The organism is Kitasatospora cheerisanensis KCTC 2395 (genome assembly GCF_000696185.1).
GTDB lineage: Bacteria > Actinomycetota > Actinomycetes > Streptomycetales > Streptomycetaceae > Kitasatospora > Kitasatospora cheerisanensis.
Map to the genome: position 1 here is coordinate 640,771 of NZ_KK853997.1, position 41,092 is coordinate 681,862.

A 41,092-nucleotide genomic window follows, 5' to 3' on the forward strand; every position below is an offset into this window, starting at 1 on the left:
TGGAGGCGCTGGTGGCCCGGGTCGAGGACGAGCTCGGGCCGGTGGAGGTGCTGGTGAACGTCGCGGGCGTGCTGCGCCCCTCGCCCGCGTTGGAGATCGCCGACGCCGACTGGCAGCACACCTTCGCCGTCAACACCACCGGCGTGCTGCACACCTGCCGGGCCGTCGGCCGCCGGATGTCCGCCCGCGGCGGCGGCGCGATCGTCACCGTCGGCTCCAACGCCGCGGGCGTGCCGCGCACCGGCATGGCCGCGTACGCCGCGTCGAAGGCCGCCACCGCCATGTTCGTGCGCTGCCTGGGCCTGGAGCTCGCCGCCGCCGGCGTGCGCTGCAACCTGGTCTCCCCGGCTCCACCGACACCGCCATGCAGCGCGCGCTGTGGACCGACCCCGAGGCCGAACTCCGCGTCCTGCGCGGCGACCCGGCCGGCTACCGGGTCGGCATCCCGCTCGGCCGGCTCGCCGCCCCCGAGGACATCGCCGAGGCCGTCGCCTTCCTGGCGAGCGACCGCGCCCGGCACATCACCATGCACGACCTGTACGTGGACGGCGGCGCGACGCTGCGCGCCTGACACCCCCTCACCTCCCCTCTCCCCGCGGGCCGCCCCCCGCGCGCCCTCGCCTGTGCAAGTGCCGACGCGCCCCGTCCGCGTCGGCGGAACGGAGCAGCATGACCACCGCCTCCGAGCTTCGGCCGCCCGCGGCGGCGACCGGCAGCGACCTGCTGGCCGCCTACCGGCCCGGGCCGGACCGCGCCCTGCTCGCCACGCCCACCCGCACGCTGCTCGCCGAGGGCGTGCACCGCCTCGTCGACGACCCGTCGACGGCCGCCCGGGCACTGGCCGGGGCCCGGCCGGACGGCGGGCGGCGGCTGCTGGTCGGGGCGATCCCGTTCGCGCCCGACGCCCCGGCCCGGCTGTTCGTGCCGGAGCGGGTCCGCACCGCCGGGCCGGTCCCGGCGGGCGGGTCCGCCGCGCCGGTCGCCTCGCCGGGCTGGCGGAGCCGCCCGGTGCCGGAGCCGGACGGCTACCGGTCCGCGGTCGCGGAGGCCGTGCGGCGCCTGGCCGGTGACTCCCCGTTGGAGAAGGTGGTGCTGGCCCGCACCCTGGAGCTGACCTCGCCGGGCGGCGCGGACCTGGCCGCGATGGCCTCCCGCCTGGTGCACCGCGACCCGTACGGCTACACCTTCGCGGTGCCCGCGGGCGGCAGCGCCACCCTGATCGGCGCCAGCCCGGAGCTGCTGGTGTCGCGGCGCGGCGAGCGGGTGGTGTCCAACCCGCTCGCGGGCTCGGCGGCCCGCAGCGCCGACCCGGTCGAGGACCTCCGCCGGGCGGAGGAACTGCTGCACTCGGAGAAGGACCTGGCCGAGCACGCCTTCGTGGCGGACGCGGTGCGCGCCGCCCTCGCCCCGTACTGCGCCGAGCTGATCGTGCCGGAGCGGCCGACGCTGCTGCGCACCGCCGCGATGTGGCACCTGTCCAGCACCGTCACCGGCATCCTGCGCGAACCGTCCACCAGCGCCCTGGAGTTGGCGCTCGCCCTGCATCCGACGCCGGCGGTCTGCGGCACCCCGACCGACCGGGCCCGGGCCGCGATCGGCGAACTGGAGCCGTTCGACCGGGGCCTGTACACCGGCGTGGTGGGCTGGGGCGACGCCGCCGGCGACGGCGAGTGGGTGGTGACGCTGCGCTGCGCCGAGGCGGACGGCGACCGGCTGCGGCTGTTCGCGGGCGCGGGCGTGGTCGCCGCCTCCGACCCGGAGCTCGAACTCGCCGAGACCTCCGCCAAGTTCCGCACCTTCCTGCACGTGCTCGGCCTGGAGGACGCCCGATGAGCCTGTACCCCGAGGAGGCCGCGGCCCGCCACCGGGCGGCCGGCCACTGGACGGGCGAGCTGCTGGACGCGGCCGTCCGCCGGCACGCCGCCGCGACGCCGGACCGGATCGCGGTCACCGACCGCACCCAGCAGTGGAGTTACGCCGAGCTGGACGCCCGCGCCGACCGGCTGGCCACCGGGCTGCTGGCCCGCGGGCTGCGCAAGGGCGACCGGGTGGTGCTGCAACTGCCCAACGTCGCCGAGTTCTTCGAGGTGTTCTTCGGCGCGCTGCGGGCCGGCGTGGTGCCGGTGATGGCGCTGCCCGCGCACCGCCGCGCCGAGATCGGCTACTTCTGCGCCTTCGCCGAGGCCCGCGCCCTGTTCGTGCCGGATCGTCACGAGGGCTTCGACCACCGGGAGTTGGCGGCCGAGGTGCGGGCGGCCGGGCCGCAGCCGCCGGAGGTGTTCGTGGTCGGCGAGCCCGGCCCGTTCACCCCGCTCGCCGCACTGCGCGCGCCCGAGGCGGCGCCGGTCGCGGACCCGCCGGCCTCCGGCGACCTCGCCTTCCTCCAGCTCTCCGGCGGCTCGACCGGCCTGCCCAAGCTGATCCCGCGCTGCCACGACGACTACCTGTACAGCGTCCGCGCCTCCGCCGAGATCTGCGAACTCACCGCCGATTCGGTGTACTTGTGCGCCCTGCCGGCCGCGCACAACTTCCCGCTCTCCTCCCCCGGCACGCTCGGCGTGTTCTTCGCGGGCGGCCGGGTGGTGCTCGCCCCCGACCCGAGCCCGGCGACCGCGCTCGGCCTGATCGCCCGCGAACGCGTCACCCTCACCGGCGTGGTGCCGCCGCTCGCGCTGGCCTGGGCGAGCGCCGCCGAGGCCGGCGCGTACGACCTGTCCAGCCTGGAACTGCTCCAGGTCGGCGGGGCGAAGCTCTCCGAGGAAGCCGCCCGGCGGCTCGGCCCGGCGCTCGGCTGCCGGCTCCAGCAGGTGTTCGGGATGGCCGAAGGACTCGTCAACTACACCCGGCCGGAGGACGACGAGCGCACCGTGCTCACCACCCAGGGCCGGCCGATCTCCCCCGACGACGAGGTCCGCGTCGTCGACGACCAGGACCGGGACCTGCCCGACGGCGCCCTCGGCCACCTGCTGACCCGCGGCCCGTACACCATCCGCGGCTACTGGCGGGCCCCCGAGCACAACGCCCGCTCGTTCACCGCCGACGGCTTCTACCGCACCGGCGACCTGGTCCGCCGCACCGCGACCGGGCACCTGGTGGTGGAGGGCCGGGCGAAGGACCAGATCAACCGCGGCGGCGAGAAGGTCGCCGCCGAGGAGGTCGAGAACGTCCTGCTCGCCCACCCCGCCGTCCACGACGTCTCGGTGGTCGCCGTGCCCGACCCGTACCTGGGCGAACGCAGCTGCGCCTACGTCATCCTACGGCCCGCCGCCGACCGGCCCCGGCCGGTCGAGCTGAAGGCCTTCGTCCGGGCCGCCGGGCTCGCCGAGTACAAGGTCCCGGACCGGGTCGAGTTCGTGGACGCCTTCCCCAGCACCGGCATCGGCAAGGTCAGCAAGAAGGACCTGCGCGCCTCCGCCGGCTGACGCCCCACCAGAAAGGCACTCCCCATGGCGCTTCCCGCCATCGCGCCCTACCCGCTGCCCACCGAGCTCCCGCCCCGGCGCGTCCCCTGGCAGGTCGATCCGTCCCGGGCCGCGCTGCTGGTGCACGACCTCCAGCAGTACTTCCTGGACGCCTTCCCCGCCGCCGGCCCCCCGCTGGAACCGGTCCTCGCCAACACCGCCCGCACCCTCGCCTGGGCCCGGGCCGCCGGCATGCCGGTCTTCTACTCGCACCAGCAGGGCGGCCAGACCCCCGAACAGCGCGGCCTGCAACGGGACTTCTGGGGCCCCGGGCTGCCCGCCGACGAGCGCGCGCAGTCCATGCCCGCCGCGATCGCCCCCGAACCCGGCGACCGCCTCGTCCTCAAGTGGAAGTACAGCGCGTTCGCCCGCACCGACCTCGCCGAACAGCTCGCCGCGCTCGGCCGCGACCAACTGGTCGTCGTCGGCGTCTACGCCCACATCGGCGTCCAGCTGACCGCCGCCGACGCCTGGCAGCGCGACCTGCGGGCCTTCGTGGTCGCCGACGCCGTCGCCGACTTCTCCGCCGAACACCACCGGGAGGCACTGCGCTGGACGGCCGGCAAGTGCGCCGTCGTCCTCAGCACCGACGAACTCACCGGCCCCGCACCGGCCCTGGCCCGATGACCGCCACCGCGACGCCCGTCGCCGTCCGCACCGACTTCCGCGACGCCGGCGCGCTGTACGACCTGTCGCTGCCGTTCCTGCGCTCCGGCGCGCTACGGCCGCGCACGCTCGACGACTACCGGCACACCCCGACGCCTTCTTCGTCGTCCGCGGGCCCGCCGGCCTCGACGCCTGCGCGGCCCTGCGCCACCTCCCCACCACCCCGGCCACCCGCCCACCGGCGTCCTGCACAACCTCTGCGTCCGCGCCGACCGCCAGGGCCACGGCCTCGGCTCCCTCCTGATCGACGCCGTCCTCGGCCACGCCCGCCGCACCGGCCTCCGCACCGTCCTCGCCGCCACCACCGGCGCCGCGACCCTCTTCGACCAGCACGCCTTCGCCCGGATCCCCCCGACCGCCGCGCCCCCGGCCTGGGCCGCCGAACTCGACCCGGCCCGCGGCTCCCGCGTCTTCCGCCGCCTGCTCTGACCTCACCTGCGCAGGTAGCGGCCCCAGATCAGCGCCTTCCGGTACGGCCCGTCCCCGTCGCCGTCGAACTCCGGCTCGTCGAACCGCACCCAGTACGCCAACTCGCCCTCCCGGGCGTGCTCGTGGTCGACGGGCTCGGGGGCGCCCAGCTCATCGACGGTGCCCCGGAACTCCCGCTGCCACGGCCCCCCGCGCGCCGGATCACGGACCACCGTGACCCGGGTGCCGGGCGCCAGTGCCCCGGCCGGCCAGTTGTCTCCAGTCATCCGACCAGCGTTCCGTGACGGGCCGTCAGCCGTCTACCCGAATTAACCGCCCGGGGCGACGGCCTCAGCAGTTGCGGACGGCCCGGACGGAGCCCCACGGGCGGTACCCGGTGCGGAGCGTCCGCCCGCGCCGGCGGCGGGCTCACCCCCGAGCAGTGGCGCTCCTTCCTGCCGGGCCTCCGCTACCGGGAATCCTGCCCATCACCCCGCCGCTCCGACGGATCGTCAACTAACCTTCCGCCCATGGGAGAGCTGATAGTGATCCGGCACGGCCAGACCGAGTGGAGCCTCACCGGCCGGCACGCGGGGCGCACCGACGTCCCCCTGACCCCGGCCGGCGAGGCCTCCGCCCGGGCGCTCGCGCCGCGCCTCGCCGAGCGCCGCCCGGTCGCCGTCCTCTCCAGCCCGCTCGGCCGCGCGCTGCGCACCGCCGAACTCGCGGGCCTCACCGGTGTCCGGCCCGACCCCGACCTGCTGGAGTGGGACTACGGCGGCTACGAGGGCCTGACGGCCGAGCAGATCGACGAGCTCCGTCCCGGCTGGGACCTGTGGCGCGACGGCGTCACCCACCCCGGCGAGACCCTCGACCAGGTCGCCGCCCGCACCGACGCCGTCCTCGCCAGGATCCGCCCCCTCCTCGCCCACGGCGACGTCGCCGTGGTCGCCCACGGCCACCTCGCCCGCATCCTCGCCGCCCGCTGGCTCGGCCTCCCCCCGATCACCGCCGGCCACCTCGGCCACCCCCACCCCGGCACCCTGGGCATCCTCGGCACCGAGCACGGCAAACCCGTCCTCACTGCGTGGAACCTCCCGTAGCCGAGCGGGTCAACGGCCCGTTCGACCGGGCATGCCGCCGTGCGGGCTGTTGACCAGCAGGGGGACCGAGTCCTCGGTCAGGTAGGGGTGGCCGGGGTGGGGGTCGAGGTGCAGGTGGCCGCCGTCGTCCGCGTCGGCCATCGCCCGGAGGTTCGCCGCCAGGACGGCCCGGGCGGGGGCGTCGCCCTCGATCGCCAGGACGCGGCCCCCGGCGTCCACCCGGGTGAGCACGCCGGGGCCGTCCGTCGCCGTCACCTCGACGGCCGTCAACCCCGGCCCGGTGACGGCGAGGCGGCCCGTGCCGGCGGCCACGGCCGCGGCGAGTGCGGCCAGTTCCTCCGCCGTGCCTTCGACGTCGATCTCGCCGTACCCGGGGTCGCCGGTCAGTCGCATGTCCGCTCCCGGTTCCTCACGGCCCGTCAGCCCGGAAGCTGCTTGCTGACGGCTTCGGTCAGCGGCTGGAGGCGGGCCGACAGCTTGTCGAACTCGGCGGTCCGGCCGTCGGACCACTGGCCCGCGCCGATGAGCAGTCCGTGGCCGTAGGCGGCGAAGCCCTGGACGAGGCCGCTGTCGGCGGGCAGTTCGCGCAGCCCGGAGTCCTTGGGCGGGAGTTGGACGGCGACCTGGTGGGCCTCGGGGTGGCTCGCCAGCACGGTCAGCAGGTGCGGGATGTCGGCCGGGTCCTTCATCGTGAGCAGCGCCAGGTTGTACTGGTTGCCGTCGCCGTCCCTGTACAGCGCCAGGCCGACGCCGGCACAGCCGTGACCCTGGGTGATCAGCCCGGCGAGGGCCGGCGCGACGGTGTCCGGGCCGGTGCAGTGCGGAGTGCTCGTCTTCGCCACCAGCGTGTAGCCCTGCACCTGGCCCGGGAAGACCGTGAGCGGGATCGCCTCGACCGGAACCCCGGCCGCGGCCGAGGGGGTTGCCGCCGTAGCGGCGGACGGGGAGCCGGCCGCCACGGTCGGGTTCGGGTGCTGCTCCGCGGGGCGGAACGCGTACGCCGCGGCGCCCGCCGCCGCGAGCAGGACGGCCGCGGCGGGGAGCACCAGCCACCGCCGCGAGCGGCGCGGCGGCGCGGCCGCCCGGGCGCGCTCGGCGGCGCTCGGCTCCCGGACGGCGTCGTTCTTCTCGTACTCCCGGAGGAACTCGGCCCACAGGTCGTCGCTCGGCTCTTGCGTGGTCACAGCCCCCAGACCTTAGTGATCATCACTGCCCTTGGGAAGCCGCACCCCGGCCGTCCGTGCGCACGCCACCGGCCGCCGGGCCGGAAACCCGCTTGCGCCACTGACCTAGGGTTTCCGGGTATGAACACCGCGCTCCGTCTCGAACCCCTCACCCCGGCCAACCTCGACGCCGCGATCGCCCTGAAGGTGCGGCCCGATCAGGAACACCTGGTCGACCCGGTGGTGAAGTCGCTCGCCGAGGCGTACGTGCACCCGGGTGTGGCGTGGCCCCGGCTCATCGTGGACGGCGACCGGCCGGTCGGTTTCCTGATGGCCTTCCTCGACATCGACTTCGCGGGCGACGGCACCGGCACCGACATCCGCTCCGGCCTCTGGCGCCTCAACATCGCCGCCGGTGAACAGGGCCGCGGCTACGGCCGGTTCGCGGTCCGGGCCGTCGCCGACGAGATCCGCCGCCGCGGCGGCACCCGGATGACCACCACCTGGCACATCGGCGAGGACGGCCCCGAGGCCTTCTACCTCGCACTCGGTTTCCGCCCCACCGGCGAACTCAGCGGCGGCGAACGCGTCGCCGAACTCGACCTGATTTGACCCCGGTCCCGTCAGCCCCGCGCGACCCCGTCCCGGAGCTTCGCACCCACCGCGTCCACCGTCTCCGCGACGCCCGCCAGTTGGGCGTCCGAGAGGCGGCGGGCCGACCAGATCAGGGCCACCGCGTCCGTGACCTCCGGCCCCGGGGGCGGGAGCGGCCCGGACAGGGCGATGCCCGTCAGCGCGGACAGGTCGCCGGGGTCCATCCCCAGCAGGGTGGCGAAGTCGGCGGCCAGATCGGGCGTCAGTTCCTCCTCCGCCCGGCCGATCAGCCCGTAGGTGCTCGGCGACAGGTAACTGGGCGTCAGGTACGCCATGGTGTACGCCAGCCCGAACAGGTCGAGGTTCCGGTTCAGCGCCATCCGGACGACCTTGGCGCCCGCCCCCTTACCGCGGGGCTCCCCCGTCGGGCGCTCGGGCGCGGTCGTCCGCTCCTCCTGCGGCAAGGACCGCACCAGCTCCAGCAGTCCGGCCCTCTCATCGGCGGGAAGGCCGAGCAGGTCCCGGACGATCCAGTGCACGCGGCGCCCGGCCCTGCTCTCCAGCGGTTTCAGGTCCAGCGGGACGCGCACTCCCGCCAGTACGAACAGGTCCGCCGTCCGCAGCCCCAGCGCGGGGGCGAGGCGCCGCACCAGCGCATCGCTCGGCCCTGCACCCTCCAGCACGGCGGTCACCCGCGCTGCCGGGACTCCCGCGGTGCCCGCGAGTTCCGCGACGGTGAGCGCGCGCCGGGCCAGCAGGCGGGTCAGCGCCGGGCCGAATTCCAGAGGCTCCGTCATCTGCCGCAGCTTAGTGGCCCGTCAGGGCTGGTGGACCATCTCCGGGAAGCGTGCGGAGGGGCCGTCCAGGAGGTGGGTGTCGTGGCCGCGCAGCCAGTGGTCGAAGAAGGCGGCGACGTAGGTGCGGGTGGCGAGCACCGCGCGGTCGGGGCGGATGTCGCCGATGTCGTTGCGCAGCGTCCCGGGGGCGATCGCGCCCTGGCGGGCGAGTTGTGGCAGCAGGGTTTCGGCGTCGGTGTAGGAGCCGTGGCGGGAGCCGTCGAGGGTGAAGTCGGCGTGCCAGCCGGTGCTGTGCTTCCACAGGGCGTCCCAGCCGGGCTGCTGCTGGTGCGGGCCGGAGTCGTCGGCGCGGGTGCCGAGCAGCAGGAACGGCCGGTCGAGTCCCTGCTCGGCGACGTCGGTGAGGTGGACGCCGGTGCGGCCGTCCGGGCCGGGGAAGTGCAGTTGTCCGTCCATGTTGACGGCGGCGGCGATCCGGGGGTCGTCGTGCATGGCCTGGAGGGCGGTCGAGCCGCCGCCGGAGTGGCCGACCATGCCCATCCGGTCGAGGTCGAGCGCGGCCGCGAGGCCGGGCGGCAGGGTGCCCGGGGAGCCAACTCATCCGGGGCTACCCCGGTATGACGCTCCGGCGGGTCCGCGTCGGCCGCCGCCTCCGTCAGGCCGGGCGCCGCCATTGGCGGGTGATGAGCCAGACCAGGTAGGCGCCGCCGATGATGCCGGTGAGGACGCCGACGGGGAGTTGGGTGGGGGCGAGGAGGCGTTGGGCGGCGAGGTCGGAGAGGGCGAGGAGGAGCGCGCCGAGGAGGGCCGAGCCGAGGAGGTTGGGGCCGGCGGTGCGGGTGAGGCGGCGGACGGCCTGGGGGGCGATCAGCGCGATGAAGGGGACGGGACCGGCGGCGGCGGTGGCCGCGGCGGTGAGCGCGACGCCGATCAGCACCAGCCGGATCCGGACGAGTTCGGTGCGGACGCCGAGCGAGGCCGCGGTCTCGTCGCCCATCTCCAGCATCCGCAGCGGCCGGCCGAGCAGCAGCGCCGCCGGCAGCAGCACCAGCAGGGCGAGGGCGAGTGGCGTGCAGTGTTCCCAGCCGCGGGCGTTGAGGCTGCCGGTGAGCCAGACGGCGGCGCTCTGCGCGTCGCCGAAGGAGGCCCGGGCGATCAGGTAGGCGTTGAGGGAGGAGAGCAGCGAGGAGAGGCCGATGCCGACCAGGACGAGCCGGTGCCCCTGGGTGCCGCCGCGCCGCGCGAGCAGGTAGACCAGCAGCGAGGTGACGAGTCCGCCGACGACCGCGCCGCCCGCCACGAACGCCGCGCCGCCGCCGATCAGCAGGATGACGGTGAGTGCGCCGGTCGCGGAGCCGACGGTGAAGCCGATGACGTCGGGGCTGCCGAGCGGGTTGCGGGCGAGGGTCTGGAACAGCGCCCCGGCCAGGCCGAGCGCGGCGCCGACCAGCAGGGCGGTGAGCATCCTGGGGAGCCGGACCTCCATGACGATGTAGCGGTCGGCCCGCCGTCCGCCGCCGCCGAGGATGTCGAGCACCTCGCGGACCGGCAGCGGGTAGTCCCCGGCGGTGAGGGTCCAGGCGGCGGCGCCGAGCAGCAGGAGCAGCAGCAGGCCTCCGACGAGCACGGCCCGGGGGTACAGGCGGAGCGAGCGTCCACCGGGCAGCGGCAGGCGTGGCGCGCGTCCGCCGGGCAGCGGCAGGCCGGGTGTGCGGCCAAGAGCCGTGCTGTCACCAGCTGTGCGGCCATCAGCAGTGCGGTCAACAGGGAGGAGCGGCTTCACAGTTGGGCGATCCTCCGGCCGCGCACCAGCGCGATGAAGAGCGGTGCGCCGACGAACGCGGTGACCACGCCGACCTGGAGTTCGGCGGGCCGGAGCAGCAGCCGGCCGAGGATGTCCGAGGCGAGCAGCAGGACCGGCGCGAGGGCGGCGGACAGCAGCATGATCCAGCGTTGGTCGGGTCCGCAGAGGTGGCGGGCGAGGTGCGGGACGGCGAGGCCGACGAAGGCGATCGGGCCGACGGCGGCGGTGGCGGCTCCGCAGAGCAGGGTGATGGCGAGCAGGCTGAGCGCGCGGGTGCGGGCGGGGTGGGCGCCGAGGGCGCGGCCGGTGTCGTCGCCGAGGGCGAGGGCGTTGAGCGGGCGGCCGAGCACCAGGGCGAGCAGCCCGCCGGCGAGCAGGAACGGGAGGACCTGGCCGACGGCGGCGGAGTCGACGCCGGCGAAGGTGCCGATCTGCCAGTAGCGGAACCGGTTCAGGGTGAGCGGGTCGAGCAGGATCAGCCCGTTGACGAAGGCGGTGAGCACGGCGGTGACGGCGGTGCCGGCCAGGGCGAGCCGGGCCGGGGTGGCGGCGGCGCTGCCGCCGAGGAGTTGGACGACGAGGGCGGCGACGGCGGCGCCGAGCAGGGCGAACCAGACGAAGGAGTGGAAGGTCCGCAGGTCGAACAGGGCGGTGCCGGCGGCGACGGCGGCCGCGGCGCCGCCGTTGATGCCGAGCAGGCCGGGGTCGGCGAGCGGGTTGCGGGTGAGAGCCTGCATCATGGCGCCGGCGACGCCGAGGGCGGCGCCGACGGTGATGCCGAGCAGGGTGCGCGGGATCCGCGAGTGGTGGACCACGATCCAGTCCTCGGCGGTGGGTTCGCGGTGCAGCAGGACGTGCAGCACCTGCCCGGGGGCGATGGTGCGGGCGCCGATGCCGAGCGAGAGGACGGCGAGGACGGCGAGCGCGGCGAGGGCGCCGAGCAGCCAGGCGCTGCGGCGGGCGGTGGTGGCGCGGCGGCTCGGTGCGGTCGGCCGGGCCGGGGTGTCGGTGCTCATGCGTGCGGGGTGTGCTCGTCCTCGTGGTGGTCGTGGTTGGCGGTGCCGCGCTTCCAGTAGCCGTCCACGTCGGCCTGATGGCGGGTCAGTCCGCGGTCGTTGCGCAGGTGGCGGCGGATCGGCCTGAGGGTGTGCGCCTCGCCGGCGACCCAGGCGAAGCCGAGGCCGTCGGGGAGTTCGGCGGCGGCGACGGCGCGTTCGAGCAGGTCGGTGGTGCCGGGGGCGGCGTCGCCGCGGTGCAGCCAGGTGACGGTGGCGTCGGTGGCGGTGGTCAGCTGCTGCTCGTCCTGCGGGCCGGGCACCTCGACGAAGGCGAGGACCTTGACGCCGGCGGGGAGCATCTCCAGCCAGCGGGCGAGGGCGGGCAGCGCGGTCTCGTCGGCGGCGAGCAGGTACCAGTCGTGGACGAAGTCGATCTCCTCGGAGCCGCGCGGCCCGAACACGCCGAGTTTCATGCCGGGTTGGGCGGCGGCGGCCCAGCGGGAGCCGACGCCGGTGCCGTGCAGGACCATGTCGATGTCGAGTTCGCGGGCGTCGCGCCGGTAGTGGCGGATCGTGTAGTCGCGGGTGATCGGCTCGACGGGGGCGTCCATCCAGGTGTCGTTCTCGACCACGGGTTCGACCGGGAGCTCGTGGCCGGGTTCGGCGAAGCAGAGCTTGACGTGGTCGGTGGGGGCCTGTTCGCAGAATCCGTCGAGGGCGTCGCCGGTGAAGGTGACCCTGACCGTGCCGGGGGTGATGCGCTCGACCCGCTTGACGTCCAGCAGGCGGTACTTGAGCGGGTGGCGGACGATCCGCATGCGCGGCGGCGCGGTCGTGCTGGTGGTCATCGGTCAGCCCATTCGGTCGGTGGTGGCCGGAGCAGCCGTGTGCCGCCGACCCCGGGGCGGGGCGGCGGCACAGGGCGAACGCCTGAAGCTTAGGCTAGCCTAACCTTGTCTTGGCGGGAAGTGGGCTCCGGGGTCGACGGTCCGTCACCGACCACCCGCCCGCCCGCGAGTCGCACCACCCGGGGCAGCCGGGCGATGGTCGCGGGACGGTGCGCGATCACGATCAGCGTGCAGTGCGCGTGCAGTTCGTCCAGGGCGTGTTCCAGCCGGGCGGCGGTGGCCGGGTCGATGTCCGCGGTCGCCTCGTCCAGCACCAGCACGGCCGGGTCGGCGAGGACGGCCCGCACCACGCCGAGGATCTGCCGCTCGCCCGCGGAGAGCCGGGCGCCGCGCACGCCGACCTCGGTGTCGAGGCCGCCGAGCGCCGCCAGCCACTCCGTCAGGCCGAGCCGGGCGACCACCCGTTCGATCGCCGCCCGGTCGGGGGCGCCGCGGACCAGCGCCAGGTTCTCGGCGACGGTGCCGGTGACCAGCCGCACCTCCTGCGGCACCAGCACGATGCGGCTGCGCAGTTGGGCCTCCGGGAGTTCGGCCAGGTCGGCGCCGGCGAACCGGACGGCGCCGGCGTCGGGCCGGTACAGGCCGCAGAGCAGCTTGGACAGCGTGGTCTTGCCGGAGCCGGTCTCGCCGACCACGCCGGTGCGGCTGCCGGCCGGGAAGGCGAGGCTGACGCCGTGCAGGTCCAGGCCCTCCGCGCGGTAGCCGAAGTCGACGTCCTCGCAGCGCAGTTCGCCGTGCTCGGCGAGCCCGCCGACGGGGGCGGCGGGCTCGCCGGGGCGGTGGCGGCGAGCAGGTCGAGCAGCCGGGCCAGGCCGGTGCGGGCGGTGGCGACCTCGCCGACCAGCTGCGACAGGTCGGTGAACGAGTCGAACAGGGTGCGACCGGCGATCACGAACACCACCACGGCGCCGACGCTCACCGCGTCCCGGGTGACCAGCCAGCCGCCGACGGCCAGCAGCGCGACCAGCGCCAGGCCCTCGATCAGGCTGACCAGGTCGATCCGGTTCTCCACCCGCAGCGCCCGCCGGGCGGCCCGACGGCGTGCCGGTTCTCGCGGTCGAAGCGGGCGGTCCAGCCGGGCAGGCCGCGCGAGGTCTGCAGCGCCTCACGGGCCGTCAGCGTCTCGGTGAAGGTGGCGGCGACGGCCGCCTCGGCGCTCGCCTTGCCGCCGAACGCGGAGGCCGCGTCGCGCTGGAACCAGCGGGTGACCAGCAGCGTCGGCGGCACGAACACCACCAGCTGGACCAGCAGCAACTGCCAGGAGTACCCGGCCAGCACGGCGAGCGTGAACCCGAGGGTGGCCAGCGCCGACACCAGGTTGCGCAGGTGCAGCCGGACGAACGCGGCCAGCGCCGCGACCTCGCCGGTGGCCCGCCGCAGCAGGTCGCCGCTGCGGTGCGTCTCCAGGAAGCGCAGCGGCGCGGTGGCGAGGTTCTCCACGGCCTGCTCGCGCAGTGTGCGGACCACGTCCTCGCCGCCCTTGATCAGCAGCAGTTCGCCGATCCGGGCCAGCACGAGCTGCACCACGGCGAGCGCGGCCAGCAGGGCGACGGCGGTGCCGAGCCGCCCGCGGTCCCCGTCGAGCAGGCCGTCGGTGGCCAGGCCGACCAGCGGCGCGACGGCCACCAGCGCGGCGGAGTCGCCGAGGCCGACGGCCAGCGCGACGGCCAGGCGCAGCCGGTGGGGACGCAGGTAGGGCATGGCGCGGCGCAGCACTCCGCGCTCCTCGGCCTCCTCGCGCAGCAGGGGCTGTTCAGCCACGGGAGGCCTCCAGGGGTGCGGAGTCGGCGGGGGCGGTCAACTCGACGGTCCGGTCGGCGGCTTCGAGGACGGCGGTGCGGTGGGTGGCGAAGACCAGCGTCCGGCGGCCGGCGGACCAGGCGCGCAGGCGTTCCAGGATCACCGCCTCGGTGCCGGTGTCGAGCGCCGAGGTGGCGTCGTCCAGCAGCAGCACGGCGGGGTCGCCGAGCAGCGCCCGGGCCAGCGCGAGGCGTTGGACCTGGCCGCCGGAGAGGGCGGTGCCGGATTCGCCGAGTTCGGTGGCGTAGCCGTCCGGCATGGCCAGCAGCTGCTCGTGCAACCCGGCGGTGCGGCAGGCCCGTTCGAGTTCGGCGTCGGACAGCTCGCGGCCCAGCCGCAGGTTGTCGGCGACGGTGCCGGAGAGCAGCACGGGCCGCTGGGCGACGTGGGCGATCCGTTCGCGGACGCTGTCCAGGCGGGCGGCGCGCAGGTCGGTGCCGCCGTAGCGGACGGCTCCGGTGTCGGGGTCGTCGAGGCGGACGCCGAGCCGCAGCAGGGTGCTCTTGCCGGCTCCGGTCGCGCCGTGGACGGCGAGGAACTCGCCCGGTGCGGCGGCGAGTTCGACCGGCCCGAGGACGGTGCGGCCGTCCCGGGCGGCGGTGACGGCCGCGAAGGAGAGGACGCCCGAGGCGGGCAGCGCGACTCCGTCGGCCGGGTCGGCGACGGTGGGGAGGATGGACAGCGCCTCGTCGATCCGGGCGGCGGCGACGTCGGCCTGGCCGCGTTCCAGCAGCCGGTCGACCAGGACCCGGGTGGCGAGCGTGACGATCGCCATCCAGGAGGTGAAGGCGACCAGTCCGCCGACGGTCAACTGCCCGTCCAGCACGGCGAGTCCGCCGAGGCCGACGCCGGCGGCGACGGCCAGCCGGGGCACCAGCGGGGCGACCGCGGCCCAGCCGGCCTCGATCCGGGCGGCGGTGACGGTGCGTCCGGTGACCTCGGCGCTGGCGGCGTGGTGACGGTCCACCAGCGGGCGGTGGCCGCCGGTGCCGCGCAGGCCGGTGCCGAGCTGGAGCAGGTCGGCGACGGCGTCGGCGCGGCGGCCGTGCGCGGTCGCCAGCTCGGCGGAGGCGACGGCGAACCGGCGCGGGTAGGACAGGTTGACCCAGACCAGGAACGGCAGGGTGGCGAGGGTGACCAGCAGCAGCCGTCCGGAGAGGGCGCCGATCGCGGGCAGCACGGTCAGGAAGGTGGTGCCGAGGACGACCCAGACCGCCAGGCCGTGCACCCATTCGCGGACCAGGTCGGTGTCCCGGGTGGCGCGCATCGCCAGGTCGCCGTGGCCGCGCGCGGCGAGCGCGGCCCGGTCCAGGCCGGACAGGTGTCGCAGCAGCCGGCCGCGCAGGTCGGCGCCGACCTTGGCGTCGGCGTACCCGGCCCAGTACTGCCAGCCGTACAGGCCGGCGAACTGCACCAGGGCGGCGGCGCCGGTGGCGGCGGCCCACACCGCCAGAGCGCGGCCGTCGTGTTTCTGCAGGCCCTGGTCCAGGGCCTGTTGGACGCACCAGGGGACGGCGAGCAGGGCGAGCTGTCGGATCGCGGCGGCGGCCATGGCGGCGGCGACGGTGGCCCGGTGCGGGCGCAGCGAGCCGCGCAGCAGGGCGCGCGCGCGGCGGCGGCGTTCGGCGGAGAGCGCGCCGGGGGCGAGGTCCTCGTCGGCGAGTCGTTCGGCGGTGAGGCCGTCGGGCGGCCCGGCGGCGGGTGCGGGCTGAGGGGTGGTCACAGGGTCGGCCATCCGTCGGGGGTGGCGGAGGGCGCCCCGGGGGCCGCCCCTCCTGGTGCGGGGTCAGGCGCCGGTGCGGGCGATCAGGCTCGCGGGGCGCAGGTCGGTCCAGTGCGCGTCGATGTACGCGGTGGCGCCTTCCCGGGTGTCCTCGCCGTGGACGGTGCGCCAGCCGGCCGGGACCTCGGCGAACGCGGGCCACAGCGAGTGCTGGTTCTCGTCGTTGACCAGCACCAGGTAGCGGGCGTCGTCGTCCTCGAACGGGTTGGTGGCAGCCATGGGGTCGGTTCTCCTCTGGTGGGGTGGCGGGTGACGGGGGGTCAGGCGGAGCAGGACGGGCGGCCGCCGAGGGCGGCGTCGACCAGCCGGTCGACCAGGTGCTCGGCGAGGGCCGAGACGGTGGGCCGGGCCAGCAGGTCGGGCAGGCAGATGTCTCCCTCGAAGTCGGTGCGCAGGCGCTGGAGCAGTTCCATCGCCAGCAGCGAGTGGCCGCCGAGGTCGAAGAAGTCGTCGTCGATGCCGACCGCGGGCAGGCCGAGCACCTCGGCGAACGCGGCGTGCACGGCCTGTTCGCTCGGGTAGCGCGGGGCGCGCCGTTCGCCGTCGACGGCGTGGTGCTCGGCGCGCGGCGCGGGCAGCGCAGCGCGGTCGAGCTTGCCGTTGACGGTCAGCGGCAGGGCGTCCAGGACCACGAAGGCCGAGGGCACCATGTAGGCGGGCAGCCTGGCGGCCAGCGAACGACGGATCGCCGCGACCGAGATAAGGGTACCCTCACTTGGCACCAGGTAGGCCGCCAGGCGCTTCACGCCGGGGGTGTCCTCGCGCACCACCACGGCCGCCCGGGCGATCTCCTGATGGTCGGCCAGCGCGTCCTCGATCTCGCCGGGCTCGACGCGGTAGCCGCGGATCTTCACCTGGTCGTCGGCGCGGCCGAGGAAGTCGAGCAGCCCGTCGGCGCGCCGGCGGACCACGTCCCCGGTGCGGTACATCCGTGCGCCGGGCTCGCCGAACGGGTCCGCGACGAAGCGCTCGGCCGTCAGGCCGGGCCGGTTGAGGTACCCGCGGGCCAGGCCGACGCCCGACACGTACAACTCGCCGGGGACGCCGACCGGGACGGGCCGCAGGTGGCCGTCCAGGACGTGCGCGACGGTGTTCCGGATCGGCCGGCCGACGGTGGCCGTGTCCGAGTCGAGGGTGCCGCCGCCGAGGGTGTTGATGGTGTACTCGGTCGGCCCGTACAGGTTGTAGCCCAGCACGCCGGGGGTGTCGCAGAGCTTCGACCACAGCGTCTCCGCCACCGCCTCGCCGCCGAGCAGCACCAGCACCGGCCGGTGCCGGCCCTCGTCCAGCAGGCCCCGGTCGACCAGCGCCTGCGCGTAGGACGGCGTCACGTTGATGACGTCCACGGCGTGCTCCGCGCAGTACGCGGAGAGCGCCTCCGCGTCGCGGCGCAGCGCCTCGTCCAGGACGTGCACTTCGTGGCCCTCGACCAGCCAGAGCAGCTCCTCCCAGGACATGTCGAAGGAGAAGGACACGGTGTGCGCGATCCGCAGCCGACGCCCGCCCGCGGCGGCCACCACCGGATCGAAGATCGCCTCGCGGTGGTTCACCTGCATGTTCGTCAGCCCGCGGTAGGGCGTGACGACGCCCTTCGGCCGACCCGTCGAGCCCGAGGTGAAGATCACGTACGCGGCGGCGTCCGGCTCGTACGGCACCTGGAACGGACCCGCCGGCAGCGCGGCCAACTCGGCGACCACCGACGGGTCGTCAAGGCGCAGGCGGGGGACGTCGGCGGTGTCGGGCATCCGGTCGGCCGCCGCCTCGTTGGTGACCAGCACCACGGGCGCCGTGTCCTCGACCATGAACGCCAAGCGCTCGGCAGGGTAGTCGAGTTCGAGCGGCAGGTACGCCGCCCCGCAGCGCAGCACCGCGAACAGCGACGCCACCATGTCCAGCGAACGCGGCAACCCGAGGGCCACCACCTTCTCGGGCCCGGCGCCCCGCGCCGCGAACAACCGCGCCAACCGGTCCACCCGCGCGTCCAGTTCGGCATACGACCACGACTCCGCACCGAACACCAACGCCGTCTCCTCCGGCACCGACGCCGCCCGCTCCGCCAGCAACTCCGCCACCGACGCCGCAGGCAGCTCACGACCCGTCTCCGCCCACTCCCCCAGCAGCTCCCGCTCACCGGCCGTCAGCACATCCAGGGCGCCGATCGAGCGGTGCGGGTCGGCGGCGACCTGGGCGAGGACGGCGAGCAGGCGTTCGGCCAGGGCCTCGGCGGTGCCGCGGTCGTAGAGGTCGGCGGCGTACTCGAGGGCGAGGTCGATCTCCTCGGTGGCGGAGGTCTCCTCGAAGTTGAAGTCGAGTTCGAACTTGGCCGCGCCGAGGTCGAACGGGAGGATCCGGCTCTCCAGTCCGAGCAGGCGTCCGGCCCGGCCGTCGTTGTGCTGGTAGCCCAGCATCACCTGGAACAGCGGGTGCCGGCCGGGTACCCGGGGCGGGTTGAGGGCCTCCACCAGGCGGTCGAACGGCAGGTCCTGGTGGGCGAACCCGGCGAGGTCGAACTCGCGGACGCGGCCCAGCAGTTCGGCGAAGGTCGGGTCGCCGGACAGGTCGGTGCGGAGCACCACCGTGTTGACGAAGAAGCCGACCAGGCCGTCCAGCCCGCTGTCCGAGCGGCCCGCGACGGGCGCGCCCAGCGGGATGTCCTCGCCCGCGCCGAGCCGGTGCAGCAGGGTGGCGACGGCGGCCTGGAGCACCATGAAGGTGGTGGTGCCGGTGGCCCGGGCGGCCTCCCGCAGGCCGCGGTACACGGCGGGCGGCACCTGGGCGTGCACCGTCCCGCCCCGGTACCCGGCGACGGGCGTCCGCGGGTGGTCCAGCGGCAGCGCCAGCTCCTCCGGCAGACCGGCCAACGCGCGCGTCCAGTGGTCGAGTTGACGCTCCACCAGGCCGTCGGCGAGCAGCTCCTGCTGCCAGAGCGTGTAGTCGGCGTACTGGACGGGCAGCGGCTCCGGCCGGGCGCCGCCGTAGGCGGCGGTGAGGTCGTCCAGGAACGGCAGCATGGACCACTCGTCGCCCGCGATGTGGTGGAACAGCAGCACCAGCACGTGGTCCTCGGGGCCGAGTTCCAGCACGGTGACCCGCAGCGGCCGTTCGGTCGCCAGGTCGAAGCCGCGCCGGACGGCGGCCTGCACCGCGGCGTCGAGCGCGGACTCGGCGACCGGGCGGACCTCGATCGCCTCCGCGTCGGCCGGCGCGTCCAGCAGCTGCTGGTACACCGAGCCGTCGCGCTGCACGAACACGGTGCGCAGGCTCTCGTGGCGGGTGCTGACGGCGCGGACGGCGGCGCGCAGCGCGGGCTCGTCGAGCGGGCCGGTGACCCGGACCACGAGCGGCACGTTGTAGGTGGCGCCGTCGCGGTCCAGGTTCTGCAGGTACCACATGCGGCGCTGGGCGTGCGAGAGCGGCAGGTCGGCGGGGCGGGGGCGGCGGGTCAGCGCGGGGCGCGGCTCGCCGGCGGTGTCCAGGCGGTGGGCCAGGCCGGCGGGCGTGGGGGCCTCGAACAGGTCACGGACCGTCAGGGTGCCGCCGAGCAGGTTCCGGACCTTGGCGATCAGCCGGGCGGCGAGCAGCGAGTGGCCGCCGAGGTCGAAGAAGTTCTCCTCCGGGCCGACCTCGGCCAGGCCGAGCGCCTCGCCGAACGCACCGCACAGGATCTCCTCCCGTGCGTCCCGGGGCGCCCGCTCGGCGGTGCCGCCCTGCGGGGCGGGCAGCGCCCTGCGGTCGAGCTTGCCGTTGACGGTCAGCGGCAGCGCGTCCAGCGTGATCAGCGCGGACGGGACCATGTACTCGGGCAGCCGGGCGGCGAGTCCGGCCCGCACCTCGGCGGTGTCCAGGCGGGCCGGCCGGGACGAGGTAGCCGACCAGGCGCTTGACGCCCGGGGTGTCCTCGCGCACCACCACGGCCGCCTGCGCGACGTTCCGATGGGCCGTCAGGGCGTCCTCGATCTCGCCGGTTCGATCCGGTAGCCGCGGATCTTGACCTGGTCGTCGGCCCGCCGAGGAAGTCGAGCAGCCCGTCCCTCCGCCACCGCACCACATCACCCGTGCGGTACATCCGCGCGCCGGGCTCGCCGAACGGGTCCGCGACGAAGCGCTCGGCCGTCAGGCCGGGCCGGTTGAGGTACCCGCGGGCCAGGCCGACGCCCGACACGTACAACTCGCCCGGCACACCCACCGGAACCGGGCGCAACTGCCCGTCCAGCACGTGCGCGACGGTGTTCCGGATCGGCCGGCCGACGGTCGCGGTCGCCGAGTCCAGGGTGCCGCCGCCGAGGGTGTTGATGGTGTACTCGGTCGGCCCGTACAGGTTGTAGCCCAGCACGCCGGGCGTCTCGGACAGCTTCGACCACAGCGTCTCCGCCACCGCCTCGCCACCGAGCAGCACCAGCACCGGCCGGTGCCGGCCCTCGTCCAGCAGCCCGCACTCCACCAGCGCCTGCGCGTAGGACGGCGTCACGTTGATGACGTCGACCGCGTGCTCGGCGCAGTAGTCCGCCAGCCCCTGGCGTCGCGGCGCAGCGCCTCGTCCAGGACGTGCACTTCGTGACCCTCGACCAGCCAGAGCAGCTCCTCCCAGGACATGTCGAAGGAGAAGGACACGGTGTGCGCGATCCGCAGCCGACGCCCGCCCGCGGCGGCGACCACCGGATCGAAGATCGCCTCGCGGTGGTTCACCTGCATGTTCGTCAGTCCGCGGTAGGGCGTCACCACGCCCTTCGGCCGACCCGTCGAGCCGGAGGTGAAGATCACGTACGCGGCGGCGTCCGGCTCGTACGGCACCTGGAACGGGCCCGCCGGCAGCGCGGCCAACTCGGCGACCACCGACGGGTCGTCGAGCAGCACGGTGGCCGGGTGGGCGGGCAGCAGCGCGGCGGTGGCGGAGTCCGTCACCAGCACCACGGGCGCGGTGTCCTCGACCATGAACGCCAAACGCTCGGCGGGGTAGTCGAGTTCGAGCGGCAGGTACGCCGCCCCGCAGCGCAGCACCGCGAACAGCGACGCCACCATGTCCAACGAACGCGGCAGCCCCAGGGCCACCACCTGCTCCCGACCGGCCCCCGCGCCGCGAACAACCGCGCCAACCGGTCCACCCGCGCGTCCAGTTCGGCATACGACCACGACTCCGCACCGAACACCAACGCCGTCTCCTCCGGCACCGACGCCGCCCGCTCCGCCAACAGCTCCGCCACCGATACCGGAGGCAGCTCACGACCCGTCTCCGCCCACTCCCCCAGCAGCTCCCGCTCACCGGCCGTCAGCACGTCCAGGGCGCGGACGGGGCGGTCGGGGTCGGCGGTGAGCTGCGCGAGCAGCAGGATCAGGCGCTGGGCGTGCTGTTCGATCTCGGTGCGGTCGAAGACGTCGGGGCGGTACTTCCACTCGAAGGTGAGGGCCTCGCCGGGGTTGGTGATGAAGATCAGCGGGAAGTGCGCGGCGTCCACGTCCTCCACCTCGCGCACGCCGAGGCGCTCGCGCAGGTCGGCGCGGGCCGCCTCGTCGGCGGGGGTGTTGCGGAGCACCTGGAGGGTGTCGAAGAGGCGGCCGAAGCCGGTGCCGCGCTGGATGGCGCCCAGGCCGGTCTGGTGGTGCGGCAGCAGGGCGGCCTGTTCGGTCTGGTGGCGGGTCAGGAAGGCGGCGACGCTCTCCGCCGGGTCGAGCTCGGCGCGCACCGGGACGGTGTTGAGGAACATGCCGATGGTGCCGTCGATGCCGGGCAGTTCGGCGGGACGGCCGGAGACGGTCGCGCCGAACACCACGTCCTGCCGGTTGGTCAGCCCGGCGAGCAGCAGCGCCCAGCTGCCGGACAGCACGGTGTTCAGGGTCAGCGCGTGGGTCCGCGCGAACTCCTTGATCTCGCCGGTCAGTTCGCGGCTCAGCCGGGCGGTGACGGACTGCGGGAGCAGCCCGGCGCGTTCGCGGGCGCCCGGGGCGAGCAGGGTGGGCTCGTCGAGCCCGGCGAGGGCCTGCTGCCAGGCGATGGTGCCGGCCTCGGTGTCGCGGGCTCCCAGCCAGCGCAGGAACTCCCGGTAGGGCAGGGCGGGTTCGAGCGTCGGCAGGCCGGCGCAGCGGCCGAGGACTTCTTGCAGGAACAGGCCGGAGGACCAGCCGTCCCAGAGCAGCGCGTGGTTGGTGATCAGGATCCGCTGCCCGCCGTCGGGGGCGAGCACGGACAGCAGGCGCAGCAGCGGCGGGGCGGCCAGGTCGAAGCGGGTGGCGGCCTCGCGCTCCACCACCTCGGCCATCCGTTCGGCGAACTGCTGCTCCGTCAGCCCGGACAGGTCGAGTTCGGTGAGCGGGACGTCCACGGCGCGCGGCACGAACTGGACCGGCCGGTCGGGGCCGGTCGGCAGGAAGCCGGCCCGCAGGTTGGGGTGGGCGTCCAGCACGGCGGCGACGGCGGCGCGCAGCACGTCGAGCGGGAGGCGGCGGTCCAGGGTGATGACGTCGCGGGCGGTGTACACGTCCACGGCGCCGTCGTCGTAGTCGGCCTCGAACAGCAGGCCTTCCTGGAGCGGGGAGACCGGCCAGACCTCCTCGATCTCCAGGTGCGGCGCGGCGGCCCGGACGGCGGCCCGCTCGGCCTCGGTGGCGGCGGGGAGTTCGGGCAGCTCGGGCCGGGCGGCGGCGGTCTCCCGGGTGTCGGCGAGCCCGGCGAGGGCGGCGGGGGTGCGGCGTTCGAAGACGTCGCGGGGGCTGAGCGCGAGGCCTTCGGCGCGGGCGGCGCCGATCAGCCGGATCGAGGAGATGGAGTCGCCGCCGAGGCGGAAGAAGTCGTCCTCCGCGCCCACGGGTCCGGGCAGGCCGAGCACCTCGGCGTACAGCGAGCAGAGCAGCGTCTCGGTCGGGGTCTCGGCGGCGCGGGAGCCGGCGGCGCCCGCGAAGTCGAGGGCGTCCTCGGGCAGTGCCGTGCGGTCGAGCTTGCCGTTCACGGTCAGCGGGAGGGCGTCCAGGACGGTGAACGCGGACGGCACCATGTACTCCGGCAGGCGGGCGGCGAGCCGCTCGCGCACCTCGGCGAGGTCCGGCCCGCCGGGAGCGGCGGGCACCAGGTGGGCGACGATCCGGTCCACGGTGCCGCGGTGCACCACCACGGCGCTCTGCGCGATCTCCGGGAGGGCCGCCAACTCGGCCTCGATCTCGCCGAGTTCGATCCGGTAGCCGCGGATCTTCACCTGCCCGTCGGCGCGGCCCAGGTAGTCGAGGGCGCCGTCGGGGCGGCGGCGCACCAGGTCGCCGGTGCGGTACATCCGCGAGCCGGGCTCGCCGAACGGGTCGGCGACGAACCGGCCCGCCGTCAGGCCCGGCCGGCCCAGGTAGCCGCGCGCCAACTGGACGCCCGCCAGGTACAGTTCGCCCGGCGCGCCGTCCGGGACGGGCCGCAGCAGCCCGTCCAGCACGTAGGCCCGGCCGCCGGTGAGCGGGCGGCCGACGGCCGGGGTGGCGGTCTCGGCGAGGTCGGCGACCAGGGCGTCCACCGTGAACTCGGTCGGCCCGTAGTAGTTGAGCACGGTGACGCCGGGCTCGGCCCGGAGCTCCGTCCACAGCGTCTCGGGCAGCGCCTCGCCGCCGAGCAGCAGCACCGCCGGGCGGTGACGGCCCGTCAGCAGCCCGCTGTCGAGCAGCTGGGCGGCGTAGCTGGGGGTGACGTCCAGCGCGTGGATGCCGGCCGCGCGGACGTAGGCGACGACCGCTTCGGCGTCGCGGCGGTCGTCGGCGCCGAGCAGGTGCAGTTCGTGGCCGCCGAGCAGCCAGAGCAGCTGCTCCCAGGAGGAGTCGAAGGAGAACGAGGCGGTGTGCAGGGCCTTGAGCCGCGGCTCGCCGGTGGCGGCGAGGACGGTGGCGAACTCGCGGGTCAGGTGGTCGTGGGCCAGGTTGGCCAGGCCCGCGTGCGCCAGCACCACGCCCTTGGGGCGGCCGGTGGAGCCCGAGGTGTGGATGACGTACGCGGCCTGCGCCGGGTCGATCGGGCCGCCGCGCTCGTCGTCGGTGACGGGGCCGGCCGGCAGCGCGGCGAGTTCGGCGGCGGTCGCCGGGTCGTCGAGCAGCACCACGGTCGCGGCCGGCCGCTCGGGCAGGCGGGCCAGCACCTCGCGGGTGGTGACCAGGACGGCCGGGCGGGCGTCGTCCAGCAGGTCCGCCAGCCGGGTGTCCGGGTGGTCGAGGTCGAGCGGCAGGTACGCGCCGCCGGCCCGCAGCACGGCGAACAGGGCGGTGACGGCCTCGGTGACGCGCGGCAGGGCGAGTGCGCAGAGGTGCTCGGCGCGGACCCCACGGGCGAGCAGCAGGCGCGCCAAGGCGTCGGTGTCGGCGTCCAGTTGAGCGAAGGTGCGGGTGGCCGGGGTGCCGTCGAGGGCCGGGCCGACCAGCGCCCGCCGGTCCGGGGTCCGCTCCGCCTGCGCGCGCAGCAGGTCGTCCACGCCGGGCGGCGGGACGGCGGGCAGCGCGGGGCCGGTCAGCGCCGGGCGCTCGGCCGGGCGAGCAGGTTCAGGCGGGCGAGCGGGGTGTCCGGGTCGGCGGCGAACTCCTCCAGCAGGGCGAGGAATCGCCCGAGCAGCGTCTCGGCCGCGGCGGCGTCGAACACGTCCGGGCGGTACTCGAGTTCGAGCCGCAGGTCGGCGCCGGGCAGCAGGGTCAGGCCGAGCGGGTAGTGGGTGGCGTCGCGGGCCCCGAGCGCGGTGACGGTCGGGCCCTCGCCCTCGCCCTCGCTCGCCGCGAGCCGGGCCTTCAGTTCGTCCCCGCCGCCCTGGTAGTTCTCCACCACCAGCAGCGTGTCGAACAGCGGGCCGGACGCGCCGGCGGCACGCTGGACGGCCGCCAGGCCGAGGTGCTGATGGTCCATCAGGGCGGCCTGGGCGCGCTGGACGTCGGCGGCGGCGGAAGCGAGCGTGTCGGCGGCGGCCGGGCGGACCCGGACCGGGACGGTGTTGATGAACAGTCCGACCATCGACTCGGCGCCCGGCAGGTCCTCCGGCCGGCCCGAGACGGTGGTGCCGAACACCGTGTCGGTGCTGCCGGTGAGCGAGCCCACCAGCACGCCCCACAGCGTGTACGCCACGCTGCCGAACGTCAGGCCCCTCCCGCGCGCGGCCGCCGTCAGCCGGGCCGTCAGCTCCGCCCCCGCGTGCCGGGTCAGCAGCCCGGGCTCCACGGCCGACGCCCCCGCGACGGCCGGGGCGACCGGGTGCGGCGTCTCGAACCCGTCGAGGGCCGCCGCCCAGGCGCGTTCGGCGGCGGCGGTGTCCCGGGCCGCGAGCAGCTCCAGGTGGTCCCGGTACGGGCGGACCGGCTCCAACTGCTCGCCCCGGTACAGCGCGAGCAGCTCACGCACCACGATCGGCATCGACCAGCCGTCCAGCAGCAGGTGATGGCAGGTCAGCACCAGCCGGTGTCGGCCCTCCCCCAGCCGCAGCAGGCTGAACCGCAACAGCGGCGGCGCCTCCAGGTCGAACCGGCGCTGCCAGTCCTCGTCCATCGCGGCCCGCACCGCGGCGTCCGCCTGCCCCGTCAGATCGACCACCCGCAGCGGCGTCTCCACCTCCCGCTGCACGAACTGCACCACGTCCTGCGGATCCTCGTACCAGAACCCCACCCGCAGGTTCGCGTGCCGCACCAGCAACGCGTCGATCGCCGCCGCGAGCCGGCCCTCCTCGACGGCCCCCGCGAGGTCCAGGTACGACTGCACGACGTACACGTCCCGCGCCCCGTCGTCGTACAGCGCGTGGAACAGCAGCCCTTCCTGCAAGGAGGACAGCGGATACACGTCCTCCAGGTCCGAGGGCACCGCACCGGTCTGCTGCGGCTCGTCGTGCGGGGTGAAGGAGTCGTTCATCTCGGCTTTCTCGGTCCTGGAGAAGAGGGGAAAAGAAGAGGAGCAATGCCCTGCGGGCGGCAACCCACCGGGTTCGGGACCGGGCGAATCCCCGTACCGCGGACCGCCGGACATCGACCGCCCACCGGCACCCGAACCGCCCGTCGACCCGCCGCCGAAACGCCCCACGCCAGAGCCGCCCCACGCCCCGTCCGCCCGACGCACGGCCCCGGCAGAGCCGGAACGCCCCGCAGGAGAGCCGTCGCACGCTTCGTCCGCCCGACGCACCGTCACGGCGAAGCCGGACACCGGCCCAGCACCCCCGACGGGCGACTCGACAGGAATCCCGTCGCGGCTCCCGTCAACCGCCCCGGCGGGGCCGGGATGATCGGCGGCGGGTATGCCGGCCGGTCCGGCGGGGCCGGGGCGGTGGGGCGGTCCGGGTCTGGTGGGGGTCATCGGCGGCGCCGTTCGCGGAGCTTGGACTGGAGGCGGTCGAGTTGGGGCTGCTTGAGCGGGACCAGGGAGAGGGCGGCCGGCGTGGTGAGCGTCCCGAGGGCGGTGAACCAGGCATCGGCGAGCTGTTCGGCCCGGGCAGTGGTCAACAGCGCGTCGGGCCAGGAGAGTTCGACGGCGAGGACCGGCGCGCCGGCCGGGTCGGTGGTGATGGCGGCGTCGATCTCCAGCGGGTAGCCGGCGGCCATCTCGGGGTCGGGGCCCGCGCCGCGGGCGACTGCTTCGCGTTCGGCGGCGGGGGCGAGGGGCCAGGCGTCCAGGCCCGGGCCGGGCCGGTCGGAGCGGCCGCGGTAGTTGAAGAGGACCGGGGACTTGGGGGCGGCCGCGAGCAGGCTCGCGGTCTGGGGGTTGAGGTGACGGAGCAGGCCGTGGCCGAGTCCCTTGTCGGGGGCGGCGCGGAGCCGCTCCTTGACGTGGCGGAGGGTGTCGGCGGGGGCGACGCCGGTGAGGTCGAGGCGGACGGGGTGAACGGTCGTCAGCCAGCCGACGGTGCCGGACAGATCGGTCTCGCCGCCGCGGCCGTGGCCCTCCAGGTCGAGCTGGAGGCTGGGCGCGGCGCCGGGGTCGGCGGCGGCCACGCCGAGTACGAGTCCGGCGAGCAGGATCTCGTCGATGCCGGTGCCGGGCAGGGTGAGCAGGGGGGCGGTGCGGTCGGCGGGCAGCGTGCGGCGCAGGGTGCGCAGGGTGGCGACGGTGTCGCGGGCGGGGTCGGCGGTGAGGTGGGCGAGCGGTCCGGGCGGGCCGGCCAGGGTGTCGCGCCAGTGGGCGGTTTCGGCGAGCCGGGGTCGCTGCTGGGCCTGGGCGTGCAGGTGTTCGGCCCAGGTGCGCAGGGTGGTGGGTTCGGGGGCGAGGGCGGGGGTGCGGCCGGCGGCGGCGTCGCGGTGGGCGGCGGCCAGCCGGGGCAGCAGGACGCGCCAGGAGACGCCGTCGACGGCGAGGTGGTGGACCGTCAGCAGCAGTCGGCCGTCCGCCTCGGGGCCGGCGTCGAACCAGACGGCGCGCAGCATCCGGCCGGTGGCGGGGTCGAGCGCGTCGGCGGCCCGGTCGGCCTCGGCGGTGAGCGCGTCGGGGGACGGCGCACCGGCCACGGGCACCCGGCGCAGCAGGGCGGGGTCGTCGTCGGCGGGCCGGGTCTGCTGGGTCCACAGGCCGTCGGTGGTGTCGAGGCGCAGCCGCAGTGCGGGGTGGGCCCGGACCAGGGCGGCGAGGGCGGCGCGCAGCGGCTGTTCGCCGAGCCCGCCGGGGACGGTGAGCAGCACGGACTGGTTGAACCGCCGGACGGGGCCGCCGCGTTCGCGCAGCCAGTGCACGACGGGCAGCAGCGGCACGGGCCCGTCGGGCGTCGGTGCGGCCGGCTCCACGGGGACGCCGCCGACGCCGGTCGCGGCGGCCAGCGCGGCCGGGGTGGGGTGCTGGAAGACGTCCTTCGCGCTGATCGGGTACCCCGCGGCCCGGGCCCGGCTGACCAGTTGCAGGGAGACGATGCTGTCGCCGCCGAGGGCGAAGAAGTTCTCCTCCTCCCCCACCTCGGGCAGGCCGAGCACCTCGGCGAACACCCGTGCCAGCGCGGCGCCGCCGGAGACCCGGGCCGTGCCGCCGGAGGCCGGGGCCGCCGTGCCGATGGCCGGGGCCGTGGCAGCGGCCTGCCGGCCGGGCGCGGGCAGCGCCTTGCGGTCGAGCTTGCCGTTGACGGACAGCGGCAGGGCGGCGAGTTCGACCACCACGGACGGCACCAGGTGCTCGGGCAGGGTGGCGGCGAGCGCGGCCCGCGCCCCGTCGCCGGTGGCGCCGGAGCCGGCGGCGGGCACCACGTACCCGATCAGCTGCTTCGCGCCGCTCTCGGCCTGACGGACCGTCGCGGCGGCGGCGGCGATGCCCGGCACGGCGGCCAACGCGGCCTCGACCTCGCCGAGTTCGATCCGGAAGCCGCGGATCTTCACCTGGTCGTCGGTGCGGCCCAGGTACTCGACGCTGCCGTCGATCCGGTAGCGGACGAGGTCGCCGGTGCGGTACATCCGGGAGCCGGCCGGGCCGGACGGGTCGGCGACGAAGCGGCCCGCGGTGAGGCCGGGCCGGCCGAGGTAGCCGCGCGCCAACTGGACGCCCGCCAGGTAGAGTTCGCCGGCCACGCCGACGGGGCAGGGCCGCAGCGCGGCGTCCAGCACGTACAGCCGGGTGTTCCAGGCGGGGCGGCCGATCGGGACGGTGCCGGCGCCGGCCCAGGCGCGGTGGTGGGTGACGTCGACGGCGGCCTCGGTGGGCCCGTACAGGTTGTGCAGTTCGATCTGCGGCCACAGTGCGAGGAAGCGGTCGACGGCGGCGGCGGGCAGCGCCTCGCCGGAGCAGAAGACCCGGCGGACGGTGGCGAATTCGCGGCGCAGGGCGTCCTCGGCCTCGGCGGCGGCGGTGAACGCGGTGAGCATGGACGGCACGAAGTGGCAGGTGGTGACGCCGGCCCGGGCCGCGAGTCCGGCCAGGTACTGGGGGTCGCGGTGGCCGCCGGGGCGGGCCAGGACGACGCGGGCGCCGACGGTCAGCGGGAGGAAGAACTCCCAGACGGAGACGTCGAATCCGGCGGGGGTCTTCTGCAGGATCCGGTCGTCCGCGCCGATCGCGTACAGCTCGCGCATCCACTCCAGCCGGTTGACGATCGCCCGGTGGGTGACCAGGACGCCCTTGGGGCGGCCGGTGGAGCCGGAGGTGAAGATGACGTACGCGGCGTGGTCGGGTCCGGCCTCGGCGGGGGCGGCGTCGGAGGGCCCGGTGGCGTCGACGGGCAGCACCGGCACGCCGGGGACGGCGGGGACGGCGGACCGCTGCCCGGGCAGGGTGAGCACGCAGACGGGGCGGGCGTCCTCGATCATGCCGGCGAGCCGTTCGGCGGGGTACTCGGTGTCCAGCGGCAGGTAGGCGGCGCCGGCCCGGAGCACGCCGAGCAGGGCGACCATCAGTTCGGCGGAGCGCGGCACGGCGACGCCGACCACGGTGTCCGGCCGGGCCCCGGCGGCGGTCAGCGCGGAGGCCAGGCGTCCGGCCCGGTCCCAGAGCTGGCGGTAGGTCAGCTCTTCGCCCTCGAAGTCGACGGCGACCCCGTCGGGCGCGGCCACGACCCGTTCGGCGATCCGGGTGACCAGGGTGCCCTCGCGGACGGGTATCGCGGTGGCGTTCCACTCGCCGGCCAGGCCGCGAACCTCCTCGGCGGCGGTCGGCTCGATCCGGCCGATCGGCTGCCCGGGGTCGGCGGCGGCCTGCTCCAGGACGCGCAGCAGCCGGGTGCCGAACAGGCGGGCGGTGGCGCGGTCGAAGAGGTCCTCGGCGTGGATGACGGTCAGGTCGGTGCGGGTGCCGTCGGCGGACTCGACGAAGGTGAACGCCAGGTCGAAGCGGGCGGCGTGCACCGGGTCGGGCAGCAGTGCGGTGCGGGCGCCGAGCAGCGCGTCCAGGCCGTCGGCCTCCTTGCGGTACTGGACCATCACCTGGAACAGCGGGTGCCGGCCGAGGCTGCGCTCGGGGTTGACCAGGTCGACCAGCCGGTCGAAGGGCAGGTCCTGGTGGGCGAGGGCGCCGAGCACGGTCTCCTTGGCGCGGGCCACCAGCTCCTCGAACGCCGGGTCGCCGGACAGGTCGTGACGGAGCACCAGGGTGTTGACGAAGAACCCGACCAGCTGTTCGAGGGCCTCGTCGCCGCGTCCGGCGACGGGCGCGCCGAGCGCCACGTCGGCGGTGCCGGCCAGCCGGCCGAGCAGCAGCGCGGCGGCGGCCTGCACCACCATGAACGGGGTGGCACCGGTGCGCCGGGTCAACTCGCCGAGCGCGTCGTGCAGTTCGGCGGGCAGGGTGAGCCGGACGGCGCCGCCGCGGCCGGTAGCCTCGGCGGGGCGGGGCCGGTCGGTGGGCAGCGTCAGTTCGGCGGGCAGCCCGGCCAGCCGCTCAGCCCAGTACCCGGCCTCGCGCTCGACCGGCTGCTCGGCCTGCCACAGCGTGTGGTCGGCGAACTGGAGCGGCAGCGGCGGCAGTTCGGGGGCTCGCCCGGCGGTCCGGGCGGTGTACGCGGCGTCCAGGTCGCGCAGCAGCACGCCCTCCGACCACTCGTCGCCGGCCAGGTGGTGCAGCGCGATGCTGAGCACGTGCCGGCGCGAGCCGGCGCTGAGCAGGGTGGCCCGGACCGGGATCTCCCCGGTCAGGTCGAAGACGTGCGCGCCGGCGGCGGCGGTCTCGGTGTCCAGGCGGTGCCCGGCGACCTCCCGCACCTCGAACGGCGGGACGACCTGGTCGGCCGTCAGGATCCGCTGGTACGGCTGCCCGTCGTGCTCGGCGACCACGGTGCGCAGCGCCTCGTGCCGGGCGAGCACGTCGCCGAAGGCCAGCCGCAGCGCCTCGGCGTCCACGGGGCCGTCGATCCGCAGCGCGCACGGGATGGTGTAGGCGGTGGACGGGCCCTGCAGGCGGTCGAGGAACCACAGCCGGGCCTGGGCGGGGGCCAGCGGGATCCGGGCGGGGCGCACCCGGGCGGCGGGGCGGTGCGGGCGGGGGCCTCGCCGTCCAGGCGGGCGGCGAAGGCGGCGGCGGTGCGGGTCTCGAACAGGGCGCGGATGGCCACCTCGGTGCCGAGGGCGGCGCGCAGCCGGCCGACCACCCGGGTGGCCAGCAGGGAGTGGCCGCCGAGCGCGAAGAAGTCCTCCTCGACGCCGACCGCGGGCAGGCCGAGCACCTCGGCGAACACCCGGCACACCAGCTGCTCCCGCTCGGTGCGCGGGGCGCGGCCGGCGGGTGCGGCGTAGGCGTCGGCGGTGGGCTCGGGGAGCGCCTGCCGGTCGAGCTTGCCGTTGACGTTGAGCGGGAGTGCGGGCAGCGTCACCAGGGCGGCGGGGACGAGGTATTCGGGCAGTTCCTCGGCGAGGGCCTTGCGCAGCGCGGCCGGGTCGAGCTCCGTCCCGGCGGCGGGGACGGCGTAGCCGACCAGGCGCTTGCCGCCGCCGGGCGCGGGGCGGACCAGCACGGCGGCCCGGGCGACGCCGGGCAGCGCGGCGAGCGCGGCCTCGGCCTCGCCGGGTTCGACCCGGAAGCCGCGGATCTTCACCTGGTCGTCGTCGCGGCCCAGGTAGTCGAGGCTGCCGTCGGCGCGGTGCCGGACCAGGTCGCCGGTGCGGTACATCCGGGTGCCGTCGGCGGCGAACGGGTCGGCGACGAAGCGGCTCGCGGTGAGCGCGGGCCGGTTGCCGTAGCCGCGGGCCAGGCCGGGGCCGGCGATGTACAGCTCGCCGGCGGTGCCGGGCGGCACGGGCCGCAGCCGGGCGTCCAGCACGTAGCAGCGGGTGTTGCCGATCGGGGTGCCCACGAAGGGAGTTGCGCTGTCGGCGAGGTTCGCGCCGAGGGCATCGACGGTGTACTCGGTGGGCCCGTAGAAGTTGTGGCCGAGCACGCCGGGGGTGGTGCGCAGCCGGGTCCACAGGGTGTCGCCGACGGCCTCGCCGCCGACCAGGAACAGCAGCGGGCGGTGCGCCGGGTCGTCCAGCAGGCCCCATTCGACGAGCTGCCCGCCGAACGACGGGGTGACGTCCAGGGTGTCGATCCGGTCGCGCACCAGGCGGGCCGCCAGGGCCTGCGGGTCGCGGCGCAACTCCTCGCCGTAGACGTGCAGTTCGTGGCCGAGCAGCAGCCACAGCAGCTGCTCCCAGGAGGAGTCGAAGGAGAACGAGGCGGTGTGCGCGGCGCGCAGCCGCCGCCCGCCGGCCGCCGCGACGGCGCGGGCGAAGACCGTGCCGCCGTGGTGCTCCAGCAGGTTGGCGAGGCCCCGGTGCGGCACCAGGACGCCCTTGGGGCGGCCGGTGGAGCCGGAGGTGTGGATGACGTACGCCAGGTGGTCGGGCCCGGGGCGGACGGGTTCGGCGGCCAGCGTGCCGAGCCCGGCGAGCGGCACGGCACCCAGCTCGGCCTGTGCCAGCACCGGTCGGGCGGCGGCGAGTTCGGCGGTGGTGAGGGTGAGCAGCGGGGCGGCGTCGTCCAGCATCAGGGCGATCCGCTCGTCCGGGTGGTCCAGGTCGATCGGCAGGTAGGCGGCGCCGGCGGCGAGCACGCCGAGCAGGGCGGCGACCAGGTCGGCGGAGCGCGGCAGGGCGAGCGCCACGACGGTGTCGGGGCGGGCGCCGAGCGCGGCCAGGTGGCGGGCGTAGGTGTCGACCCGGTCGGCGAGTTGGCGGAACGTCAGGCGGTCGGCGCCGCAGACCACGGCGGTGCGCTGGGGGTGGGCGGCGGCGGTGGCGCGGAAGGCGTCGACCACGGTGCCCGCGGGGACGGGCCGGTCGGTGGCGTTCCAGGCGGTCAGCACGGTGTGCCGCTCGTCGGCGGTGAGGACGTCCAACGCGCCGACGGGGGCGGCGGGTTCGGCGGCGATCGCGGCGAGCAGGCGGAGCAGGCGGTGGCCGACGGCGGCGGCGCGTTCGGCGTCGAACACCTCGGGGCGGTACTCGACGGTGAGCTGCGGGTGCTCGCCGGGCAGGGTGAGCACGGTCAGCGGGTAGTGGGTGGCCCCGTGGTGGCCGATGCCGGTGACGCGCAGCTCGCCGGCGGTGAGCTGCTGCGGGTCCATCGGGTAGTTCTCGAACACCAGCAGGGTGTCGAACAGGGTGCCGTGTCCGGCGGCGGCCTGGATCTCGGCGAGGCCCAGGTACTGGTGGTCGAGCAGCGCGGACTGCGCCTGCTGGAGCCGGGCCAGCGCCTCGGCGACCGGCTCGTCCTCGCGGAGCTCGAAGCGGACGGGGACGGTGTTGCTGAACAGGCCGACGGCGGCCTCGACGCCGGGCAGGTCGCCGGGGCGGCCGGAGACGGTGGCGCCGAACACCACGTCGGTGCGGCCGGTGAGCCGGCCGAGCAGGATCGCCCAGGCGCCCTGCACCAGGGTGTTGAGGGTCAGTCCGTGCCGGCGGGCGGTGGCGGTGAGGGCGGCGGCGAGCGCGGCGGGCAGCGGCAGGTCGAGTTCGGCGCCGGCGGTGCCGTGCTCGGCGGCGGCGGGCGCGCCGAGGGCGTCGGCGAGCAGGGTGGGCGCCTCCAGGCCGGCCAGGGCGCGCCGCCAGGCGGCGGTGTCGGCGGCGGCGTCGCGGCCGGCCAGGTGGGCGAGGTGGTCGGCCCAGCGCGGCGCGGGCGGCAGTGCGCCGCCGGTGTACGCGGTGAGGACCTCGCGCAGCAGCACGGGCGTGGACCAGCCGTCCATCACGATGTGATGGCGGGTCAGCAGCAGGCGGTGCCGGTCGGGGCCGAGGGCGATCAGGGCGCAGCGCAGCAGCGGCGGGCGGGCCAGGTCGAAGCGGCGGGCGGCCTCGGCCGGGCGACGCGGGCGGCTTCGGCGTCCCGGCGTTCCTCGTCGAGGCCGGTCAGGTCGTGTTCGGTCCACGGGACGCGGACCCGGGCGGCGACGGTCTGCACGGGGTCGCCGGCGGCGGTCGTGGTGAAGGCGGCGCGCAGGGCGCTGTGCCGGTTGACCACCCGGTCGACGGCGCGGACCAGGGCGACCCGGTCGAGCGGCCCGGTGAGGTCGAGCGCGGTGAGCGAGGTGTACAGCTCGTCGTCGCCGCCGTGCTGCATCCGGTCGTGGAACAGCAGCCCTTCCTGGAGCGGGGAGAGCGGCAGCACGTCCTCGACGCCGGGGAGGGCGTCCAGGTCGGCCTGGGTGACGGGGGCGAGCGGCACGTCGGACGGGGTGAGGGCGGCGGCGTCGGGGCGGGCGGCCCACCGGGTGAGGGCGTCCAGCCGGGCGAACCAGGCAGCAGCCAGCTCCTGCATCTCCGGCTCGGTGAACAGGTCTTCGGGCCAGCCGAGTTGGACGGTCAGCTCGGGGCCCTCGGGGCGGTCGTGGACGAAGGCGCCGATCTCCAGGGCGTGGCCGCAGGGCTGCTCGGGGTCGGTGGTGGCGGTGATGGCGTCGCCGGCCTCGGGGGCGGGCGTCCACGGCTCGCCGGTGGCGGTGAACCGGCCGAGGTAGTTGAACAGCAGGCGGGGTTCGGGGGCTTCGGCGAGGGCGATCGCGCCGGCGGCGTCCAGGTGGCGCAGCAGGCCCCAGCCGGCGCCGGCGGCGGGCAGCGCGCGGACGGCCTCCTTGACCAGGCCGAGCGCGGCGCCGGTGTCCTCGGTGCCGGACAGGTCGAGGTGGAGCGGGAATTCGGTGGTCAGCCAGCCGACGGTGCGGGCGGTGTCGGCGCCGGGGACGAGCCGGTCCTCGCGGCCGTGGCCCTCCAGGCGGAGCAGCAGGCCGGGGGCGGCGGCGTCGCCGTGCAGGGCGCGGCGGCGGTCGCGGACGGCGAGGGCGAGGCCGGTGAGCAGCACGTGGTCGACGCCGGCCCGGCGCGCGGCGGGGACGGCGGTGAGCAGCGGCGCGGTGCGGGCGGCGGGCAGGGTGAGCCGCAGGCGGCGCTGCCGGCCGGCGGTGTCGCGGCGCGCGTCGAGCGGGCGCTCGGCCAGCAGCGGGGCCGGAGTGTGCGTCAGCTGCTGCTGCCAGTACGGGAGTTGGGCCTGTACCTCGGGGCCGGCGGCGGCCTCGGCGAGGCCGTGCGTCCAGGCCCGCAGCGAGGTGGGGACGGGGTCGAGGCGCGGCCCTCGTACGCGGCGTGCAGGTCGGGCAGCAGGATCCGCCAGGAGACGCCGTCCACGGCGAGGTGATGGATCACCAGCACCAGCAGGCCGGCGTGCTCGGGTCCGGCGTCCAGATGGACGGCCTGGAGGACGACGCCGAGTCCGGGGTCGAGCCGGCCGGCGGCGGCCTCGCGTTCGACGGCCGCGGCGGCGGCGAGTTCGGCGGGGCGACCCGCAGGTGGCGGAGCCGGTCGGCGACGGGGGCGGTGCCGACGGGGCGGACCTCCTGGGTCCAGGCGCCGTCGGCGGCGGCGTGCAGGCGCAGCCGCAGCGCGTCGTGACGGTCGGTCAGGGCGTCCAGGGCGGCGGCGAGCCGGGCCGGGTCGAGGCCGGCGGGGACGGTGACGGTGACGGCCTGTCCGAACCGGCCGATCGGGCCGCCGCGGTGGCGCAGCCACTCGCCGATGGGGTGGCGGCGAGGGTGCCGGTGGCGGCGACGGCGGGCCGGCGGCCTGCGGGCGAGGGGCTGACGGCGGCGGCGATCCGGGCGACGGTGCGGCGGTCGAAGACGGTGCGCGGGGTGAGGGCGAGGCCGGCGTGCCGGGCGCGGCTGCCGAGCTGGATGGCGGAGATGCTGTCGCCGCCGAGCGAGAAGAAGTTGTCGTCGGCGCCGACCTGTTCGACGGGCAGGCCGAGGACTTCGGCGACCAGGGCGGCGAGGATCCGCTCGGTCTCGCCGCGCGGCGCGACGGCCGTCCGGTCGGCGGCGGGCGCGGGCAGCGCCTTGCGGTCGAGCTTGCCGTTGACGCTCAGCGGCAGCGCGTCCAGGCCGACCAGGACGGCGGGCACGAAGTACTCGGGCAGGGTGAGCGCGAGGCGGTCCAGCAGCGCCTGCGGGTCGGCCGGCGGCGGCACCACGTAACCGACCAACTGGCGTGCTCCGCCGGGCAGTTCGCGGCCGTCACGGCGGCGTGCGCGACGCCGGGGAGGGCGGTCAGGGCGGCCTCGACCTCGCCGAGTTCGATCCGGAAGCCGCGGATCTTCACCTGGTCGTCGGTGCGGCCCAGGTACTCGACCGCGCCGTCCGCGTTCCAGCGGGCGAGGTCGCCGGTGCGGTACATCCGGCCGCCGTCGGCGGCGAACGGGTCGGCGACGAATCGGCCCGCGGTCAGGCCGGGCCGGCCGAGGTAGCCGCGCGCCAACTGGACGCCCGCCAGGTAGAGTTCGCCGGCCACGCCGACCGGGCAGGGCCGCAGCGCGGCGTCCAGCACGTACAGCCGGGTGTTCCACACCGGCCGGCCGATCGGCACGCTGCCGGCGCCGGCTGCGGTCTGCTGGTGGGTCACGTCGACGGCGGCCTCGGTGGGCCCGTACAGGTTGTGCAGCGGCACGGCGGGCAGCGCCCCGTACCAGCGGTCCACGGTGTCGGCGGGCAGCGCCTCGCCGGAGCAGAAGGCGCGGCGCAGGGTGGCGCAGCGTTCGGCGAGCCGCGGCTCCTCCAGGAAGGCGCGCAGCATGGAGGGCACGAAGTGCAGGGTGGTGACGGACTGTTCGGCGATCAGGTCGGCCAGGTAGCCGGGTTCCCGGTGGCCGTCGGGGCGGGCCAGTACGACGGCCGCGCCCTCGCTGAGCGCCCAGAAGAACTCCCAGACCGAGACGTCGAATCCGGCGGGGGTCTTCTGCAGCACCCGGTCCTCGGCGGTGAGTCCGTAGGCGTGCTGCATCCAGGCGAGCCGGTTGACGATGGCCCGGTGGGTGACCAGCACGCCCTTGGGGCGGCCGGTGGAGCCGGAGGTGTGGATGACGTAGGCGGCGTGGTCCGGCCGGCGGCCCGGGTGCGGCGCCGGGGGCGGCGGGAGGGGCGCGTCGAGCAGGACGGCGCGCTCGCGGGCGGCGGCGGGCAGCCGGTCGAGCAGGGCGGTGACGGTGAGCACCCGGACCGGGTCGGTGTCCTCGATCATCGAGGCGAGGCGCTCGGCGGGGTGGTCGGTGTCCAGCGGCAGGTAGGCGGCGCCGGCGGCGAGGGTGCCGAGCAGGGCCGTCATCAGCCGGGTGGAGCGGGGCACGGCGACGGCGACGATCCGGTCCGGGCCGGCCCGGCGGCGGCCAGCACCCGCGCCAACTCATCCGCCTTGGCGGCGAGTTGGGCGTAGCTCAGGGTGCCGTCGGGGGCGATGACGGCGGTGGCGTCGGGGGTGGCGGCGGCGCGGGCGGCGATCCGGGTGGCCAGCGTGCCGGGCTCGACGGGGTGCGCGGTGGCGTTCCAGTGCTCCAGCAGCTCGGCGCGCTCGGCGTCCGGCAGCAGCTCCAGCTCGCCGAGCGGGGCGGCGGGCGCGGCGGCCAGGCGCTCCAGCAGGGCGGTCGACCGCTCGGCGTGGCGGGCGAGTTCGGCGGCGGTGTACAGCGCCGGGTTGGCCTCGAAGTCCAGCAGCAGCCGGTGGTCGGGGGTCTTGGCGACGGACAGCGAGAAGTCGTCGACCGGGCCGGACGCCAGGTTGACGGTGTGTCCGGCGCTGCCCGCGAAGTCCAGGTCGAGGTCGAAGGGCTTGATGTTCAGCAGCGGCCCGTACAGCCGCTCGTCGCCGCCGACCAGGCCGAGTTCGCGGCGCAGCTCCTCGCCGCGGTGCAGCTGGTGGGCGCGGACGTCCCGCAGTTCGGCGGCGGCGCGGCGCAGCAGCGCGTCGAAGCTGTCGGCGGGGGCGACGGGCAGGTGCAGCGGCAGGATGTTGACGGCCATGCCGGGGACGCGCAGCGTGCCGGGCGCGGTGCGGGCCATCAGGTGCATGCCGACGACGGCCTCGCGGGTGCCGGTGATCCGGTGCAGGTACGCGGCGAGGGCGGCGTGCGCGGCCTCGGCCCAGGTGGCGCGGGCGGCCCGGGCGGCGGCCAGCACGGGGGCGGTGCGGTCGGCGGACAGCTCGATCCGGTGGCGCAGCGCGGCGGGCGCGGCGGCGGCCTGCTGCTCCGTCAGGGAGCGCACCTGCGGCCGGCCGGCGGAGCGTTCGCGCCACCAGGCGCGGTCCCGCTCGGCCTGCGGGCCGGCCAGGTGGGCCCGTTCGGCATCCGCGAGGACGGCGGCGGGCCGCAGCGGGCTCGGGGGACGTCGGCGCCGGCGGCGAGGGCGGTGTACACCTCGGCGACCCGGCGGGTGAACAGGGCGACGCCGTAGCCGTCGATCACCAGGTGGTGGAACCACTGGAACCACAGGTGGGCGTCCGCGCCGGTGCGGACCAGCAGGGCGCCGTGCAGCGGGTCGGCGGCCAGGTCGAGCGGGCGGGCGAGCTGACGGCGCACCAGGTCGACGGCGGCGCCCTCCGGGTCGGCGGCGTCGGCGGTGTCGAGGCGGGCGAGCGTCCAGCCCTCGGGGTCGAACGGGGCCTGCCGGGCGCCCTGTTCGGTGATCCGCAGGTGCAGGCCGTCGGCCTCGGCGAGGGTGCGGCGCAGCGCCGCTTCGAGCAGTTCGGGCCGCAGCGGCCCGTCGATCCGCACGTACTGCCCGACGTTGTGGGCGGGGCTGCCGGGGTCGATCCGTTGCGCGGCGAGGACGCCGGCCTGGGCGGCCGTCAGGTCCCGCCGGTCGCCGTGCTCGGCGCGCGTGGCGTGCGTGGTGGTGCTGCCGGCCATGGGTCGGACCTTCCCGGGGTTCGGCGGCCCCCGGCCGGGTGCGGTCGGGGCCACGGGGTGCGTGCGGTGCTGCGGGGTGCTGGCGGGGGGCTACTGGGCCTTCAGGACGGTCTCGATCTGCTCCAGCACGTTGATCGAGGTGCCGTAGCGGTCGGTGGTGGCGTAGGTCAGCGGGACGACCTTGCCGGCCTTGACGGCCTTGAGGTTCTGCCAGGACGGCTGCTTGTCCAGGTCCTTGGTGTCCTGCGGGACTTCGCCGGTGGCGGCCGTCCTGGGCACCAGGACGATGTCGGCGTCGGCGAGCACGTCGAGCTTCTCCACCGAGTAGGTGACCTCGTGGTCGGCGGTGTCGGCGGAGGCCCGGGAGAATTTCGCGCCGACGTCGTTCAGCACCCGGCCGACCCAGGAGGTGGCGGTGTCGACCAGGAACTCGCCGCCGCCGTAGGAGGAGGCGATGGTCCACTTGGTGGAGTTGAGCTTGTCCGCGTAGTCGGCCTTGATCCTGGCGGCCTCGGTCTCGTAGTCGGACTTCAGCTTCTTGAACTCCGCCTCCTTGCCGACGGCGGTGGCGATCTTCTCCTGCGCGGTCAGCAGGTCGACGGGCTTGTCGATGCCGAAGTACAGCGTCGGGGCGATGCCTTCCAGCTTGGAGACGCCCCAGTCGAACGCGGTGGCGCCCTCGACGATGATCAGGTCGGGGCGCAGCGAGGCGACCTTCTCGATGTTGATCTCGATGCCGGAGCCGATCGGCTCGATCTTCTTCGCCGCCTCGGTCTGCGAGGGCAGCAGCTCCATCGGGTTGTTCTCGTCGATGGTGGAGGTGCCGACGGGCTGCACGCCGAGGTCGAGCAGCGCGCCGGTGGCGTAGGAGACGCTGACGATCCGCTGCACGCCCGCGGGGACGGTGACCTTGCCGTTGGTCGCCTCGACGGTGACCGGTGCGGCGCTGCCGGCGGCGCCGGCCGCGGCGTCCTTGCCGCCGTCGCCGCCGGAGCCGCAGGCCGTGGCGGCGAGCGCGACGGCGACGGCCGCGGCGAGCGCTCCGGCGGTGCGGGTGGTCAGGGCGCGGGTGTTCATGGTTCTCCTCGGTGGGGGCGGTGCGGGGTGCCGCGGAAGGGGGTGACGGCCGGTCAGGCGCGGGTGAGGTACGCGGACCAGGCGAGCAGGGTGGGGGCGGGGCCGAGGTCGGCGAGGTCGGCGAACTCGACCCGGGCGCCGCGGGCGCGCCAGGTCTCGACCAGGTGCATGACGCGCATCGAGTCGAGGCCGAGGTCGCGCAGGTCGTCCTCGTCGTGGATGTCCTCGGGGCGCTCGCCGAGCAGGTCGGCGATCTCGGCGCGCAGGGTGTCGGGGTCGAACCCGGCGGGGGTGGTCATGGGGCGGACTCCTCGGTGCTGCGGGCGGGTTCAGGCGGTGGCGGCGGCGGTGCGGGCGCGCAGGCCCCGGCCGGAGCGGCGCAGCAGCAGGGAGTCGCGGATCTCGCCGGAGCGCACGGCGAGGGTGGACAGCAGCGCGGAGGTGATGCCGTGGGTGTGCTCGGTGCCGCCCTGCAGGTAGATGCCGGCGTCGAGGCGGTCGTCGGTCAGCACCCGGTGGTCGCGGTCGACCCGGAGCCGGCCCTGCTCGTCGGTGCGGCAGGCGTCGGCGAGTTCGCCGAGCAGTTCGCGCGGGTCGACGTGGGTGTAGCCGGTGGCGAGCACCACGGCGTCGCAGTCCAGGACGTGTTCGCGGCCGGTGGTGAGGGAGCGCAGGTGGGCGCGGGCGCCGGTGGCGGTCTCCTCGGCGGCGGTCAGCCGGGTGGTGTTCAGCACCCGCAGGCGTTCCCGGCCGACCACCTTCTCCTGGTAGGCGGTGCGGTACAGCTGCTCGATCAACTCGCCGTCCACCACGGAGTAGTTGGTGTTGGCGTGCTGGGTGAGCAGGCGCTGCTTGGCGTCCTCGGGGGCGGCGTAGAACTCGTCCACGGCGGCCGGGTCGAAGATCCGGTTGGCGAACGGGCTGTCGTCGGCGGGGCTGTAGCCGTAGCGGGTGAGGACGGCGCAGATCTCCGCCTCGGGCAGCGCGCGGTGCAGGAAGTCGACGGCCTCGGCGGCGGACTGGCCGGCGCCGATCACGGCGATCCGGCGGTGCGTCAGCGGACGGGCCGCCAACTGCGGGGCGCGCTGGAGCAGGTCGCGGGTGTGCCAGACGTTCTCGCCGGCGGCGACGCCCTCGGGCAGGCGCGGGACGAGGCCGGTGCCGACGGATATGTTGCGGGTCCGGTGGGTCCGGACCGAGCCGCCGCCGACGGCCTCGGAGACCACCTCGACCTGCTCGATCCGGCCGTCGGCGGCGGGCACCGGGCGGATGCCGGTGACGGTGCGGGCGTAGCGGACCCGGTCGGCGAACTCGGCGGCGCACCACTCGAAGTAGTCGTGGAACTCGAGCCGGGTCGGGTAGAAGGTCTTCAGGTTGATGAAGTCGGCGAGCCGGCCGCGCTCCTGGAGGTAGGCCAGGAAGGTGTAGCGGCTGCGCGGGTCGCGCTGGGTGACGAGGTCCTTGAGGAACGACACCTGCATGGTCGCGCCGTCCAGCAGCATGCCCCGGTGCCAGCCGAAACCGGCCTGGCGCTCAAGGAAGTTGACGCGCAGCGGGGGCTCGGCGGCGGTCCGGTTGTGGTCGTCGACGGCGATCGCCAGGGCCAGGTTGGCGGGGCCGAAGCCGATGCCGATCAGGTCGTCGACGTCCTCGTTGCTGCGGTCCGCCTCGTGCTCCAGCGACATGCGCGTCCTTCCCTCTTCCCGGTACGGCGGGGACGGGTGCGGTCGCATCCCGATCCTCGGCTGCTGCTTTGGTTAGGCTTACCTAACTTGTCGCACCGGAGGCGGCTGAGTCAAATTCAGGAACCGCCGCGGGGCGGGATTCCGCAGGCGAGGGGCCCAGCACCCGGGTACCGGGCGCGGCCGGGCCGAAGGCCCGCAGCACCGCATCCGGCACCCGGCCGTCCAGCACCCGCACCTCGCCGACGCCGGCCCGCAGCGCGGCCAGGCAGGCCGTCATCTTGGGCACCATGCCGCCCGCCAGGCCGGGCAGCATCCCGGCC

General features: G+C 75.8%; 29 protein-coding genes and 6 pseudogenes. 8 read left to right on the forward strand and 27 right to left on the reverse strand.

Annotated elements, in window-relative coordinates; translation table 11 throughout:
• From KCH_RS02840 to KCH_RS47005, 5 genes and pseudogenes are all read left to right on the forward strand, one after another.
• Nucleotides 1-571, forward strand: a pseudogene (locus tag KCH_RS02840) (SDR family oxidoreductase); the annotation flags it as partial.
• 98 nt (nucleotides 572-669) lie between these two features.
• Nucleotides 670-1,833, forward strand: a complete 1,164-nt coding sequence (locus KCH_RS02845) for an isochorismate synthase (protein ID WP_035858629.1) — start codon at nucleotides 670-672, stop codon at nucleotides 1,831-1,833.
• Nucleotides 1,830-3,422, forward strand: a complete 1,593-nt coding sequence (locus KCH_RS02850; protein WP_035858631.1) for a (2,3-dihydroxybenzoyl)adenylate synthase — start codon at nucleotides 1,830-1,832, stop codon at nucleotides 3,420-3,422. Before KCH_RS02845 ends, KCH_RS02850 begins: the two co-directional genes overlap by 4 nt.
• Nucleotides 3,423-3,446: 24 nt before the next feature.
• Nucleotides 3,447-4,088: an isochorismatase family protein gene (locus KCH_RS02855; RefSeq protein ID WP_035858632.1), complete on the forward strand. Its 642-nt coding sequence runs from the start codon at nucleotides 3,447-3,449 to the stop codon at nucleotides 4,086-4,088.
• 171 nt (nucleotides 4,089-4,259) lie between these two features.
• The gene (locus tag KCH_RS47005; protein ID WP_084224137.1) at nucleotides 4,260-4,556 is read left to right on the forward strand and encodes a GNAT family N-acetyltransferase; all 297 of its coding nucleotides are present in this window, start codon (nucleotides 4,260-4,262) and stop codon (nucleotides 4,554-4,556) included.
• A gap of 2 nt (nucleotides 4,557-4,558) precedes the next feature.
• Here KCH_RS47005 and KCH_RS02860 read toward each other — a convergent pair whose 3' ends face one another.
• A complete protein-coding gene (locus KCH_RS02860; protein ID WP_035858634.1) occupies nucleotides 4,559-4,822 on the reverse strand; it encodes a hypothetical protein in 264 nt (87 codons plus the stop codon).
• Between the two features lie 243 nt (nucleotides 4,823-5,065).
• Here KCH_RS02860 and KCH_RS02865 point away from each other — a divergent pair, with 243 nt between their 5' ends.
• Nucleotides 5,066-5,638: a histidine phosphatase family protein gene (locus KCH_RS02865; RefSeq protein WP_035858636.1), complete on the forward strand. Its 573-nt coding sequence runs from the start codon at nucleotides 5,066-5,068 to the stop codon at nucleotides 5,636-5,638.
• A gap of 9 nt (nucleotides 5,639-5,647) precedes the next feature.
• Here KCH_RS02865 and KCH_RS02870 read toward each other — a convergent pair whose 3' ends face one another.
• Both KCH_RS02870 and KCH_RS02875 read right to left on the reverse strand, forming a co-directional pair.
• Entirely contained in the window at nucleotides 5,648-6,031 is a 384-nt protein-coding gene (locus KCH_RS02870; RefSeq protein ID WP_035858638.1) for an Imm32 family immunity protein, read from the reverse strand.
• 26 nt (nucleotides 6,032-6,057) lie between these two features.
• Nucleotides 6,058-6,822 (reverse strand): hypothetical protein, encoded by a 765-nt coding sequence (locus KCH_RS02875; protein WP_035858640.1) that lies wholly within the window; start codon nucleotides 6,820-6,822, stop codon nucleotides 6,058-6,060.
• Nucleotides 6,823-6,942: 120 nt separating this feature from the next.
• On the opposite strand from KCH_RS02875, the gene KCH_RS02880 reads away from it, so the two are divergent.
• A complete protein-coding gene (locus tag KCH_RS02880; protein ID WP_035858643.1) occupies nucleotides 6,943-7,413 on the forward strand; it encodes a GNAT family N-acetyltransferase in 471 nt (156 codons plus the stop codon).
• A gap of 11 nt (nucleotides 7,414-7,424) precedes the next feature.
• On the opposite strand, the gene KCH_RS02885 is transcribed toward KCH_RS02880, so the two are convergent.
• From KCH_RS02885 to KCH_RS43185, 16 genes and pseudogenes are all read right to left on the reverse strand, one after another.
• Entirely contained in the window at nucleotides 7,425-8,192 is a 768-nt protein-coding gene (locus KCH_RS02885; protein ID WP_051652668.1) for a hypothetical protein, read from the reverse strand.
• A 21-nt stretch (nucleotides 8,193-8,213) separates the two neighbouring features.
• Nucleotides 8,214-8,732 (reverse strand): alpha/beta hydrolase, encoded by a 519-nt coding sequence (locus tag KCH_RS02890; protein ID WP_208865909.1) that lies wholly within the window; start codon nucleotides 8,730-8,732, stop codon nucleotides 8,214-8,216.
• A 115-nt stretch (nucleotides 8,733-8,847) separates the two neighbouring features.
• The gene (locus KCH_RS02895; RefSeq protein WP_244305108.1) at nucleotides 8,848-9,819 is read right to left on the reverse strand and encodes a FecCD family ABC transporter permease; all 972 of its coding nucleotides are present in this window, start codon (nucleotides 9,817-9,819) and stop codon (nucleotides 8,848-8,850) included.
• Between the two features lie 152 nt (nucleotides 9,820-9,971).
• Nucleotides 9,972-11,012, reverse strand: coding sequence for a FecCD family ABC transporter permease (locus KCH_RS02900; protein WP_035858645.1), 1,041 nt, complete (start codon nucleotides 11,010-11,012; stop codon nucleotides 9,972-9,974).
• Entirely contained in the window at nucleotides 11,009-11,842 is an 834-nt protein-coding gene (locus KCH_RS02905) for a siderophore-interacting protein (protein ID WP_035858647.1), read from the reverse strand. Before KCH_RS02905 ends, KCH_RS02900 begins: the two co-directional genes overlap by 4 nt.
• A gap of 89 nt (nucleotides 11,843-11,931) precedes the next feature.
• Nucleotides 11,932-12,537 (reverse strand): ATP-binding cassette domain-containing protein, encoded by a 606-nt coding sequence (locus tag KCH_RS43820; RefSeq protein WP_244305109.1) that lies wholly within the window; start codon nucleotides 12,535-12,537, stop codon nucleotides 11,932-11,934.
• A gap of 346 nt (nucleotides 12,538-12,883) precedes the next feature.
• A complete protein-coding gene (locus KCH_RS43825; protein WP_244305111.1) occupies nucleotides 12,884-13,663 on the reverse strand; it encodes an ABC transporter transmembrane domain-containing protein in 780 nt (259 codons plus the stop codon).
• The gene (locus KCH_RS02915; protein WP_084223154.1) at nucleotides 13,656-15,437 is read right to left on the reverse strand and encodes an ABC transporter ATP-binding protein; all 1,782 of its coding nucleotides are present in this window, start codon (nucleotides 15,435-15,437) and stop codon (nucleotides 13,656-13,658) included. The genes KCH_RS43825 and KCH_RS02915 overlap by 8 nt, the downstream gene beginning before the upstream one ends.
• A 51-nt stretch (nucleotides 15,438-15,488) precedes the next feature.
• Nucleotides 15,489-15,704, reverse strand: a complete 216-nt coding sequence (locus KCH_RS02920) for an MbtH family protein (protein WP_035858648.1) — start codon at nucleotides 15,702-15,704, stop codon at nucleotides 15,489-15,491.
• A 107-nt stretch (nucleotides 15,705-15,811) separates the two neighbouring features.
• Nucleotides 15,812-19,420 (reverse strand): annotated as a pseudogene (locus tag KCH_RS36695) (amino acid adenylation domain-containing protein); the annotation flags it as partial.
• 254 nt (nucleotides 19,421-19,674) lie between these two features.
• A pseudogene (locus tag KCH_RS43835) lies at nucleotides 19,675-20,615 on the reverse strand (AMP-binding protein); the annotation flags it as partial.
• Between the two features lie 173 nt (nucleotides 20,616-20,788).
• Nucleotides 20,789-23,914 (reverse strand): annotated as a pseudogene (locus tag KCH_RS36705) (amino acid adenylation domain-containing protein); the annotation flags it as partial.
• Between the two features lie 35 nt (nucleotides 23,915-23,949).
• On the reverse strand, nucleotides 23,950-25,326 hold the full coding sequence (locus tag KCH_RS36710) for a condensation domain-containing protein (protein WP_051652672.1): 1,377 nt from the start codon (nucleotides 25,324-25,326) through the stop codon (nucleotides 23,950-23,952).
• A 434-nt stretch (nucleotides 25,327-25,760) separates the two neighbouring features.
• Nucleotides 25,761-30,326: a non-ribosomal peptide synthetase gene (locus KCH_RS43840; RefSeq protein ID WP_051652673.1), complete on the reverse strand. Its 4,566-nt coding sequence runs from the start codon at nucleotides 30,324-30,326 to the stop codon at nucleotides 25,761-25,763.
• A 98-nt stretch (nucleotides 30,327-30,424) separates the two neighbouring features.
• Nucleotides 30,425-33,118, reverse strand: a pseudogene (locus tag KCH_RS43845) (non-ribosomal peptide synthetase); the annotation flags it as partial.
• Nucleotides 33,085-34,449 carry a condensation domain-containing protein gene (locus tag KCH_RS43185; RefSeq protein WP_157031858.1) on the reverse strand — a complete coding sequence of 455 codons (1,365 nt, stop codon included), beginning with the start codon at nucleotides 34,447-34,449 and terminating at the stop codon, nucleotides 33,085-33,087. The gene KCH_RS43185 and the pseudogene KCH_RS43845, both read right to left, overlap by 34 nt.
• Before the next feature lie 23 nt (nucleotides 34,450-34,472).
• Between KCH_RS43185 and KCH_RS42185 the strand changes: the two genes are divergently transcribed.
• Nucleotides 34,473-34,727: a hypothetical protein gene (locus KCH_RS42185; RefSeq protein WP_167573967.1), complete on the forward strand. Its 255-nt coding sequence runs from the start codon at nucleotides 34,473-34,475 to the stop codon at nucleotides 34,725-34,727.
• A gap of 7 nt (nucleotides 34,728-34,734) precedes the next feature.
• Here KCH_RS42185 and KCH_RS42190 read toward each other — a convergent pair whose 3' ends face one another.
• From KCH_RS42190 to KCH_RS43855, 8 genes and pseudogenes are all read right to left on the reverse strand, one after another.
• Complete coding sequence (locus KCH_RS42190) at nucleotides 34,735-35,304, reverse strand: phosphopantetheine-binding protein (protein ID WP_167573969.1); 570 nt, start codon at nucleotides 35,302-35,304, stop codon at nucleotides 34,735-34,737.
• On the reverse strand, nucleotides 35,196-36,452 hold the full coding sequence (locus KCH_RS36730) for an amino acid adenylation domain-containing protein (RefSeq protein WP_051652677.1): 1,257 nt from the start codon (nucleotides 36,450-36,452) through the stop codon (nucleotides 35,196-35,198). Before KCH_RS36730 ends, KCH_RS42190 begins: the two co-directional genes overlap by 109 nt.
• Nucleotides 36,431-37,432, reverse strand: a complete 1,002-nt coding sequence (locus KCH_RS45810) for a condensation domain-containing protein (protein ID WP_279635934.1) — start codon at nucleotides 37,430-37,432, stop codon at nucleotides 36,431-36,433. The genes KCH_RS36730 and KCH_RS45810 overlap by 22 nt, the downstream gene beginning before the upstream one ends.
• Nucleotides 37,354-38,010 carry a condensation domain-containing protein gene (locus KCH_RS45815; protein ID WP_051652679.1) on the reverse strand — a complete coding sequence of 219 codons (657 nt, stop codon included), beginning with the start codon at nucleotides 38,008-38,010 and terminating at the stop codon, nucleotides 37,354-37,356. The genes KCH_RS45810 and KCH_RS45815 overlap by 79 nt, the downstream gene beginning before the upstream one ends.
• A gap of 90 nt (nucleotides 38,011-38,100) precedes the next feature.
• Nucleotides 38,101-39,087, reverse strand: coding sequence for an ABC transporter substrate-binding protein (locus KCH_RS02955; RefSeq protein ID WP_035858650.1), 987 nt, complete (start codon nucleotides 39,085-39,087; stop codon nucleotides 38,101-38,103).
• A gap of 53 nt (nucleotides 39,088-39,140) precedes the next feature.
• Entirely contained in the window at nucleotides 39,141-39,386 is a 246-nt protein-coding gene (locus KCH_RS02960) for a phosphopantetheine-binding protein (protein ID WP_035858655.1), read from the reverse strand.
• 30 nt (nucleotides 39,387-39,416) lie between these two features.
• Complete coding sequence (locus tag KCH_RS02965) at nucleotides 39,417-40,772, reverse strand: lysine N(6)-hydroxylase/L-ornithine N(5)-oxygenase family protein (RefSeq protein WP_035858657.1); 1,356 nt, start codon at nucleotides 40,770-40,772, stop codon at nucleotides 39,417-39,419.
• An 82-nt stretch (nucleotides 40,773-40,854) separates the two neighbouring features.
• A pseudogene (locus KCH_RS43855) lies at nucleotides 40,855-41,092 on the reverse strand (hypothetical protein); the annotation flags it as partial.

Coding starts and splice junctions, on each gene's coding strand:
- KCH_RS02845 (WP_035858629.1), top strand. CDS start 670: ATGACCACCGCCTCCGAGCTTCGGCCGCCCGCGGCGGCGACCGGCAGC.
- KCH_RS02850 (WP_035858631.1), top strand. CDS start 1,830: ATGAGCCTGTACCCCGAGGAGGCCGCGGCCCGCCACCGGGCGGCCGGC.
- KCH_RS02855 (WP_035858632.1), top strand. CDS start 3,447: ATGGCGCTTCCCGCCATCGCGCCCTACCCGCTGCCCACCGAGCTCCCG.
- KCH_RS02860 (WP_035858634.1), bottom strand. CDS start 4,822: ATGACTGGAGACAACTGGCCGGCCGGGGCACTGGCGCCCGGCACCCGG.
- KCH_RS02865 (WP_035858636.1), top strand. CDS start 5,066: ATGGGAGAGCTGATAGTGATCCGGCACGGCCAGACCGAGTGGAGCCTC.
- KCH_RS02870 (WP_035858638.1), bottom strand. CDS start 6,031: ATGCGACTGACCGGCGACCCCGGGTACGGCGAGATCGACGTCGAAGGC.
- KCH_RS02880 (WP_035858643.1), top strand. CDS start 6,943: ATGAACACCGCGCTCCGTCTCGAACCCCTCACCCCGGCCAACCTCGAC.
- KCH_RS02885 (WP_051652668.1), bottom strand. CDS start 8,192: ATGACGGAGCCTCTGGAATTCGGCCCGGCGCTGACCCGCCTGCTGGCC.
- KCH_RS02890 (WP_208865909.1), bottom strand. CDS start 8,732: ATGGGCATGGTCGGCCACTCCGGCGGCGGCTCGACCGCCCTCCAGGCC.
- KCH_RS02900 (WP_035858645.1), bottom strand. CDS start 11,012: ATGAGCACCGACACCCCGGCCCGGCCGACCGCACCGAGCCGCCGCGCC.
- KCH_RS02905 (WP_035858647.1), bottom strand. CDS start 11,842: ATGACCACCAGCACGACCGCGCCGCCGCGCATGCGGATCGTCCGCCAC.
- KCH_RS02915 (WP_084223154.1), bottom strand. CDS start 15,437: ATGGCCGACCCTGTGACCACCCCTCAGCCCGCACCCGCCGCCGGGCCG.
- KCH_RS02920 (WP_035858648.1), bottom strand. CDS start 15,704: ATGGCTGCCACCAACCCGTTCGAGGACGACGACGCCCGCTACCTGGTG.
- KCH_RS36710 (WP_051652672.1), bottom strand. CDS start 25,326: ATGAACGACTCCTTCACCCCGCACGACGAGCCGCAGCAGACCGGTGCG.
- KCH_RS42185 (WP_167573967.1), top strand. CDS start 34,473: ATGGATCACCAGCACCAGCAGGCCGGCGTGCTCGGGTCCGGCGTCCAG.
- KCH_RS45815 (WP_051652679.1), bottom strand. CDS start 38,010: ATGGCCGGCAGCACCACCACGCACGCCACGCGCGCCGAGCACGGCGAC.
- KCH_RS02955 (WP_035858650.1), bottom strand. CDS start 39,087: ATGAACACCCGCGCCCTGACCACCCGCACCGCCGGAGCGCTCGCCGCG.
- KCH_RS02960 (WP_035858655.1), bottom strand. CDS start 39,386: ATGACCACCCCCGCCGGGTTCGACCCCGACACCCTGCGCGCCGAGATC.
- KCH_RS02965 (WP_035858657.1), bottom strand. CDS start 40,772: ATGTCGCTGGAGCACGAGGCGGACCGCAGCAACGAGGACGTCGACGAC.